48 protein-coding genes and 1 riboswitch (2 of these 49 running past the window's edge) are annotated in these 56318 nt (G+C 70.8%); of the genes, 20 read left to right on the top strand and 28 right to left on the bottom strand.

Annotation, left to right across the window (positions count from 1 at the left end; genetic code table 11):
- The 3 genes in view from AB0E78_RS02535 to AB0E78_RS02525 are tightly spaced (at most 47 nt apart) and all read right to left on the bottom strand, a layout consistent with a single transcriptional unit that may run on beyond the window.
- Positions 1–1273, bottom strand: the 5' portion of a protein-coding gene (locus tag AB0E78_RS02535; RefSeq protein WP_361827197.1) for a hypothetical protein. It extends 635 nt beyond the left edge of the window; the window shows 1273 of its 1908 coding nt (coding positions 1–1273); it begins with the start codon at positions 1271–1273; its stop codon lies beyond the left edge, outside the window.
- A gap of 30 nt (positions 1274–1303) precedes the next feature.
- A complete protein-coding gene (locus tag AB0E78_RS02530) occupies positions 1304–1795 on the bottom strand; it encodes a tetratricopeptide repeat protein (protein WP_361827194.1) in 492 nt (163 codons plus the stop codon).
- A gap of 47 nt (positions 1796–1842) precedes the next feature.
- Positions 1843–4968, bottom strand: coding sequence for an alpha-N-acetylglucosaminidase (locus AB0E78_RS02525; RefSeq protein ID WP_361827191.1), 3126 nt, complete (start codon positions 4966–4968; stop codon positions 1843–1845).
- A gap of 213 nt (positions 4969–5181) precedes the next feature.
- Here AB0E78_RS02525 and AB0E78_RS02520 point away from each other — a divergent pair, with 213 nt between their 5' ends.
- A complete protein-coding gene (locus AB0E78_RS02520) occupies positions 5182–5592 on the top strand; it encodes a hypothetical protein (protein WP_361827188.1) in 411 nt (136 codons plus the stop codon).
- A 77-nt stretch (positions 5593–5669) separates the two neighbouring features.
- Here the strand turns inward: AB0E78_RS02520 and AB0E78_RS02515 are convergent, their stop codons facing one another.
- The 3 genes from AB0E78_RS02515 to AB0E78_RS02505 form a co-directional block, all read right to left on the bottom strand.
- Positions 5670–7190, bottom strand: a complete 1521-nt coding sequence (locus tag AB0E78_RS02515) for a DUF1996 domain-containing protein (RefSeq protein WP_361827186.1) — start codon at positions 7188–7190, stop codon at positions 5670–5672.
- Between the two features lie 74 nt (positions 7191–7264).
- Positions 7265–7915: a response regulator transcription factor gene (locus tag AB0E78_RS02510; RefSeq protein WP_361827184.1), complete on the bottom strand. Its 651-nt coding sequence runs from the start codon at positions 7913–7915 to the stop codon at positions 7265–7267.
- Positions 7900–9171 (bottom strand): sensor domain-containing protein, encoded by a 1272-nt coding sequence (locus AB0E78_RS02505; protein WP_361827181.1) that lies wholly within the window; start codon positions 9169–9171, stop codon positions 7900–7902. Before AB0E78_RS02505 ends, AB0E78_RS02510 begins: the two co-directional genes overlap by 16 nt.
- Positions 9172–9402: 231 nt before the next feature.
- Here AB0E78_RS02505 and AB0E78_RS02500 point away from each other — a divergent pair, with 231 nt between their 5' ends.
- A complete protein-coding gene (locus AB0E78_RS02500; RefSeq protein WP_361827178.1) occupies positions 9403–11583 on the top strand; it encodes an MMPL family transporter in 2181 nt (726 codons plus the stop codon).
- A 63-nt stretch (positions 11584–11646) separates the two neighbouring features.
- Here the strand turns inward: AB0E78_RS02500 and AB0E78_RS02495 are convergent, their stop codons facing one another.
- The 5 genes from AB0E78_RS02495 to AB0E78_RS02475 form a co-directional block, all read right to left on the bottom strand.
- Positions 11647–12642, bottom strand: coding sequence for an NAD-dependent epimerase/dehydratase family protein (locus tag AB0E78_RS02495; RefSeq protein ID WP_361827175.1), 996 nt, complete (start codon positions 12640–12642; stop codon positions 11647–11649).
- An 84-nt stretch (positions 12643–12726) separates the two neighbouring features.
- Entirely contained in the window at positions 12727–13320 is a 594-nt protein-coding gene (locus AB0E78_RS02490; RefSeq protein ID WP_361827173.1) for a winged helix-turn-helix domain-containing protein, read from the bottom strand.
- Positions 13321–13700: 380 nt separating this feature from the next.
- Positions 13701–14720 (bottom strand): glutamine synthetase, encoded by a 1020-nt coding sequence (gene glnII / locus AB0E78_RS02485; RefSeq protein WP_361827170.1) that lies wholly within the window; start codon positions 14718–14720, stop codon positions 13701–13703.
- A gap of 171 nt (positions 14721–14891) precedes the next feature.
- Positions 14892–15362, bottom strand: coding sequence for a hypothetical protein (locus AB0E78_RS02480; RefSeq protein WP_361827168.1), 471 nt, complete (start codon positions 15360–15362; stop codon positions 14892–14894).
- A 173-nt stretch (positions 15363–15535) separates the two neighbouring features.
- Entirely contained in the window at positions 15536–15904 is a 369-nt protein-coding gene (locus AB0E78_RS02475) for an arsenate reductase family protein (RefSeq protein WP_361827166.1), read from the bottom strand.
- A gap of 155 nt (positions 15905–16059) precedes the next feature.
- Between AB0E78_RS02475 and AB0E78_RS02470 the strand changes: the two genes are divergently transcribed.
- The 3 genes from AB0E78_RS02470 (at position 16060) to AB0E78_RS02460 (ending at position 18854) form a co-directional block, all read left to right on the top strand.
- Positions 16060–16365 carry a hypothetical protein gene (locus AB0E78_RS02470; RefSeq protein ID WP_361827163.1) on the top strand — a complete coding sequence of 102 codons (306 nt, stop codon included), beginning with the start codon at positions 16060–16062 and terminating at the stop codon, positions 16363–16365.
- A 70-nt stretch (positions 16366–16435) separates the two neighbouring features.
- Positions 16436–17356 carry an alpha/beta fold hydrolase gene (locus tag AB0E78_RS02465; protein WP_361827161.1) on the top strand — a complete coding sequence of 307 codons (921 nt, stop codon included), beginning with the start codon at positions 16436–16438 and terminating at the stop codon, positions 17354–17356.
- A 139-nt stretch (positions 17357–17495) separates the two neighbouring features.
- The gene (locus AB0E78_RS02460) at positions 17496–18854 is read left to right on the top strand and encodes a DUF2252 domain-containing protein (RefSeq protein WP_361827158.1); all 1359 of its coding nucleotides are present in this window, start codon (positions 17496–17498) and stop codon (positions 18852–18854) included.
- Between the two features lie 31 nt (positions 18855–18885).
- On the opposite strand, the gene AB0E78_RS02455 is transcribed toward AB0E78_RS02460, so the two are convergent.
- Positions 18886–20028 carry an HAD family hydrolase gene (locus tag AB0E78_RS02455; RefSeq protein ID WP_361827155.1) on the bottom strand — a complete coding sequence of 381 codons (1143 nt, stop codon included), beginning with the start codon at positions 20026–20028 and terminating at the stop codon, positions 18886–18888.
- 264 nt (positions 20029–20292) lie between these two features.
- Between AB0E78_RS02455 and AB0E78_RS02450 the strand changes: the two genes are divergently transcribed.
- The 5 genes from AB0E78_RS02450 to AB0E78_RS02430 all read left to right on the top strand — a co-directional run bounded on the left by AB0E78_RS02450 (position 20293) and on the right by AB0E78_RS02430 (position 24886).
- A complete protein-coding gene (locus AB0E78_RS02450; protein WP_361827153.1) occupies positions 20293–21156 on the top strand; it encodes a helix-turn-helix domain-containing protein in 864 nt (287 codons plus the stop codon).
- 5 nt (positions 21157–21161) lie between these two features.
- Positions 21162–21632, top strand: a complete 471-nt coding sequence (locus AB0E78_RS02445; RefSeq protein WP_361827150.1) for a VOC family protein — start codon at positions 21162–21164, stop codon at positions 21630–21632.
- Positions 21633–21639: 7 nt separating this feature from the next.
- A riboswitch (cobalamin riboswitch) is annotated at positions 21640–21827 on the top strand.
- 92 nt (positions 21828–21919) lie between these two features.
- A complete protein-coding gene (locus AB0E78_RS02440; RefSeq protein ID WP_361827147.1) occupies positions 21920–22987 on the top strand; it encodes an ABC transporter substrate-binding protein in 1068 nt (355 codons plus the stop codon).
- A gap of 121 nt (positions 22988–23108) precedes the next feature.
- Positions 23109–24104 carry an iron chelate uptake ABC transporter family permease subunit gene (locus tag AB0E78_RS02435; RefSeq protein ID WP_361828477.1) on the top strand — a complete coding sequence of 332 codons (996 nt, stop codon included), beginning with the start codon at positions 23109–23111 and terminating at the stop codon, positions 24102–24104.
- The gene (locus AB0E78_RS02430; protein WP_361827145.1) at positions 24101–24886 is read left to right on the top strand and encodes an ABC transporter ATP-binding protein; all 786 of its coding nucleotides are present in this window, start codon (positions 24101–24103) and stop codon (positions 24884–24886) included. The genes AB0E78_RS02435 and AB0E78_RS02430 overlap by 4 nt, the downstream gene beginning before the upstream one ends.
- A gap of 194 nt (positions 24887–25080) precedes the next feature.
- On the opposite strand, the gene AB0E78_RS02425 is transcribed toward AB0E78_RS02430, so the two are convergent.
- Positions 25081–26322 (bottom strand): hypothetical protein, encoded by a 1242-nt coding sequence (locus AB0E78_RS02425; protein WP_361827142.1) that lies wholly within the window; start codon positions 26320–26322, stop codon positions 25081–25083.
- Positions 26323–26605: 283 nt separating this feature from the next.
- Between AB0E78_RS02425 and AB0E78_RS02420 the strand changes: the two genes are divergently transcribed.
- Positions 26606–27373, top strand: coding sequence for a GNAT family N-acetyltransferase (locus tag AB0E78_RS02420; protein ID WP_361827140.1), 768 nt, complete (start codon positions 26606–26608; stop codon positions 27371–27373).
- 105 nt (positions 27374–27478) lie between these two features.
- Here AB0E78_RS02420 and glnA read toward each other — a convergent pair whose 3' ends face one another.
- Positions 27479–28888, bottom strand: coding sequence for a type I glutamate--ammonia ligase (glnA, locus tag AB0E78_RS02415; protein WP_249590316.1), 1410 nt, complete (start codon positions 28886–28888; stop codon positions 27479–27481).
- Positions 28889–29106: 218 nt separating this feature from the next.
- Here glnA and AB0E78_RS02410 point away from each other — a divergent pair, with 218 nt between their 5' ends.
- A complete protein-coding gene (locus AB0E78_RS02410) occupies positions 29107–29574 on the top strand; it encodes an RDD family protein (RefSeq protein WP_361827137.1) in 468 nt (155 codons plus the stop codon).
- Between the two features lie 129 nt (positions 29575–29703).
- On the opposite strand, the gene AB0E78_RS02405 is transcribed toward AB0E78_RS02410, so the two are convergent.
- From AB0E78_RS02405 to lipB, 4 genes are all read right to left on the bottom strand, one after another.
- Complete coding sequence (locus tag AB0E78_RS02405) at positions 29704–30405, bottom strand: DUF4191 domain-containing protein (protein ID WP_361827135.1); 702 nt, start codon at positions 30403–30405, stop codon at positions 29704–29706.
- Between the two features lie 30 nt (positions 30406–30435).
- On the bottom strand, positions 30436–30639 hold the full coding sequence (locus AB0E78_RS02400) for a hypothetical protein (RefSeq protein ID WP_361827132.1): 204 nt from the start codon (positions 30637–30639) through the stop codon (positions 30436–30438).
- 248 nt (positions 30640–30887) lie between these two features.
- Positions 30888–31853 (bottom strand): lipoyl synthase, encoded by a 966-nt coding sequence (locus AB0E78_RS02395; protein ID WP_160504647.1) that lies wholly within the window; start codon positions 31851–31853, stop codon positions 30888–30890.
- Positions 31854–31970: 117 nt separating this feature from the next.
- Positions 31971–32888, bottom strand: a complete 918-nt coding sequence (gene lipB, locus AB0E78_RS02390; RefSeq protein ID WP_361827127.1) for a lipoyl(octanoyl) transferase LipB — start codon at positions 32886–32888, stop codon at positions 31971–31973.
- Positions 32889–33108: 220 nt separating this feature from the next.
- Between lipB and AB0E78_RS02385 the strand changes: the two genes are divergently transcribed.
- A complete protein-coding gene (locus AB0E78_RS02385) occupies positions 33109–34551 on the top strand; it encodes a regulator (protein ID WP_361827125.1) in 1443 nt (480 codons plus the stop codon).
- Positions 34552–34652: 101 nt separating this feature from the next.
- Here AB0E78_RS02385 and AB0E78_RS02380 read toward each other — a convergent pair whose 3' ends face one another.
- From AB0E78_RS02380 to AB0E78_RS02370, 3 genes are all read right to left on the bottom strand, one after another.
- Positions 34653–36767 carry a family 20 glycosylhydrolase gene (locus AB0E78_RS02380; RefSeq protein WP_361827123.1) on the bottom strand — a complete coding sequence of 705 codons (2115 nt, stop codon included), beginning with the start codon at positions 36765–36767 and terminating at the stop codon, positions 34653–34655.
- 358 nt (positions 36768–37125) lie between these two features.
- Positions 37126–38478, bottom strand: a complete 1353-nt coding sequence (locus AB0E78_RS02375; RefSeq protein ID WP_361827120.1) for an NAD(P)/FAD-dependent oxidoreductase — start codon at positions 38476–38478, stop codon at positions 37126–37128.
- 215 nt (positions 38479–38693) lie between these two features.
- Entirely contained in the window at positions 38694–39629 is a 936-nt protein-coding gene (locus AB0E78_RS02370; RefSeq protein WP_361827118.1) for a TIGR01777 family oxidoreductase, read from the bottom strand.
- 62 nt (positions 39630–39691) lie between these two features.
- Here AB0E78_RS02370 and AB0E78_RS02365 point away from each other — a divergent pair, with 62 nt between their 5' ends.
- Together AB0E78_RS02365 and AB0E78_RS02360 are read left to right on the top strand one after the other, a co-directional pair.
- A complete protein-coding gene (locus tag AB0E78_RS02365; RefSeq protein WP_361827116.1) occupies positions 39692–40180 on the top strand; it encodes a GNAT family N-acetyltransferase in 489 nt (162 codons plus the stop codon).
- A 129-nt stretch (positions 40181–40309) separates the two neighbouring features.
- A complete protein-coding gene (locus AB0E78_RS02360; protein WP_361827114.1) occupies positions 40310–41437 on the top strand; it encodes a PP2C family protein-serine/threonine phosphatase in 1128 nt (375 codons plus the stop codon).
- Between the two features lie 46 nt (positions 41438–41483).
- Here AB0E78_RS02360 and AB0E78_RS02355 read toward each other — a convergent pair whose 3' ends face one another.
- A complete protein-coding gene (locus AB0E78_RS02355) occupies positions 41484–42173 on the bottom strand; it encodes a TetR family transcriptional regulator (RefSeq protein WP_361827112.1) in 690 nt (229 codons plus the stop codon).
- Between the two features lie 144 nt (positions 42174–42317).
- Here AB0E78_RS02355 and AB0E78_RS02350 point away from each other — a divergent pair, with 144 nt between their 5' ends.
- From AB0E78_RS02350 to AB0E78_RS02340, 3 genes are all read left to right on the top strand, one after another.
- Positions 42318–43103 carry an SDR family NAD(P)-dependent oxidoreductase gene (locus AB0E78_RS02350; RefSeq protein WP_361827109.1) on the top strand — a complete coding sequence of 262 codons (786 nt, stop codon included), beginning with the start codon at positions 42318–42320 and terminating at the stop codon, positions 43101–43103.
- A 58-nt stretch (positions 43104–43161) separates the two neighbouring features.
- Complete coding sequence (locus AB0E78_RS02345; RefSeq protein WP_361827106.1) at positions 43162–44019, top strand: SDR family NAD(P)-dependent oxidoreductase; 858 nt, start codon at positions 43162–43164, stop codon at positions 44017–44019.
- Between the two features lie 150 nt (positions 44020–44169).
- A complete protein-coding gene (locus AB0E78_RS02340) occupies positions 44170–45036 on the top strand; it encodes a peptidoglycan recognition protein (protein WP_361827103.1) in 867 nt (288 codons plus the stop codon).
- A gap of 47 nt (positions 45037–45083) precedes the next feature.
- Here AB0E78_RS02340 and AB0E78_RS02335 read toward each other — a convergent pair whose 3' ends face one another.
- Positions 45084–45608 (bottom strand): DUF4240 domain-containing protein, encoded by a 525-nt coding sequence (locus AB0E78_RS02335; protein ID WP_361828475.1) that lies wholly within the window; start codon positions 45606–45608, stop codon positions 45084–45086.
- Between the two features lie 133 nt (positions 45609–45741).
- On the opposite strand from AB0E78_RS02335, the gene AB0E78_RS02330 reads away from it, so the two are divergent.
- The gene (locus AB0E78_RS02330; RefSeq protein ID WP_361827101.1) at positions 45742–46707 is read left to right on the top strand and encodes an SDR family oxidoreductase; all 966 of its coding nucleotides are present in this window, start codon (positions 45742–45744) and stop codon (positions 46705–46707) included.
- A 38-nt stretch (positions 46708–46745) separates the two neighbouring features.
- Positions 46746–47717 carry a YafY family protein gene (locus tag AB0E78_RS02325; RefSeq protein ID WP_361827098.1) on the top strand — a complete coding sequence of 324 codons (972 nt, stop codon included), beginning with the start codon at positions 46746–46748 and terminating at the stop codon, positions 47715–47717.
- Positions 47718–47812: 95 nt separating this feature from the next.
- On the opposite strand, the gene aceE is transcribed toward AB0E78_RS02325, so the two are convergent.
- From aceE to AB0E78_RS02300, 5 genes are all read right to left on the bottom strand, one after another.
- Positions 47813–50509 (bottom strand): pyruvate dehydrogenase (acetyl-transferring), homodimeric type, encoded by a 2697-nt coding sequence (aceE, locus tag AB0E78_RS02320; protein WP_361827095.1) that lies wholly within the window; start codon positions 50507–50509, stop codon positions 47813–47815.
- Between the two features lie 325 nt (positions 50510–50834).
- The gene (locus tag AB0E78_RS02315; protein WP_361827093.1) at positions 50835–51458 is read right to left on the bottom strand and encodes a GntR family transcriptional regulator; all 624 of its coding nucleotides are present in this window, start codon (positions 51456–51458) and stop codon (positions 50835–50837) included.
- Between the two features lie 135 nt (positions 51459–51593).
- Positions 51594–53408: a 2-oxoglutarate dehydrogenase, E2 component, dihydrolipoamide succinyltransferase gene (sucB, locus tag AB0E78_RS02310; protein WP_361827090.1), complete on the bottom strand. Its 1815-nt coding sequence runs from the start codon at positions 53406–53408 to the stop codon at positions 51594–51596.
- 61 nt (positions 53409–53469) lie between these two features.
- Positions 53470–54858 carry a dihydrolipoyl dehydrogenase gene (gene lpdA / locus AB0E78_RS02305; protein WP_361827088.1) on the bottom strand — a complete coding sequence of 463 codons (1389 nt, stop codon included), beginning with the start codon at positions 54856–54858 and terminating at the stop codon, positions 53470–53472.
- A 354-nt stretch (positions 54859–55212) separates the two neighbouring features.
- On the bottom strand, positions 55213–56318 hold the 3' portion of the coding sequence (locus AB0E78_RS02300; protein ID WP_361827086.1) for a leucyl aminopeptidase. It continues 436 nt past the right edge of the window; 1106 of the gene's 1542 nt are visible here — the last part of the coding sequence; its start codon lies beyond the right edge, outside the window — the gene reads right to left on this strand; its stop codon occupies positions 55213–55215.

Raw genomic sequence — 56318 nt, 5'->3', positions numbered from 1 at the left:
TCAGGGCGTCGGCGCTCTTCTCCGGCTTCAGCAGGTCGCGTACGGCGACCGCGCCCACCCAGGGCGCGGTCAGGTACCGGACGTTGCCGTCGACGCGGTTCACCACCACGGCGCCCGCCTCGGCGGCCGTCGCGCCGTCCACGCGCGCGAAGTCGAGGGCGGCTCCACTGGTGCCGTCCTTGGGCTCGGCGTACCGCACGATGCGCAGTCCGTCGTACAGGATCACGACCCGGGCCGCGTCGACCTCGCCGGCGAAGAGCAGCTGCGCGGGGCCGGGAGGGGCGCCGGCCGCCGTGCCGGGCGTGGCGGAGACCTGCACCGATTCGCCGGGGCGGGCCCAGACGGCCAGGGCGCGCCGCAGCAGGGCGTGGTCGTCGGTGAGGGCGCCCCTGGCGGGCCACGCGGAGAAGTCGGCGCGGGCGGAATGCTTCCATGCGCCGGCCGCGACCTTCGTCAACTGTCCCGGGTCGAGGGCGGCCTGCCCCGCCGGGTTCTGCGCGTAGGCGGGCGCGGCGGCCCCGTCCGGGCCCCAGCCGCCGCCCGGCAGGCCGAGCAGCGTGCCGCAGACCAGGGTGGCGGCCAGCGCGATGCCCGCGGCCTTCATGTGCTGCCTGCGGCGCATCAGGTCGGTGGGCCGCGCCTGCAGCGAGCAGGGGTCGAACTCGGGGGACCTGAGCAGGTCGTACGCCGCGGCCACCCCGTCGGCCTGGGCGAGGGCCGCCGCCGGGTCGTCGACTCCGGCGGCGGCGAGCACCTTGCGTACGTCGCCGTCGGGGAGGCGCTCCAGGCCGCGCAGCACGTACGCGGCCCGAGCGGGGCCCGAGAGCGCCGAGAGCCGTTGGTCGAGGGCGAGTTCGTCGGCGCCCCCCGACCGCGGGAAGAGCCGGAGCCCCCAGACCTGCGGAAGGAGCGGGGGGAGCTGCGAGCGCTTGGGCCAGGCCTTGCGCCGCAGCGGAAGCCCCGCGTCAAGCGCCGTGCGGACGACGCGCAGCCGTACGTACGCGTACCCGGGGTCGCCGTTGCGCCCTTCCCCCGAGCGCTGCTCCGGGATGACCTCCGCGTCGCCCGGCCTGCTGTTGCGGGGCAGCGCGCGCTGGGTCAGGGCGTGGGCGGTCAGGACCCGCCGGTTGCGCCCGAGGCTGGGCGGCAGCACCAGATAGGCGAGCCGCACCAGGCGCGGGTAGTGCTCGACGAGGGCGGCCTCGGCCTGCTCGACATCGACGACGGCGGAGAGATCCTGGGGCGGGGAGGGGGACTTCACATTCGACGACACGTTCAGCAAAACGAGCGAATCGTCGGATGGTCACCTCTCCGTGAGCTGTCGAGCATAGTTTCCCATCGACCGCTGGTAGCGGGGGAGGTGGGCCGCGAGGGCCTCAAGGACCAGGGCCAGGCCCTCGCGCTCGCGGCCGAGGCTGGCGAGGCAGAGCGCGAGGGTGGCCCGGACGGCATCATCCAACTCATCGCTGGGAGCGCCGAGTTCCTTCTCGAGCAGCGCGACGCCTTCCTCGGCCTGCCCGATGTTCCGCAGGGAGCTGCTGAGTTGGATGACGGTGCGCCGCCGCCGATACCCGTCGAGCCCCTTCTCCAGGGCCTCCCGGTACAGGGGCACGGCGCGGTCCGAGTGTCCGGTGGAGTCGAACGCGCAGGCCCGCTCGAACGGCCCGACGGGACTGTCGCCGGGCAACTCCGCGACAAGCGAGTCGATGACTTCCCGGAACTCCTCACCCCGGTCGTCGTACTCCTCCACCGTGGCCCACGCTTCGGCCACCCGCTTCTCCCACGCAATATCCATGGCCACACTGTCGCACGGCGTTACGTGTCGGTGCGGTGCACCGCCCCTCAGGCCACCCCCCACCCACTGAACGACACGGTCCCCCGCTCCCCGTCGCCCCCATTGGTCGCGCTCATGAACAGCCCCACATCCTGCGCCGCCGCGACCCCCGCCACCGGAACACTCGCCACGACTTGCCAGTTGGCGCCCCCGTCCGTCGAGCAGGAGCCCGTCAGCGTCTCGCCCGACCGGGACAGCCGCAGCAGTACCGGAGCCTTGAGTCCCGTGATGCGCTTGTACGTGTCCAGGGTTCCGTCGCCCGTGGTGTCGTAGGACAGGACCACCCCGTTCGAAGGGGTGACCGCCAAGTTGACGAAACCCGGCGAGCCCGGCACCTCCATGGCGTTGCGGGCGATCAGGCCCGCCCTGGCCCAGGGGCCCGTGACCGCCTGGGCGTCGACCCGGACCGTCACCGAGACGCCACTGCGGAGCGCGCCCTCCCGGTACAGCGTGCCGAACTCGGTCGTGCCCTTCCACAGGTCCGCACCCGCTCCGTCGATCGCGTACCGCCCGTCCAGCTCGCCGAACACCGCGGCGTTGTTCGAGTAGCGGCGCCACCCCGCCCCCACCGGGCCCGCCTCGTAGAGCACCCCCTCGTGCACGGCCTCCACCCGCCGCTCGCCCGCAGGGCCGTACCGCACGGTGATCTCGTAGGGAAGCGGCCGCAGCGGACGGTCCAGCGGGGTGTCCGGCGCGCTCGCCCGCCACGCCACCGTTCCCGTGCCCGCCGGAGCGACCCGGGGCAGCGACACCGGACCGGAAGGCTCCGCGTCGATCCCGGTCAGCCGGAAGTCGACGCGGCCCGTGGCCCGCAGTCCGTTGACGTTGTGGAACACCGCCTCGACACGTGCGTGCCCGCCGGGCGGAAGCGACGCCGGGTCGGCGGTGACCTTCAGGGACCCCTGGTAGGGGGCCCGGGCCAGCACGTCCCGTACCCGTGAGGCCGTCCGGTAGGTGTCGCCGGTTCCCCGCAGCGGATAGTCCTTGCGCTCCCGCGTCCACGGCTCCTCCACCGCGAACCAGTCCACCGCCTTCGGCTCCCGCCCCGCGGTCAGCGCGTCGGACAGCTCGTCGAGCCACTTCTGCCAGCGGGGCACGTAGAAGTCGGCCATCAGACCGGACCACTCACGGTTGCCGTACTCGTGCAGCTTCCCGCCGTCGGACGTCGACCGGCCGCCCCACACCGTGATCAGCACCTTGGCGGTCCGCTCGAACTCCGCGCGCTCCGCCTCCGTCGTGCCCATCCTGCGCGCCGACTCGACCCAAGGGCCCAGCAGGAAAGCCGAGTTGGTGGCCGTCAGTTCGTCCGAAAGGCGCATCAGCCGCAGCCACAGCGTCGACAGCGTACGGAAGGTGTCCGCGTCCTTGCGCCGGTACGCGCTCCGCAGCTGCGGCAGCAACTGCCGGCTCCGGTGCGCGAGCGCCTGCCGGGCCACGTCCACCAGGTCGTACCGGTACGCGGCACTGCCCCGCAGTGCCCCACGCACCCCGAGGAGCCCGGCGAACGCCGCGTCGAACCGGCCGGGGTCGTAGGCCAGGGCGCGCGGCGCGTACTCGGCGGCACGGTTCGCCGCCAGGTCGGGGCGGGCCGCGAACAAGGAGTCGTGCGGGTCGCTCCGCTCGACGGCGGTGTGCTGGTAGGCGGTGTCGTACAGCGCCCGCCAGGCCCGCAGCGCGTCGGCGTCACGGCCGCCGTAGCGGAAGCCCGCGTAGCCGTCGAACCAGGATTTCAGGTCCAGTTTCTCGTCCGACCAGGCGAGTTCGGAGAAGAGCTCGAAGGCGGCCGGGTCCCGGTCCGTCGCCTCCGGCATGAACGCCGTGCCCACGAGCGCGCTGCCGCCCTTGTCCCGCCACGCGAAGAACTTGTCGTTCCAGACGTGCGCGCGGGCGCCGATCGTCGTACGGCCCCCAAAGTTCGGGATGGTCCCGAACGCGTACGGCGTGCCGCCCCAGTCCTTCTCGCGGTCGGTGACGCTCTTGAACCGGTCGGAGACCCCGTCCACGATCAGCATCCGCCGCCGGTCGATCGCGTCGAGCAGCTCGGGCAGCGGATTGGCCTCCCAGCCGAGGATCACCCAGGTCGCGCCGGGGCGGGCCTTGCGCAGGGCCGCCTCCACGCCGCGCGCCGCGTCCGGCACCGGGACGTCCCCGGCCGTGCCGCCCTCGTGCAGCAGGTCCATCTTGAAGTTCTCGGCGGCCCCGAAGAGCTGCTCCTGGTGCCGGTAGAAGGAATCGGCGACCTTCGCGAAGGACGTGGTGCGGGGGTCCAGCCAGTCGGGCCGCTTGAACCCGTGCCAGGTGCCCTGCGGCACCACCCGCGCGTCCCCGCCGTTGCGCGCCACGAACCCGTCGGGAACGTGCCCGTAGTAGCCGGGAAGCACCGGCGCCATGCCCAGCGAGCGCAGCCGGTCGACGATCTTGCGTCCCAGCTCGGCCCGGTCCGCGATGACCTCCGGCGACAGCGGCCCGCCGTACCCCGAGAGGTTCTGCAGCAGCCACCACGCCTGGTGCGACGGCGCGGGCAGCCAGGCGCGCGCCTCCGCGTCGCTGTAGCCGAAGTCCTTGAGCACCCGGTGGTAGACGGCCTCCGCCCCGGCGATCACCAGGACCTCGTTGCAGCCGTGCAGGGCGAGGATGTCGATCATCCGTTCCCAGTACGCCCAGTCGGCGTACGGCGCGGTGTACCCGTCGTTCGTGTCGTTCAGGGCGAACCGGTGCGGCAGCGAGGTGGACCGCTCCAGCGGCCCGGAGGGCGCGGGCAGCCTGTCCGGCAGGTCGAGCTGACTGCCGTTCCACGCGACATGGGCCCCGCACACGTACTTCAGATACCAGTGGACCCCCGTGAGCAGCACGGCAGGCGTCGTCCCGGACACATCGATCCGCCCCGTGGTGCCCGAAACCCGGAAACGGTCCGTGCCGCCCTTCGCGGGGACGAGTCTGAGCCGGAACTGTTCCGCGTGATGCGGCAGGAGTCTGTTGAGTGCTGAGCGTGCGGAATCCGTATCGAGGACGACGGCGGGGCCCCGGACGGGCCCCTCGGCGGCGTGGGACGGAACGGCCACCCCGCCGACGGCGGCACCGAGGCCGATGGCCCCGGCTGTGCCGAGCACGGAACGTCGGGACGGATCGGTCATGTGTACCCCCTGGGTCGGATGGTGCGGCGCACGGTATCCGTGCGGCGTCCAGCGCTCAACGGTGCATACGGAGATGGCGAGTTCACCTCGCCTGGAGGGACTGGTGGGACGATGAAGGCAGCGCGAAAGCCGCTTGCGGACGTGGGCAGGGGCATGCGCGGGCACCGGCGCATGCGTACGGGCATGGGTGTAGGCATGGGTGTAGGACTGCTGATGATGCTTGGGGCATGCGGCTCGGACGGCGACGACGCGCCGCCGGACACGGCGAGCGGCACCCTGGAGCAGCTGGCGGCCAAGGCGCGATGCGAGCCCGACATCCAGACGGACGCGGCCGAATTGCGGCAGGCCACCTGTGACAAAGGTGCCCGCCGCTACGTCCTAGTAACCTTTACAAATGCCCGTGGCCAGGCCGAATGGTTCGACGAGGCGTCCGATTACGGCGGTACGTACCTCGTCGGCAAGAAGTGGATCGCGGTCGGCGAGGAGAAGGTGGTCATGCGGCTGCGCGGTCGGCTCGGGGGGACGGTGGAGAAGTCCTCGCACCACTCGGGGAGTAGCGGTGGTGGGGATCACGAGGACGCAGGCCCGGGGCACTCGGGCCACTCCGGTCACCATACGAGCTGACCGCGCAGCGGTAGGGGGGGCAGCCGGTCCGCTGAGCCGAATGGCTCGGCTCAGCTCCGACCGGCCCGGTCATTCGGTCACTTGCAGCGCTGACCGCTGTTGATGCATTTGGCCATGCGGTTCATCAGCCTCTGGTCGAAGACGTTGATGAAGTCACCGTGATCGGTGATGGGCTTGTGCAGCTGCTCGGGGAACGAGTCGACGGCGAAACCCGGGCCGGGCGGCACGTCGTACACGATGCGCTGCACCAGCTGGGGAATGGCCTTGAATCCCTGCGGGCAGGCGCCGCTCCTCGCGTCGGCGAAGGCCACGTGCGTGCGGTGATTGGCGCTGTCGGTGTTCTGGCCGTCCCAGCAGCTCTGGAAGTTGAACGTCCGGACGACCTGGCTGCCCTCGGGGCAGATCGGGTACTTGTCCTTGAGCTGCCTGTCCTCGAAGCCGGTGCAGCTCCAGGACGCGTTGGCGTTCGCGTCACCGTTGGTCAGCGACTTGGCGTCACCGGTGATGATGCGCAGGAAGCGCGGCATCGCGACGACCTTGCTCGTCGGATTCCCGGCGAATTTCAGCGTGACCGACGACGGTGTCTGGATCTGGCCGACATTCTGGTCCTTGCCGCCGCCGTCCGCTCCGGCGTCGTTCTCGTCCTCTCCGTTCTGCAGCCTCAGGACCGGCCAGTAATAGGTGGACTTGTCTCCCTGGTTCCGGCACGTGGTGTCGCCGTTGGCGAGGTCGTCGTCACTGGAAAAGGCGTCCGTGGCCTGATTACCGACGTAATCGTGCATGTGGTGGGCGCCATTGCTCACGCCGGGTGCGGCGATGACATTGTCCGGATTGAACTTGCCGTTCTCGTTCGTCCCGCATTTCGTGGTGAAGCTGCCGCGCGACGCGCCGCGCTTCTTGCCGGGGCGGTTGACGTTGGGCTGGACGGAGTTGATGTCGACGAAGTCGCCGGCCTCCGGTCCGTTGCCGTTCTGCTGACCCGGCGGCTGTTCCGCGCCGTCGCCGGGTGGCTGCTGGCCCCCGTCACCCGCACCGTCGCCGGGTGGCTGTTCGCCGCCGTCCTGCGGAGGCTGCTGACCGCCGTCCCCGTCCTGCGGGGGCTGCTGACCGGCCGAGTCGTCGGCCCGCATCGTGCACGGCGCCATGCCGTCGATCCCCTGGGGCGGCTGTCCGCCGGCCTGGTCGATCGAGGACCCGATGCCCTCGATGGTCGGCCGCCGCTTCTCCTCCAGCGGCCCGAGCACTGCCTGGGCCTGCTCCGTGGTCCGCGCGTCGGCGAACTTCTCGTACGCGGCGGTGATCTGGGTGTCCAGCTCCGCGAGCCGCCGGTCCACGTCCTCGCGGGCGCCGTCCGGCACGTCGGAGAGCCGGGTGCCGACGTCCGGGCAGCTGATGGTGGCCATCCCCATCCCCTGACCGCCGCCCTGCTCGCCGGAGCGGGTCGTGGTGGACGGCGAATCGGGGCCTTCCCCGGCATTCGCGTACACATTCACCGCGACCATTCCGCCGCCGCCCAGGATGAGAGCCGCCGAGGCGGCGATGGCGCGCCCGGCGAGTTTTGATCGTTTGCGTGATGTGCGTCGTGGTGTGCGTCCCATGCGACTACGTACGCAACAGGAGTCGGCCCCGTTCAATCACGCGCCGAATTCCCCGGCAATCTCCGGAGAACCGCTCAGCGCCCTTGATCCAGATAGGCGAGTACGGCGAGAACGCGCCGGTTGTCGTCGTCCGACACCGAAAGGTCCAGTTTCCCGAAGATATTGGACGTGTGTTTGGCGATCGCCCGTTCCGTCACGACGAGCTCCGCCGCGATCGCCGCGTTCGACCGTCCCTGCGCCATGAGTTCGAGCACCTCGCGCTCGCGCGGCGTCAGCTTGCCGAGCGGCTGGTCCGCCGACCTGCGCGACAGGAGCTGCTGGATCACCTGCGGGTCCATCGCGGTGCCGCCGGAGGCGACCCGGCGTACGGCGTCGATGAACTGGTCGGCGTCGAAGACCCGGTCCTTCAGGAGATAGCCGACCCCGCCGTTCCCGTCGGCGAGCAGCTCGCGCGCGTAGAGCTGCTCCACGTGCTGGGAGAGCACAAGGACGGGCAGCCCCGGCCGTGCCCGCCGCGCGGCGAGCGCGCACTGCAGTCCCTCGTCCGTGTGGGACGGCGGAAGCCGGACGTCCACGACGGCGACGTCCGGCTCCAACTCGGCCAGGGCCTTGGTGAGTTCGGGCCCCGTCTCGACCGCGGCGGCGATCTCGAAGTCGAATGCCTCCAGCATCCGGACCAGGCCGTCACGCAGCAGGAAGAGATCTTCGGCTAGGACAACTCGCAAGGGATCTCCATGGTCACCATGGTCGGGCCGCCCGCGGGACTGCTGACGGCAAGTACGCCGTCGAATGTACCGAGTCGGCGTTCGATCCCGCTCAGTCCGGACCCCGCCCCGATGGACGCGCCGCCCTTGCCGTTGTCGGTGACCGCGATGCGCAGCATGCCCTCCGCGTGGTGGATGTCCACCCAGACCCGGTCCGCGCCCGCGTGCTTGATGGTGTTGGTCAGGGCCTCGCTCACCGCGAAGTACGCCGCCGACTCCACCGGTTCCTCGGCCCGCCCCGACAGCTCCACGTCCACGTCCGTCTCCACCGGGAGGCGCAGTGCCAGGGCCTTCACCGCGTCGCCGAGGCCGCGCTCGGCGAGCACCGGGGGGTGGATGCCGCGGACCAGGTCGCGCAGCTCGGTCAGCGCCTCGCCGGAGTTCTGCCGGGCCTTGGCGATCATTTCCTTGGCCTTCGCCGGGTTCTTCTCGATCATCGCCTCGATGGTGCCGAGGTCCATGCCCATCGCGACCAGGCGGGCCTGCGCGCCGTCGTGCAGGTCCCGCTCGATGCGGCGCAGCTCGGCCGCGGAGGAGTCCACGGCGTCATGCCGCGTCTCGGTCAACCGGTCTACGCGCTGGGCCAGTTCACGCTCCCGCATGGAGGTGGTGGGCGCCAGCAGCGTCCGGGCCAGGAGGAAGTGGCCGCGCAGGATCGAGGGGTTGACGAAGATGCCGGTGATGCCGAGCGCGGTGCCGAGCAGGGCCGCCATGTTGGCGTCGCTCTGCGAGGTGACGTGGATGAAGCCGTACCACTCGCCGCCGCCCGCGTCGTAGATCGGCTTCCAGACGCCGAGGGCGAGGACGTAGCCGTAGAACGGGTAGAGCAGCAGCGCCGGGGCGAAGATCACCGAGATGAATCCGGCGGTCATGTCGACGAGCAGCCACTGCAGGTCACGCCAGGTCGCCGGGTCCTTCAGAAGCAGTGAGGTGCGCTCCACCTGCCCGGTGACGCCCGTGCGCAGATCGGCGGGGAAGGCCCGGTAGGGAATCGGGATGGTCACGTCCGACCACGCGCCGGCCTGGGTGCGGCGCAGGGTGGCCCACGTGCGTACGCCGGTCAGGACCAGCGGCGTCGTGAAGACGCCGATGCCGAGCACGATGAAGACGATCGAGAGGACCGACAGCACGAAGAGAGTGATCGAACCGGCGAGCGTCACGATCGCCAGGTAGAGCCCTCGGGCTCCCGCGATCACGGATTCACGGACCCTCGTCATTTTCTGATCCCCATCTCTTCCAGTGGCATGAACACATTCTCGCCGCTGTGTCCGGCGCCGGTCATTGGGTCCGGCACCCGGGCGGGGGTGTACCTGACGACACCCCCTGACCTCGCCCTGTGCTTCGGACAGTGGGGGCTTCGGCGGCTGGGTGGGCGGGCCGCGGATTTCTAGCGTTGTCCCCGTCATCAACCGGCTTGTCCGATGCTTACTTATGGGGGCGAAAACGCCATGAGGCCAAACCTCGCGGCACGACTCGGGGTGTGGAGCGCACACCACCGCAAGACGGCCATCCTCGGCTGGCTGCTCTTCGTCGTGCTCGCCACGACCATCGGCGGGGCCTCCGGCATGGTCACCGCGTCCGACGACGAGATGGGGGTCGGCGACTCGGGCCGGGCCGCGGCGATCCTTGAGGACGCGGGCGTCGAAGAGCCCGCGGGCGAGCTCGTCATGGTGAGTTCCGAGGCGGCGGGCGGCTGGCGGGGCGCGGCGAGCGACCTCTCCAAGGCGCTGACCGCTACCGGCCAGACGCGGAAGATGCAGGCGCCGCTGCCCTCCGGCGACGGCAAGGACGCGCTGCTCCGCTTCGAGATGAAGGGCGCGTCCGACGACGCGGCCGACCGCGTCCAGCCGGTGCTCGACGCGGTGCAGAAGGCCAAGGACGACGGCGCCCGAAACGGCATCTCCGTCTACCAGTTCGGCGACGCGAGCTCCGAGAAGCACCTCGGTGACCTGCTCTCGGACGACCTCACCAAGGCCGAGTTCACCGCGGTGCCACTCGCCCTCGGCATCCTCCTGGTCGCGTTCGGCGCCGTGGTCGCGGCACTGCTCCCGGTCGGGCTCGCGCTGACCGCGTGCGTGGCGGCCTTCGGCCTGCTCTCGCTCGCCAGCCACCAGCTGCACCTCTTCGAGACGACGTACTCGGTGATGTTCCTGATGGGGCTCGCGGTCGGCGTCGACTACTGCCTCTTCTACCTGCGCCGCGAGCGGGACGAGCGGGCCGCGGGACATGACGCGGAGACCGCGCTGCGGATCGCGGCAGCCACCAGCGGGCGGGCCGTACTGGTCTCCGGGCTCACGGTGATGGTCGCGATGGCGGGCATGTTCCTGTCCGGCCTGCTGCTCTTCAAGGGCTTCGCGGTCGCCACGATCCTGGTGGTGTGCGTGGCGATGCTGGGCTCGGTGACGGTGCTTCCCGCGCTGCTCTCCGCGCTCGGCGACCGGATCAACGCGGGGCGCATCCCCTTCCTCAGCCGCAAGGGCACGAAGGGCGCGCACGCCAGCGGTGGCATCGCGGGCAAGCTGCTGCGCCCCGTGCTCGCCAGGCCGAAGTTCTTCGCCATCGGCGCGGCGGTCCTGCTCCTCGCCCTCGCGGCGCCCGCGCTCGGCATGAAGACCGAACAGCTGGGTCTGGAGAAGCAGTTCGGCTCGGACGCCCCGCTGTCGGTCTCCTTCCGGGAGATCACCCAGGAGTTCCCGGGCGGTCCCGCGCCGGCCCAGGTGGTCGTCAAGGCGGACGACATCGAGGCGAAGAAGATCCAGGACGCGCTGGCCGCCGTGGTGCGCGACGCGGGCAAGGGCGCCGAACTCACCGTCCACAAGAGCGCGGGCGTCGCCGAGATCGACATACCGCTGCCCGGTGACGGCAGTGACGCGCGGTCCAAGAAGGCGCTGGGCGAGCTCAGGGACGACGTGGTCCCCGCGGCCTTCGACGGCCTGGACGCGGATGCCTACGTCGGCGGTGACCTCGCCTCGTCCGAGGACTTCAGCGACCAGCTCAGCAAGGGCATCGTGCCGGTCTTCGCCTTCATCGCGGCGGTGACCTTCCTGCTGATGCTCTTCAGCTTCCGCTCGGTGGTGATCGCGGTGACGTCCATCGGCCTCAACCTGCTGTCGGTGGGCGCCGCCTACGGCGTGATGACCGCGGTCTTCCAGCACGGCTGGGGAGCCGAGCTGATCGGCTCGGAACAGGTGGGGGCCATCGAGAACTGGATGCCGCTGTTCGTCCTCGTGGTGCTCTTCGGCCTGTCGATGGACTACCACGTGTTCGTGGTCTCGCGGATCAGCGAGGCACGGAGCCGGGGCCTGGACAACCGCGAGGCGATCCGCGAGGGCATCACACGGACCGCGGGCGCGGTGACGGGCGCGGCCGTGATCATGGTGGCGGTCTTCGCGGTCTTCGGCACCCTGTCCATGCAGGACATGCAGCAGATGGGCGTGGGCCTGGGCGTGGCCGTCCTGCTGGACGCGACGGTCGTGCGGATGGTGCTGCTGCCGTCCCTGATGACGCTGCTCGGCGAGCGCAACTGGCGTACGCCGCGCGGGCTTTCGTGGCTGCCGCGGGTCTCCCATGGCGAGATGCCCGCAGTACCGGAGCAGCCTGCTCCCCGGCGGGTTCCGTCGGGCGCGTAGGCCCGCTGCGGGGCGGTGGCCGGGGCCGGAGACTTCGGTCCCGGCCACCGCCCCGTTCCCGTGCTAGAGGCCCAGGGCCTTCGCTTCCTTGTCCGGGGCCAGGCCCACCACCGGGCGGTCGGGCCGCTGCGGGGCCTGGCCGCCGATCGACCGGAGCCAGGCCCACGTGTCCGCGACCGTGTCCGCCACCGGACGCGCCCGGAGCCCCGCGGCCACCGCCTTCTCCGTCGAGGTGCGGTGCATGGAGTCGTGCATTTCGCCCGGCGGTGCCCACACCGGGAGCTGCATCCACGGCTCGATGCCGTGCTCGGCGATCACCGAGGGCTCGGTCCAGCGCAGCTCCACGTCGTCGGCGCCGGCCACGGCCACACACGCCTCCAGGAACTCCTCCGTCGTGGTGTGCGCGAGGGGGGAGACGATGTTGTACGGGCCGTGCAGACCCGCGAAGGTGGCGTCCAGGACCCACTCCGCGAGGTCCCGCGCGTCGATGTACTGGAGGCCCAACCCCCTTGGCCCCGGGGCCAGTACGGGACCGCCCCGGGCGACCCGGTTCAGCCACCACGGCAGCCGGCCGATGTTCTCGTACGGACCGAGGATCAGCCCCGCGCGGGCGAGCACCGTGCGCTCCTCCCCGAACTCGGCGACGGCCGCGAGCTCCCCACCCCGCTTGTCCTCGGCGTACGCCACCGCGTCCGCGTCGGGATCGCCCCCGACGACGGGGTGGCTCTCGTCGGAACCCGCCGCTATCGGCCACTGGTACACGGAGACGCTCGACACGTACACATACCGCCCCGCACGTCCCGCGAGCAGCCGCGCCGCCTCGCGCACGGCACGCGGCGCCCCCGACCAGGTGTCGACGACGACGTCCCACTCGGCGTCGGAGGCGGCGAGCGCGTCCAGGCCGCCCTTGGCCGTACGGTCGCCGAGCAGCGACACCGTTCCGGCGGGCGCCTCGTGGCTGCCGCGGTGGAAGACCGTCACCTCCCAGCCACGCGCGAGCGCGGCCTCGACAACGGCTCGGCCCACGAACTGCGTACCACCCAGCATCAGAAGTCTCATGGAGACGACTCTGCCCGCCGCGCGCCGCGGACGGAACCGGGTTCTGCTCGTGGCAGAGACCGGCCCCGTCCGGGAACCCTCAGGTCAGCGGGTTGCGGGCGGCGCGTACTTGTAGCCGACGCGCCGCACCGTCTGGATCGTCTGGCGGTGCTCGGCGCCCAGCTTGCGCCGCAGCCGCGCGATGTGGACGTCGACCGTGCGCCCGTCGCCCACGTGTCCGTAACCCCACACCGTGGTCACCAACTGGTCGCGCGTGTGCACCCGGTGGGGATGGGCGACGAGATGCGCGAGCAGCTCGAACTCCAGATACGTGAGGTCGAGCGGGCGGCCGTCGACCTGCGCCGCACGCTGCACGGCGTCGATCCACACGGGGCCGCCGGAAGCGGGCGTCCGCTCCTGCCCGGCGGGCTGCAGCGGCTCGGGCCCGGCGGCATGGGGCTCCTGCCCGGCCGGTACGAGGACCAGGTAGCCGATCATCGGCGGCTGGCCCGGCAGGGTGGGCAGCGTGTGCTGCGGCGCCGGCAGCCAGGTCGCGCCCGGCGGCAGGAAGTCGGTGATCTGCGCCACCTCGTCCGGGGCGACGGCGCGCAGCCGCCCCCGGCCGGGGCTGGTCAGCGGCGCGGCGGTGGCGGTCGCGGTGGAAGCGGTGGATGCCGAGAAGGAACGGGAGTTCGCCATGGAGGTCAGCTCTTTCGCGCGAAGGAGTCGTCAGTCGTCGAAGACGTACGTCGTGCGCGTCAGGCGAAGGCCGGGTGAACGGCTTTAGAGGGCCTGCGCGTTCATCGCGCGGCAACACACCCGGTCGAAGTCATGGTGTTGGCGGGAAGGCCAGAACGGCTCGAGGTCGTGCTCACGACCCGTCGCGGTGTTCCCGTAGCTGCCCATGGCCCCATTGAAGCAGATGGGAGAGGCCGCGGTCGTTCCCTCTCGCACGCTGATACGCCTCCTTGGCGAACGCTTGGCGTGAATGGGACCCTCCGGCGTTGCATGCCGAAGGGGGCGATCACCGGTCCCGGTGATCGCCCCCTTCGGAACGAGTCAGAACGAGCTGGACGCGATCAGACCTGGCCGGCCTTCTCCAGGGCGGCGCAGCACGTGTCGACGATCAGGCGCGTCACGACGTACGGGTCGACGTTCGCGTTGGGGCGGCGGTCCTCGATGTAGCCCTTCTGCTCCACCTCGACCTGCCACGGGATGCGGACCGAGGCGCCGCGGTCGGAGACGCCGTAGCTGTACTCGTTCCACGGGGCGGTCTCGTGCAGACCGGTGAGGCGGTCGTCGATGCCCGCGCCGTAGTTCTTGACGTGGTCCATCGGCTTGGAGCCCTCACCGAGGGACTCGGCGGCGGTGATGATCGCGTCGTAGCCCTCGCGCATCGCCTTCGTCGAGAAGTTCGTGTGCGCGCCCGCGCCGTTCCAGTCGCCCTTCACCGGCTTCGGGTCGAGCGTGGCCGACACCTTGAAGTCCTCGGCGGTGCGGTAGAGCAGCCAGCGGGCGATCCACAGCTGGTCGGAGACCTCGAGGGGGGAGAGCGGGCCGACCTGGAACTCCCACTGGCCGGGCATGACCTCGGCGTTGATGCCGGAGATCCCCAGGCCCGCCTTGAGGCAGTTCTCCAGGTGCGCCTCGACGATGTCACGGCCGAAGATCTCGTCGGCGCCGACACCGCAGTAGTAGCCGCCCTGCGCGGCGGGGAAGCCGCCGACGGGGAAGCCGAGCGGGCGGTCGCCCTCGAAGAAGGTGTACTCCTGCTCGATGCCGAAGATGGGCTCCTGCGAGCCGAACCGCTCCTCGATCTCGGCCAGCGCGGCACGGGTGTTGGACTCGTGCGGCGTCATGTCCGTGTTGAGGACCTCGCACAGCACGAGTACGTCAGCGCCGCCGCGGATCGGGTCCGGGCAGGTGAAGACCGGCTTGAGCACACGGTCGGATGCGTGACCCTTGGCCTGGTTCGTGCTGGATCCGTCGAAGCCCCAGTTCGGGAGCTCGGCGCCGTCCGTCATGATCTTCGTCTTCGAACGGAGCTTGGCGGTCGGCTCGGTGCCGTCGATCCAGATGTACTCAGCCTTGAAGGTCACGGGGCCCATCCTCTAAAAGCTCGGTACGGCGCAGAACGTGCGGGTGCTGCGGTGCCGTGGTGATGCCGCGCAGCCTGCCAACGCGCGATTTCCCGTCCATTGCTCGCATGTGAACCCCGTGTTACCGGCGGTGGATGTGGCTGAGTTCACGTCCCGCCGTTCACGTCCCGGTCACTTGATGACGGCGTTGGCCGCCGCGATCAGCAGCCCGATCGTCGCGTCCGCCATCCCGAGCAGCACGGCCGAGCGCCGCCGGTAACCCGCCCGCAGTGCGGCGAAGGTGCCCCAGCCGAGGAGCAGGGCCGCGTTGAGGAGGAGCACGGAGTAGGTGACCGGTGCCTCGGGCCAGCCGAAGGCCCCGGCGAGCATGAGCACCGCCACGGTCGGCCAGCAGGCTGCGATCACCGGCCACTCGTCCATGAGTTCCCGGAGCAATTGCCGCCACCGGTGCAGTCCGGTGCCGGGCCGGTGCGTGCACATGTGGTGCGCGTATCCGTGCGCGAGGGCGGCCGTGCCCGCGGTCACCAGGATCCAGGCCGCGTCGTACCAGGGCGTGTAGATCTGCTGCTCCGAGTGGAGCGCGGCGACCAGCGCGCTGGCGAGGACCGTGCCGTACACGCCTCCGGCCTTCAGGTTCCGCACGGTGCGCTCCTTTCCGTTTCCCGGATCCTTCGTCCGGCCCGCGGCGTGTGGAGTGCTCAACGCTAGGGAGGCATATGTAACGGTTCGACGGATATGGCTCATCGTTCGGCAGTCATCTGCGCCCTGCGCGCGCCGCTGCTCGGAGGTGCCTGGGCGGCCATTCGGCTGTGCGGCTACCGGGACATCGCGTCCCGTACCGCCTCCTCCGTGCGTCCCACCACCGCGGTGCCGTCGTCGGCGGTGATGATGGGCCGCTGGATGAGCTTGGGGTGCTCGGCGAGCGCCGTGATCCAGCGGTCGCGTCCCGAGGCGTCGCGCGGCCAGGCCTCGCGGTCCTTCAGGTTCAGCTCCTTGGCGGCGTCCTCCTGGGTGCGCGTGATGTCCCACGGCTCCAGGCCGAGCCGCTCCAGGACGGCCCGGATCTCGTCCGCGGTGGGGACGTCGTCGAGGTAGCGGCGGACGGTGTAGTCGGCGCCCTCCGCGTCGAGCAGGGTGAGTGCGCTGCGGCACTTCGAACAGGCGGGATTGATCCAGATCTCCATGCCGCACACGCTACCCGTGACCCACCCGTCACACCTTCCGTCACACCGCCCCAAAGGCCGTCTGGCCAGCGGCGATTGTCAGTGCCCGGCAGTAAACTAGAAGCAGTGTTCGAGGGTTCCCGACGGGGGTTCCTGACCGCGACAGGAGGATGCCTGTGCCCGCTGCCGCACTCACATCGAAGTCGAAGCGCAACGCTTCCCGGCCCGTGATCATCGACCCGACGTACGCACCACTGGAGAAGCGCCCGCTCCCGGCCGGCCGGCCGCGCGAGTGGTACATCACGCACAACCGGCGCCTGAAGGCCATGCGCCTGGCGATAGCCCTGCTGGACTCGGGCGTCTATCTGCCGAACCAGGCGAGCAACCCCAGGATCCGGAGCATGGCGGAGGACGTGGGAATCCATCCGCCGTCGGACATCACCTGCCACATGGTGCGCGCCCTCATGCGGTACAGCCGCTGAGCCGTCGCACGGACGTGTACGGGCGGGGGCCACGCGGCCCCTGCCCGTACGCGTGCTTCATGCTGTCCGCATGACTCAGCCGGAATCCGCCCCGACCCAGCAGGAGCCCGCGGACGAGCTGCCGCTGCTCGTCACCGCCCAACTCCCGGACGGGGCACGGTTTCCCGTCCGGGGCCTGCGCGGGAGCGAGGCATCGCCCCGGCCCGCGCCCGCCGTCCTGATCCTCCCCGCGATGGGCACCCCCGCCCGCTACTACCGCGCGTTCGCCCGCCAGTTGAACGCGGAAGGGCTCACCGCCCTCACCGTGGACCTGCGGGGGCAGGGGGAGAGCACCCCGCGGGTGACGGACGCGGACGCCCTCGACCACGGCTACCGCACGATCGTGGAGCAGGACCTCGTCGCGGTCATCGACGCGATACGCGCCGAACTGGGCCCGGAGCCCCCGCTGTACCTCCTCGGTCACAGCCTGGGCGGCCAACTCGGCCTCATCCACGCCGCGTTGGGCATCGGACCCGGCGTCGACGGAGTCGCCCTCGTCGCCTCGGGCTCCGTCTGGTTCCGTGCGTACGGTCCACTGCGCGGGCCCCTGCTGCTCATCGGCGAGCTGTTCGCCGCGGCCACCACGTCGCTGCTCGGCCGGTGGCCCGGGACCAGGCTCGGCTTCGGCGGCAACCAGCCCAAGGGCGTCATGCGGGACTGGGCACGTCAGGGCCGTACCGGCCGCTACTCGTCCCCCGGCTCCCCGCACGACTACGAGGCGGCCCTGGACGCCCTCGCCCTGCCCGTCCTCGCGGTCTCCGTCGAGGGTGACACCTGGGCACCCGTGGCCGCACTCGACCACCTCGTCGGCAAGGTGCCGGGGGCCCGCGTCACGCGCCGGCGGTACTCCGTGCAGGAGGCGGGCGCCCGCCTGGACCACTTCCTGTGGACGCGGGCCGGGGGAGCGCTGGCCAAGAGGGTGGCGGCATGGGCGGTGGCGGGCGGAAGCTGAGGTCCCGAGGCTCTCGGGAGCTCCAGGGGGCGGTTCACCCGTTCGGCGTACTGGGCATGCGTACGCGCCGGTGGCGGCATTGGCTGCTCCTGAGGGGAGGCTGTTGCCGGGAGCCGCCGACGGAGAGGGGCGAGGGGCGATGACCACTCCGGACGAGCGTGCCCGCCAGGGCAAGGCCGCCCGCAAGCGTGCCTCCCGCTCCTCGCACGGGGCGTGGATACCCTCGGCCGACCGCGCCGACCCGGTGGCCGTCCTGGAGCGGCAGGGCGCGGACCGCGTCCAGGAGCTGCTGCCCATCCGGTACGCCCGCATGGCCGCCTCGCCCTTCGCCTTCCTCAGGGGCGCCGCCGCCATCATGGCGGGGGACCTGGCCGTCCAGTGGAACACCGGCCTGACGGTCCAACTCTGCGGCGACGCCCACCTGTTGAACTTCGGCCTGTTCGCCTCCCCGGAACGCACCCTGCTCTTCGACCTCGACGACTTCGACGAGACGTGCCCCGGACCCTTCGAATGGGACGTCAAGCGCCTGGCCGCGAGCATCGCCGTGGCATCCGGCGGCAACGGCCACCCGCGGAGCGGCGCACGGGAGGCGTGCCTCGCGGCGGTGGCGGCGTACCGCACGTCGATGAGACGTCTGGCCGGACTCGGTGAACTGGCCGTCTGGTACGAACGGACGGACGCACACGGCCTGTTGCCCCTCATCCGCTCCGATCGCCACCGCAAGCGCGCGGAGACCACCATGGAGCGTGCCCGCCGCCGTACGAGCCTGCACGCGCTCGGCAAGCTGACCGAAGAGGTGGACGGCGTCCGCCGCATCATCCACGACCCGCCCCTCATCGAACCGGCCGCCGCCACGGACCTCGCGGCGGTGCGCAAGATCTTCGGCGACTACCGCTCCACGCTCTCCGAGGAGCGCAGGCTCCTCCTGGACCGCTATCACTTCGTGGACGCGGCCCGGAAGGTGGTGGGAGTGGGTAGCGTCGGCACCCGCTGCTTCATCGTGCTCCTCGCCGGGCGCGACGCCGGCGACCCGCTCTTCCTGCAGATCAAGGAGGCGGTCCGGTCGGCCGTCGAGGAGCACCTACCGCCGGGACCGTACGTCCACCCCGGCCACCGCGTGGTCGCGGGCCAGCGCCTCCTCCAGGCGGCGAGCGACATCTTCCTCGGCTGGATGACGGGCCCCCAGGGCCGTGCCTTCTACTGGCGTCAGCTGCGCGACATGAAGGGCTCCGCCGACATCGAGACCATGTCCCCCGCGGAACTGAGCTCCTACGCCCGGCTCTGCGGCACGGCCCTGGCCCGCGCCCACGCCCGCTCCGGCGACCGCATCGCCATCGCCGCCTACCTCGGCGGCTCCGACACGTTCGACCGGGCGATCGCGGACTTCGCACTGCGCTACACCGCGCAGAACACCCAGGACCACGCGGCACTGACCGAGGCGATCGCCTCGGGCCTGGTGGACGCGGCCGGTCAGGACGGTGCAGCGCCGCAGGAGTGACCCCTACGGCGCCGCGACGTACCGGGGACGGCTAGCCGATCTGGTCCGGCGTCACCGTCAGCCACCGCTTGTCCGCGGTGACCTTCTGGCCGAGTTCGCGCTGCCGGTCGGCGTTCTTCCGCTTCATCCCGTCCAGCTCCTTCATGTACGAGTCCTTGCGGTTGACCCAGACCCGCGTACCGCCGTGCCGCACGTCCGCCGAGTGGAACAGCATCGGGCCGTCGCTCTTCGGGGTGTCGCCGGCCACCAGGACGGGCTTCTTCCACTCGTCGATGTACGTGCTGATCGCCGCGGGCTTGCCCTGGTACCAGGTCAGCGGCGCCCACAGGTTCGGCGTCAGCTCACGCCCGGCGAGCTTCTTCTCGTCGAAGCGGCCCTCCGCGATCTCCTTGCGGGAGCTGGTGACCTCGCCGGTCTTGCGGTCCTTGAGCTGCAGGCCGACACCGATGACGTTCTCGGGCTTCACGTGGTAGCCGTACTTGGGGTCGGCGAGGACCATGCGTACGAGGTCCTCGCTGGCCGCGCTGACGACGTAGACCTCGATGCCGTGCTTGCGCAGCGACTTGTAGAGCTCCTGCATGCCCGGGAAGAACTCGGGCGTCTTGACCTCGGTCTTCGTCAGCTTCCCGTCCTCGTAGTACTCGGCGGGGATCGGCTTGTCATAGGCGAGGAGTTCGTCGACGTACCCCTTGAGCTCCTTCAGCGTGAAACCGGAGAAGATCTGCGCGGCCCACGGGTAGCAGACCTGGTCGTCGACCTCGCAGAGCCGGTTGTAGTAGCTGTAGAGGCTCTCCTTGTGCTTCGCCGTGTCCTTGAAGGGGATGATCTTCAGCGACGGGTCCATCGACTTGCGGGTCAGCACCCCCTTCATCTCCAGGAAGGGCAGGAGGGACTCCTCCAGGTCGTTGCGGTACGTCGTGTTGTCCGCGTCGAAGACGGCGTACGCGCCCTTGCCCTCGTTCTTCGCGATGACCTTGCCCAGCTTCTTCGCGACCGGCTTGGGCCAGTGCTTCAGCTCGGCCGTGGTCCTCGCGGCGGTCTTGGCCGTCGTGGCGGAGGCGTCCGCGGCCGTCGCGTCCGTGCTCGGCCAGAGCGCCGTCCCCGCGAGGACGGCCGCGGTGAGCGCGCCCGCCGTGCCGATGACGGCCAGCTTGCCCTTTGCCTTTACTGCCATGGTTTTGTGCCCCCTGAGAGCGGTCTGCGCCCCGTCCGGAGCGGCGGGTCATCGTATGGGGTCGGGCGGCGGATTCCCATGATCGACATCACCGGACGGAACGGGCATGGGACGGGCGGGCGGGGGTAGCAGCGTCAGACGCCCGGTCTGCTCGGGACTCTTTTCCCGGGCCTGCTCCGGGCGCTCTTCCGGGCCTGCTCCCGCCTGCCTCGTGGTTCACGCTCCGGCCTGCTTCGGAGCCGTGCCCCTCGCATACTGGGAGGCATGGAGACCGTCTCCCGGGAGTTCGTGCGGGCCGCCCCGCGGCTCGACGGCATGGTGGTGTCCGCCGTCGGCTACCGCACGGAGGGCGAGCGGCCCGGCCTGCACCGCGGTCTGCCCTCCCCGTACCTGACGCTGATCTTCTCGCTGGACGGCCCCGTCGTCACCGGCGGCACCCCCGAGCAGGCGGGCGGCCGTGACGCCGTCCGCACGGACATCGTCCTCGGCGGGCTGCACCAGTCCCCGGCCTACGTCGTACGGCCCGAGCACGAGGCGGGCATCCAGCTCGCCGTCCACCCGCTCGCCGCCCGCGCCCTGCTCGGCGTACCGGCAGCGGAACTGGCCGGTGAGCTCGTGACGCCCGGCGCGGAGGTCATGGGGCGCCGCGCCGCCGACGTACGGGAGCTGCTGTGCGAGCAGGGCACCTGGGAGGAGCGGTTCGCCTCCCTGTCCGGCTACTTGAGGCAGCGCGCGGCCGACGCGTCCAGCGGCTCCGTGCGCCCCGAGGTCACCGAGGCCTGGGCCTGGCTGGCCCGGCACCAGGGGGTGGGCACCCTGCGCGGCCTCTCCCGGCACGTCGCGCTCAGCGAACGCCGGCTGACCACGCTCTTCCGCGCCGAGACGGGCCTGAGCCCCAAGCAGGCGGGCCGCCTGATGCGCTTCCAGCGCGCACGCAACGCCGTCGTGCGCCCCGTCGCGGCGGGCGGCGCCCCCGACCTGGCCCGCGTCGCCGCCGACTGCGGCTACTACGACCACTCCCACCTGGTGCGGGACTTCCGGCAGTACACCGGAGCGAGCCCCAGCGGCTGGCTGGCCGAAGAGTGCCGGAATATCCAAGCCGGGAGCCATGGCGGGAGCGAAGAGTAGGACCCATGAACGCCAACGAGAAGCAGCAACCCCAGACCCAGACCCAGACCTCGTCCCAGCCCACCTCCGCCGGGCGCGCCCCCGATGTGTGGCCGACCCTCCAGGCCCACGACGCCCCCGCCCTGATCGACTTTCTGGTCGGCACGGTCGGCTTCCTGCGCACCGCCGTCTACGAGGACGGCGGCCGCGTGGCCCACGCCGAGCTCGACTGGCCCGAGGGCGGCGCGATCATGCTCGGCTCGTACGACGAGAAGTCCCAGGACTGGTGCCTGAAGCCGGGCACCTTCGGGGCGTACGTCGTCACCGACCGCGTGGACGAGCTCTATCAGCGGCTCAGCACCGCGGGGGTCAAGATCATCCGTGAGATCGAGGACCAGCCGTACGGCAGCCGGGAGTTCGCGATCGCCGATCCCGAGGGCAACAAGTGGTCCTTCGGCACCTACCGCGGCGCACCGAGGCCCGAGCAGCCGTCCTGACCTCGCGTGATAACTTGCGCAAGCCAGTCAAACCCACACCAGGGCCAGGGAATCCGGTGCGAATCCGGAACTGACGCGCAGCGGTGAGGGGGAACGGGCGGGGCCACGGCCACTGGGCGTCCACGGACGCCTGGGAAGGCGCCCCGCCCGGCCGATCCCCGAGTCCGAAGACCTGCTGGCACCTTCGTCCGCACACCGGGCGGCGGAGGTGACGAAGCAGGCCAGGCTCCGCGTATGAGCCGTGAGACTCAAGGGATCTCGTGTCCTCCACAGCCCGTCGTGTACGTATGCCAGCCCGTCGCGTACGTAGGCCCGCCCGTCGTGCACGCGTTCCTGCCCTCCTCCTCGGCATGGCCCTGGCCGTCACGCTGACCTCCTGCGGAGGCCCGTCGGCGACCTCCACCGCATCGAACACGGACAAGAAGGCCGGCGGGTACCCGCTCACCCTCACCTCCTGCGGCAAGAAGGCGGAGATCAAGGCACCGCCGCAGCGGGCCGTCTCCCTCGACCAGGGCTCCACCGAGATCCTGCTCTCCCTCGGCCTCGCCGACCGCATGGCCGGCACCGGCACCTGGACGGACCCGGTGCTCAAGGGCCTGGCGAAGGACAACGCCAAGGTCGAGCGCCTCGCCGACAGCTACCCCTCCTTCGAGAAGGTCCTCGCCCAGGAACCGGACTTCGTCACCGCCTCCTTCCTGGCGACGGTCAGCAAGGGCGGCGTCGCCGACCGCGCCAAGTTCGCCGAACTCGGCGTACCCGCCTATGTCTCGCCCTCCGACTGCGCGGGCAAGGACAACAGCGGCGACGGCGACGGCAGCCGCGTCAAGACGCTCACCATGGACACCGTCTACGGCGAAGTGCGGGACCTGGCCAAGGCCTTCGGGGTCGAGAAGCGCGGCGAGCGCCTGATCGCGGAGCTCAAGGGCCGGGTGGCCAAGGCGACGCGGGACGTCGACGCGTCCGGCGCGAAGATCCTCTACTGGTTCGCCAACTCCGACGCGCCCTACATCGCGGGCTGCTGCGGGGCACCCGGCATCATCACCCGCGAACTGGGTGCGAAGAACGTCTTCGACGACACCCGCGAGGAGTGGCCCCAGATCAACTGGGAGACGGTGGCGGACCGCGACCCGGACGTCCTGGTCATCGGCGACCTCACCCGCAAGTCGCAGACGGCCGAGAGCGCGAAGAAGAAGATCGAGTTCCTGGAGTCCAACCCGGTCACCAAGAACCTGACCGCCGTGAAGAAGAAGCGGTACGTGCTGCTGAGCGGCCAGGCCATGAACCCGACGATCCGTACGGTGGACGGGGTGGAGCAAGTCGCGGACGCGCTGCGCGAGTTCGGGCTCGCCAAGTGATCGGGCTCGCGAAGTGAGGGTTGGCGCCGGTGTCGGCGCCCGTGCCCGTGCCCGTGTCGGTCTCGGTGTCGGCGCCGGCGCCGGTTCCCGTGTCGGCGTCGCGGGCGGTGTACGCCGCGCCCTGCTCTGGGCGGCGGGCCTGGCCGCCCTCGCCCTCTCCGTGGCGGTGGCCGTCACGATCGGCCCCGCCGACATCTCCGTACTGGACGTGTGGTCGGCGGTCGCGGCCCACCTCGGCTGGGGAGAGGCGCGGCTGACACCCATCAGGGACGGCATCGTCTGGAACCTGCGCATGCCGCGCACGCTCCTCGCGGCGGTCTGCGGCGCGGGCCTCGCGGTCTGCGGAACGGTCCTCCAGTCGCTGCTGCGCAACCCGCTCGCCGACCCCTTCGTGCTCGGCGTCTCGTCCGGCGCGTCGACGGGCGCGGTCGCGATCGTCGTCCTGGGGGTCGGCGGGGGAGTGGTGTCGGTCTCGGCGGGCGCCTTCGCCGGGGCTGTCTGCTCCTTCGCGCTGGTCCTGCTCCTCAGCCACACCCTGGGCGGAACCGCCGACAGGGTGGTCCTGTCGGGCGTGGCGGCGATGCAGCTCTTCTCCGCCCTCACCTCGTTCGTGATCCTGACGTCGGGCGACGCGGAGACGACGCGGAGCGTCATGTTCTGGTTGCTCGGCTCGTTGAGCGGGGTGGGCTGGACGGACGTCTGGCTGTGCGCGGCGGTGCTCTTCGCGGCCCTCGCGATCTGTCTGACGCAGGCGCGGACCCTGGACGCGTTCGCGTTCGGCCAGGACGCGGCGGCGACGCTGGGCGTCCACGTGGCCCGCACCCGGCTCCTGCTGCTCTCCGTCACGGCCCTCCTGACGGCGGCGCTGGTCAGCAGCGCGGGCGCCATCGGCTTCGTGGGCCTGGTCCTGCCGCACGCGGCCCGAGCGCTCGTCGGCTCCGGTCACGCACGGTTGCTCCCGGTCACGGCGATCGCGGGCGCCGTGTTCCTGGTGTGGGTGGACACGCTGGCCCGCACGGTCCTCGACCCGCAGGAGGTTCCCGTGGGGGTGGTGACGTCCCTGATCGGCGTCCCGGCGTTCGTCCTTGTCCTCTATCGCACGCGGAGGACGACATGAGCGCGGCCGGTTCCGGCCTACGAGCGGACAGAGTCACCAGAACGGCAGCGGGCCGCCTGATAGTCGACGGAGTGACGCTGTCCCCGCCCCCCGGGGCGACGGTCGGTCTCCTGGGCCCCAACGGATCGGGAAAAACAACCCTCCTCCGCATCCTGGCGGGCGTCCTGGCCCCAACGTCGGGAGTGGTCACGCTGGACGGCGATCCGCTGCGTGAGGTGGGCCGCCGCACGGTGGCACGCAGGGTGGCGGTGGTGGACCAGGAGGCCACGACGCAGGTGGAGCTGTCGGTGGGGGAAGTGGTACGCCTGGGCCGCATCCCGCACCGCAGGGCATGGTCCCCGTCCACGCCGGAGGACGAAGAGGCGGTACGGGAGGCCCTGACCCGCACGGGCCTGTCCGACAGGGCGGCCCAGTCCTGGCACACGCTCTCGGGCGGCGAACGCCAACGGGTCCAGATAGCAAGGGCGTTGGCCCAGAAGCCCAGGGAACTGCTCCTCGACGAACCCACCAACCACCTGGACGTCCAGCACCAGCTCGACCTCCTCTCCCTGGTGTCGGACCTCCCCCTGACCAGCGTGATCGCCCTGCACGACCTGAACCTGGCGGCGATGTTCTGCGACCACGTACTGGTCCTGCGCGAGGGAGCGGCGTACGCGTCGGGCACACCGGCGGAAGTGATCACGGAGGAACTGATCGCGAAGGTGTACGGGGTACGGGCGGTGGTGACGCCGGGGGAGGCGGACGTGGACGGACGCCCGTGGATCCGCTTCCTGCGCACGTAGGGTGACTTCACCTTCACCTTCACCTTCACCTGGGCACATCGTGAGGTGCCGGTGGCGTGCCCCGCGATCGCACATGGCGGCGCGCGCCGCAGCTTGGCGTCAGGGTCCCGCAACAGGGCTGCGGCGGAGGCCAGTTGGGTTACCCCGCCGCTGCGGCGGAGGCCGTTGGGTTACCCCCCGCCCTCCCTGCGAGGTCAGTGCCGGCGGCCCTGTGTGATCTGCTCGGCCCGGCGCCGGAGTTTGGCGTCGGGGTCGTCCAATAGGGCCGCAGCGGCGGCCAGTTGAGCTGCTCCACCCTGTGCGCAGAGCAGCCGGAAGGCGGCGACGCGGGTGTGCCGGGGCCGCTCCGGCCCGATACGCGCCGTCAACCACTCCGTGGGCAGTTGCCGCGCGCTGGAGAGCAGCGCGACGGAGGCCTCGCGGGCAACGGCGGGCGCGGGATCGTCCAGGAGCGCCCGCAACCGCTCGGTGCCCGCCACGTCGAGCAGCCGCAGCCCGGCCACGGCACGTGCCCGGACCGCAGGCACCGCGTGTGCGAGGAGCGGCAGGAGCAGTGCGGCATCCGTGCGGCTCCCGCACTCCGCCAGACCGATGGCCGCGCCGGGCGGCAACGCGGCGTCGCCGGGGTCGGCGCACCACTCCTGATAAACGGGCAGCGGATCGGCCCCGCCCTGCCGCAGGACGTAACGGGCACAGGCCCGCACGAGCGCCGAACGGTCCGCGAGGAACGCACGCGCCGCCTCCGCCCGCCCCACACGCCGCAGGGCGGTGACACCGGCGGAGCGGACGCGGGGGTTGCGCGCCCCGAGGAGGACCGAGACGACATCGAGGTACGCCCCAGTACCAGTACCAGTACCAGTTCCCGCACCCGATCCCCCACCCTCTCCGATGCCCGCGAGGGCGGCGTCGGCGCAGAGGTTCTGCACGACGACGTCGCTGTCGAGGGCGGCGGTACGGGCCAGTTGCCCGGTGGGAAGAACGTGCTCGTCGACGGCGATGCGACAGGCGAAGCGGCGTACGACGGGATCCGCATGACCGAGCAACGCCACGAGCCGCTCACCCGCCACCCCGCTCACGCCGTCCCGCAACAGCTCGACGCCGAAGACCCCACGCTCCCGGCGTCCCACGCGCAACAGCACGGGCGCGAGGGCGGCCAGCTCCGCGGCATCGAGCCGGGGCAGCATGGCCCGCAGCAGACGGCGCGCGACCTCCCGTACGGGCGCGGCCCAGTCGGAACAGCGAATGACGACGAGCGGCAACAGCTCCGGATACCCCGAGACCTGCCGCAACGCGGCTTGCCGCACCCTGCCGTCGTAGCTGCAAAGATCAAGGGCGACCCGACCCGCACCAGCCCCCAACTCGTCCCATCGCAAGGACATCCCACGTACGTCGGCATCGAACGCGATCCAGGCGGCAGGATCCGACACATCGAGCATGTCCCGCAGGGAAGCCCCGCGGACAGCTCGCACGAGCCCAGCACCCTCGCCCCCACCGAACCAACTCATCACTGCCGCACCCCCCACTCGTCCCGCCCACCGCCCACCGTGACGGCGATGGTAGGACGAGGCACAGACACGAGTCGCCCGATATACGACCTGCCCACCGGCGCCGAGGGCCCGAAAACCCCATGACGACGCGCACTCCGAACTGCTGAAATAGACCACTATTGCCGCACCAAGTCCGCGGACCGCCGATGGTGAAGCCGACCTGCAGGCCAGGATGGAGCTGAACCTGGCGGAGCACGCCGGCCATCTCCACCGGCGCCTGGCAGGCGCGACGATCATCGAGGCGGACGACCTCCTGGTGGCAGACAGCGGGCTGCACGACGACACGTTCAACATCGTCGCGGCGGCCCGCTTCACCGAGGACTCCGCCCCGCGACGCGTCACGGAGACCGTCCGGCAACTGGCCACCACGGGCCGCCCGTTCTCCTGGTGGGTCGGCCCCGCGTCGACGCCGCCAAACCTGGGCGCACACCTGGAGGCCACCGGCATCGTGCCATCGGAGACGGAGGCCGGGATGTGGAAGGACCTGCGCGGCACGCTGCCGCCGCCCCCGCAGCCCGACGGCCTGGTCATCCGCCGGGTGACAAGCCGCGAGCACCTCGCCGACTACGCGACACTGCTGGCCGCGAACTGGGACCCGGCGTCCGCCACGGTCCGCCAGTTCTACGCCGAGACGGCGGACCAGGCTCTCGCCGCCGACTGCCCGGCGCACTTCCTGATCGGCTACGCGGACGGCCTGCCGGTCTGCACCGCGGAGGTCTTCTTCCACGCGGGCGTGGCCGGCATCTACAACATCTCCACCCTCAAGAATCACCGCCGACGAGGCTACGGCGCCGCCATCACCCACACGACGCTGCGCACCGCACGCGACGCGGGCCACCAGACAGCGGTCCTACAGGCATCCCCGGAGGGCGAGCCGGTCTACCGCAGCCTGGGCTTCACCCCATGCGGCCACTTCACCGAGTACGCCATCGGCACGTGACCCGAAAAGGCCGTCGGCCGTGCCTCCCGGAAGGGGAGAGCACGGCCGACGGCCCACAAACGAACGGCCCAGGCGAGCGGAAACTCGCTCTGACCTGCGGCGTTCTTAAATGTCGAAGTACAGCTCGAACTCGTGCGGGTGCGGACGCAGCTGGATCGGGGCGATTTCGTTCGTGCGCTTGTAGTCGATCCACGTCTCGATCAGGTCGGGGGTGAAGACACCGCCGGCCAGGAGGTACTCGTGGTCCGCCTCGAGGGCGTCGAGGACCGCCGGGAGGGAGGTCGGGACCTGGGCGACGCCCGCGTGCTCCTCGGGGGCCAGCTCGTAGAGGTCCTTGTCGATCGGCTCCGGCGGCTCGATCTTGTTCTTGACGCCGTCAAGGCCGGCCATCAGGAGCGCCGAGAACGCCAGGTACGGGTTCGAGGACGGGTCCGGCGCGCGGAACTCGACGCGCTTGGCCTTGGGGTTCGAGCCGGTGATCGGGATACGCATGGCAGCCGAGCGGTTGCGCTGCGAGTACACCATGTTGACCGGAGCCTCGAAGCCCGGGACCAGGCGGTGGTAGGAGTTCACCGTCGGGTTCGTGAAGGCGAGGAGCGAGGGGGCGTGCTTGAGGATGCCGCCGATGTAGTAGCGGGCGGTGTCCGAGAGGCCCGCGTAACCCTGCTCGTCGTAGAAGAGCGGGTCGCCGTTCGCCCACAGCGACTGGTGCACGTGCATGCCCGAGCCGTTGTCACCGAAGATCGGCTTCGGCATGAAGGTCGCGGTCTTCTCGTTGCGCCAGGCGACGTTCTTCACGATGTACTTGAAGAGCATCAGGTCGTCGGCCGCGGCGAGCAGCGTGTTGAACTTGTAGTTGATCTCCGCCTGGCCGGCCGTGCCGACCTCGTGGTGCTGGCGCTCGACCTGGAGGCCGTTCTTGTCCAGCTCCAGGGAGATCTCCGCGCGGAGGTCCGCGAAGTGGTCCACCGGCGGGGCCGGGAAGTAGCCGCCCTTGTAGCGGACCTTGTAGCCACGGTTGTTCTCGACCGCACCGGTGTTCCAGGCGCCTGCCTCGGAGTCGATGTGGTAGAAGCTCTCGTTCGCCGACGTCTGGAAGCGGACGTTGTCGAAGACGTAGAACTCCGCCTCGGGGCCGAAGTACGCGGTGTCCGCGATGCCGGTGGACGCGAGGTAGGCCTCGGCCTTCTTGGCGATGTTGCGCGGGTCACGGCTGTACTGCTCGCCCGTGATCGGGTCGTGGATGAAGAAGTTGATGTTGATGGTCTTGTCGCGGCGGAAGGGATCGACCCGGGCGGTCGACAGGTCCGCGCGCAGCGCCATGTCGGACTCGTGGATGGCCTGGAAGCCGCGGATCGACGATCCGTCGAACGCCAGCTCCTCGTCAGGGTCGAACGCCGCTGCCGGGATCGTGAAGTGCTGCATCACTCCGGGCAGGTCGCAGAACCGGACATCTACGAACTTCACATCCTCGTCCGCGATGAACTTCTTTGCGTCGTCGGCGTTCTGGAACATCCAACTCCTCCTACTCCCGACCCCCAGGCGGGGACGGGGTTGTAGCTCGTTGTGCGGCCAGTGCGGTGGCACACGCTGGGACCCGACCATAGGGACGGGGGATTTCTCAAGCATGACCCATTTGTTTCGCGGAAGTTAACCGAGCCGGGTTCACGCCGGGTGTCATTCGCCCTACCCCGACCGTCCTCGTACGAAAACGGGCGCAGTACCGTGGACGGGTGGACAACAGGCAAGTAATCGGATCGTGGCTCTCCGGACCTCGTGCGGCGGCAGAGGACGCGGGCGTCGACTTCGGGTACCGGGGCGAGCAGCTCGGCCTGCCGGAGGAGGGGCCGGGATCGATCGCGCGGCCCGGGCGGCGCATGGGCGCCATCGCCGTCGACTGGGCCCTGTGCATGCTCATCGCATACGGCCTGTTCGCTCGCGGTGACCAGCAGGCGATGGGCAACTGGGCGCTGGGCATCTTCTTCGTCATGACCGTCCTGACGGTCGGCACGGTCGGCTGCACCCCCGGCAAGGCCCTCTTCAGGCTGCGTGTCATCGCCGAGGGCGGCGGACGGCTCGGCATCGGCCGCGTCCTCGTCCGCAGCGTGCTGCTCTGCGTCGCCGTCCCGGCCCTGATCTGGGACCGCGACGGCCGCGGCCTGCACGACCGCCTCGGCCGCGCCGTCCAGGTGCGGATCTAGCAGTTCAGCCACAGAGCAAGCCGCAGCGCATGAGTGCATGAGCGCGGGTACGACGAAAGGCCCCGGAACCGATCGGTTCCGGGGCCTTTCGTCGACGTAGGGAAAAGCAGGGGAAGGACAGGGGAGAGGTCAGCGCATCTTCGGGCCGCCGCGCGGCATGCGAGCGCCCTTCGGCATGGGCCCCTTCGGCAACGGCATGTTGCTCATGAGGTCCCCCATAGCGCGCAGCCGGTCGTTGGTCGCCGTGACCTGCGGGCCCTGGAGGACGCGGGGCAGCTTCAGAAGCGTCGTACGCAGCTTCTTCAGCGGGACCTGGCCCTCGCCGGTGCCGACGATGACGTCATGCACCGGGACGTCGGAGACGACGCGGGCCATGCGCTTCTTCTCGGCGGCCAGCAGGCTCTTCACCCGGTTCGGGTTGCCCTCGGCGACGAGCACGATGCCGGCCTTGCCGACCGTGCGGTGCACGACGTCCTGGCTGCGGTTCATCGCCACCGCCGGAGTCGTCGTCCAGCCACGGCCGATCTTGTCGAGCACCGCGGCCGCCGCACCGGGCTGGCCCTCCATCTGCCCGAAGGCCGCACGCTCCGCCCTGCGCCCGAAGACGATCGCCATCGCGAGGAAGGCGAGCACAAAGCCGAGAATGCCGAGATAGATCGGGTGACCGATCAAGAAGCCGATCGCGAGGAGGACACCGAAGGTGACGATCCCCACAGCCGCGATGACAAGCCCGATCCGCGGATCGGCCTTGCGGGTCATCTTGTAGGTCAGGGCAATCTGCTTGAGTCGCCCGGGGTTCGCGGCGTCCGCCGCGGTTTCCTTCCTCGCCATGTCGTGAAGTCTACGTGCCCCTGGAGGTGACTACGACGTGCGGGTTGGCATCGCCCCTTCGAGCACACTCAGCGCCTCGGCCCGGTCCTTGGCGCGACGCCGGTCGTCGAGCACGGACGTCCAGGCGTTGCGGCGAGCGGTGCGCTGGCCGCTGCTCATGAGAAGCGACTCGACGGCGCGCAGTGCGTCGGTGACGGACGGGATGGCGGTGGCGCGTACGGGCGCGGCCTGCATGGTGGGGCCCTCCTGAGCGGCTATGGGTAGGGCTGTACGTGGGGTAATTCCAGGGTCACTGATTGGTGTTACCAGGGCGTGACCGACCGGTCAAACACGGATGAAGCCTTGACGCCGGGCCTCGAAACATTGACGCGGCCTCTACGGTCCCCCTCACCTGCGGGGACCGTAGAGGCCGCGTCATCTCGGCCACTACTCATCAGTAGTCGTTTGTGCGCCGATTCACACAGTCGGGCTTTCGCCCGCGGTCAGACCGCCTGCGAGGCGACATACGCCCCGCGCTTCTCGATCGCCATCTGGTAGAGACGGCCGGCGCGGTACGAGGAGCGGACCAGCGGGCCGGACATGACGCCGGAGAAGCCGATCTCCTCGGCCTCCTCCTTCAGCTCCACGAACTCCTGCGGCTTGGCCCAGCGCTCCACGGGGTGGTGGCGCGGCGTCGGGCGCAGGTACTGCGTGATCGTGATGAGCTCGCAGCCCGCGTCGTGCAGCGCGTGCAGCGCCTCGCTGATCTCCTCGCGCTCCTCACCCATGCCGAGGATGAGGTTCGACTTGGTGACCAGACCGGCCTCACGGGCGCGGGTGATGACCTCGAGCGAACGCTCGAAACGGAAGCCGGGGCGGATCCGCTTGAAGATGCGCGGCACCGTCTCCACGTTGTGCCCGAGGACCTCGGGGCGCGAGGAGAAGACCTCGGCCAGCTGGTCGGGGTCCGCGTTGAAGTCGGGGATGAGCAGCTCGACCTTGGTCTTGCCCTCGGCGCGCTCCGCCGTCATCGCGTGGATCTGGCGCACGGTCTCCGCGTACAGCCAGGCGCCGCCGTCGTCCAGGTCGTCGCGGGCGACGCCGGTGATCGTGGCGTAGTTCAGGTCCATCGTGACGACGGACTCACCCACGCGGCGCGGCTCGTCGCGGTCGAGCGCCTGCGGCTTGCCCGTGTCGATCTGGCAGAAGTCGCAGCGCCGTGTGCACTGGTCACCGCCGATGAGGAACGTGGCCTCGCGGTCTTCCCAGCACTCGTAGATGTTGGGACAGCCCGCCTCCTGGCAGACCGTGTGCAGGCCCTCGCTCTTCACGAGGTTCTGCATCTTCGTGTACTCGGGGCCCATTTTCGCCCGGGTCTTGATCCACTCGGGCTTGCGCTCGATCGGGGTCTGGGCGTTCCGGACCTCAAGGCGCAGCATCTTGCGTCCGTCGGGTGCGACTGCGGACACATCGGCTCCCTGTAGCTTCGATTCTTCGGCGCACACCAGGGTACGCCCGTGATGTCGTTGGGCTTACGTTCGGCCAACCTCTGGCCCACGGGGTGCATTCCCCGCGGCCCGAGCTGTCTAGGCGGTCGCCTTCTCGGCCACCGGGTTCTCAACCGTCTCCTGGGCCGTCTTCTCAGCCGCGTTCCCGGGGATCTCAGCCGTGTTCCGGGGGCTCCCGGCCGCATTGCCGGGGGTCTCCGCCTTCTCGACGAGCCGCGGCTTGAGCTCCGCGTTCTCCAGGACCTCCCGCAGATGCTTCTCGGCGACGGGCAGCACGTCGGCGATCGTGACCTCGCGGCCCAGTTCGTACGAGATGGACGTCACACCGGCGTCGCGGATGCCACACGGGATGATCTTGTCGAACCAGGTGTTGTCCGGGTTCACGTTCAGTGCGAAGCCGTGCATCGTGACGCCCTTGGCGACGCGGATGCCGATGGCCGCGATCTTGCGGTCCTCACGGCGCTGGCCCGCGTTGGACGGGGCGTACTCCGGGCCGTTGAACCGGGCGTCGAACTCGTCGTCCTGGAGCCGGGGGTCGAAGTCGAGGTCCAGGCCGCCGAGCGCCGGACGCTGCTCTGCGTCCTGACGGGGGTCACCCAGAACCCATACGCCACTGCGGCCCTCGACGCGGCTCGTCTCCAGGCCGAACTCCGCACACGTACGGATAAGTGCCTCTTCCAGGCGGCGTACGTGTGCTACGACGTCCACCGGGCGCGGCAGCTTCTGGATCGGGTAGCCCACGAGCTGTCCCGGGCCGTGCCAGGTGATCTTGCCGCCGCGGTCCACGTCCACAACAGGCGTGCCGTCCAGGGGGCGCTCGCTGTCCGCCGTGCGGCGGCCCGCGGTGTACACCGGCGGGTGCTCGAGCAGCAGACACGTGTCCGGGAGTTCGTCGGCGAAGCGGGCGGCGTGCACGCGGCGCTGCTCGTCCCAGGCCTCCTGGTACTCGACCGAATCCGGGCCGAAGCCAAGACGGACGAACTGAAACTCACTCACGGCAAGTGCCTCCCTAGAACCTGCACCGTGCACATATCGCGCCCCCAGCCACTGTACGGGCAGCGGATTCTCGTCAGTCGTCCGGTCAATCCTCACACGATCGGATGAATGCGGGTCGAAGGCCGCGATGAGGGCGGTGAGGGCCGTTACATTCACGCCGTTCACGGAGCCATAAGGGCTGCTCAAGGCAACGCCCGAAAGGCAGGAGACCGCACAGCTGATGACGGAACGACCTCCGCAGCGCACCCCCAACCGCCAGCTAGCCGCGCTTATCTCAGAAGCCGGGTTCTCCAATGCGGGGCTCGCGCGCCGCGTCGATCAGCTGGGCCTCGAGCACGGTCTCGATCTGCGGTACGACAAGACCTCGGTGACCCGCTGGTTGCGCGGGCAGCAGCCGCGTGGCACCACCCCCGCCCTCATCGCCGAGGTCTTCACACGGCGATTGGGGCGCCGCCTCTCCGCACAGGATCTGGGGCTCGACGCCTGCGCTCCGGTGTACGCGGGGCTCGAATTCGCGGCGAGCCCCGAAGAGGCGATCGACATCGTCGGCGGACTCTGGCGCAAGGACTCCGGGAGCCACGCCGAACTGCGGAAGATCGCGTTCACCCCTGCGGGCCTCGTCGTCCCCAGCAGGGACTGGCTGATCGGCCGCGCCGACGACCGGGTGAGCCGCGGTGACTACGCGCCGAGCGCCCGCGTGCCCACCCAGGGCAGGCCCGCCATACCGCGTCAGCGCAAGGAGCCCGAGCGGGGCGTCGGAGCCAAGGTGACCAGCGGCGACATCTCCGCCCTGCGCTCCGTCGGCGAACTCTTCCGGGCGCTCGATCACGCGTACGGCGGCGGGCACGCCCGGCAGGCGCTCGTGCGCTATCTGGAGCACGAGGCCGAGCCGATGCTGCGCGGCACGTACGGAGAGCAGGCCGGGCGGCGGCTCTTCGCGGCCGCCGCCGACCTCACCCGGCTCGCGGGCTGGACGTCGTACGACATCGCGGCGCACGGCCTGGCCCAGCGCTACTACGTCCAGGCGCTGCGGCTCTCGCAGGCGGCCGGCGACCGCGCGTACGGCTCGTACGTCCTGGTCACGATGAGCCGCCAGGCCGTCTATCTCGGGCACGGCAGAGAGGCCGTACAGCTGGCGCGGGTGGCCCAGCAGGGCGTCGGGTCGTCGGCTCCGCCCGTCGTGCAGGCCCTGCTGCACTCGGTCGAGGCACGTGGTCACGGGGTGCTCGGCGAGGTGCGGGCGTGCACGGCGTCGATGGTGCGGGCCGAGCGCGCCCTGGAGACCTCACGTCCGGGGGACGAAGTCCCCTACTGGGCGCGGTTCTTCGACGAGGCGCAGCTCGCGGACGAGTTCGGGCACTGCCACCGGGACCTCCAGCAGTACCGCGTGGCCGCCCAGCACGCGGAGCGCTCGCTCCAGCTGCGCGCCCCCGGGTACGCCCGCAGCCGCCTCTTCTGCCGGATCGTCCTCGCCACCTCACGCCTGGGCCTCGGCGAACTGGAGCAGGCCTGCCAGCTCGGCGCGGAGGCGGCACAGGCCGCGGGGGAGATGCGGTCGGTGCGAGCGGTCGAGTACGTACGCGATTTCGAGCGGCGGCTCGAGCCGTACCGCGACGCGGCGGCGGTGCGCGGATATCGCGACCGGGTGGCTGCCCTGGGGTGACGCCAGGGCGGCAGGCAAGGAGAGCGCAGGTAAGGGGCGGAGCTGCGCAGCCCCGCCCCTTACACGGTCTCTGCGTACATGGCTTGAGCGGGCTACCCGGGTCAGCGCAGGCGCGCGACCTTCTCCGGGGACAACGCCTCGTCCCACGTGGTGAGTTCGTCGAGGTCGCCGCGCAGGCTCGCCTTCTCCGTCCCGATGGACCGCAGCGGCAGCGGGATCGACGCCGCGACGGACCCGACCCGCCGCCCGTCGGCGTACAAGGTGGTGTGCCCCGGAGTCGTCACCCACGTCAGCCGCGTCCAGCGATCGAGCGGCAGCGTGTGCGCGAAACTGAAGTCGGCCGCGCCGTACCGCGTGAAACCCACCTTCCCGGTGCCGTGCTGCATCAGTTTCAGCGCACCCGCCTTGGAGCTGAGCAGCACCTGATCCCCGGTCCTGGCCGTCGGGCGGACCCGCACCGACACCGTCCACGGTTCGGCGACGTCGAGACCGCCGAAGCCCACGCCGTCCCGGTCGGAGTCGAAGCGCCACGCCCGGCCACGCTCGCCGTCCACCGGTGTGGGGTTGTTGATGATGTACGAGGTGCCGGAGAGGCCGCCCGCCACGTCCTCGGCCAGGATCGTGTTGCCGGGACTGCCCGCGTACGTCCAGCCGCTGGGGTACGACGCCTCGTCGAACGTCCAGTGGTGGCTTGGCCGGCCCTCGACCCTGGGCGGCAGGGGCGCGGGCGTCGTGCCCGGCGGATCGCCGATGCGGGCGGCGCGGGCCCTGAAGCCGGCGAGCGTGTCCGGTGTCGCGGACTTGTTCCAGGCGCGGTCGGCGAGGATCGCGCGGGCGCCCGCCATGCTCTGCTCGAAGTAGCCGTCGTCGGCCCAGAAGTTGTAGTCGGCCCAGTTGGTGACCCCGGAGCCGAGCATGTCGGGATCGGTGTTCGGCGCCCAGCTGTCGTACATCCAGGGCTCGTCCGGGTACAGGTGGTGGTAGTTGTTCGGGGTGTCGTAGAACGGGCCGATGGCGATCTCGTCATGGCCGGCGATCTCCGGTTCGGCGCCCGTGCCCTCCCAGGTGAGGAAGACGACGGGGTCGTGGACCTTCTGCTGGGGCGCGGTCAGGTGTTCGGAGCCGTTGTAGACGGCCGTGCGCTTGCCGTGTGAAGTGACCACGTCATCCAGGGTGTTGATGTAGCGGTTCAGGAGGTCGCCGAGCGTCGACACGTCGGGTGCGGACGCCAGATGGTCCTTCACGCGCGGGCACTCGGCGAGCTGCCCGGGGACCTCCTCCGCGCCGATCGAGAACAGCGGCGCGTCGAACCAGCCCGCGAACTCGTCGACGATCGCCTTCGACTTCGCGATCGCCTTGTCGCTGGTCATGTCGATGATCCAGTCGGGCGTGAGGTGGGAGTGGGTGTGCTCGCCCGTGCACGCGCCGGGCCCGGAGCCGAAGCCGATACCGAAGGCGTCGCTGATCACCGTGGCGTGCCCGGGGAGTTCGAGGCCGGGCATCAGCTGGACGTGATGGCGGGCCGCGAAGGCCTTCAGGTGTTCGATGTCGGCGCGGCTGTAGCTGTGGTCGGGGTCGGCGAGGCCGGGGAACTTCGGGCTGTAGAGGCGGAATCCCTCGGACTCGGAGAGGTGCAGGAAGAGGGTGTTGAGCTTCTGGTCGCCCATCCTGCGGATCAGGTTCTCCAGGTAGGAGATCTTCCAGTACTTGCGGCCCGCGTCGAGGTGCACCATGCGGACGGACTGCGCGGGGCGGTCGGTGGAGCGGGCGCGGGGCACGGCGCGGTGGTCGTCGGCCGTGGAGCGCAGGAGCTGGAGGAGCGTGCGGGTGCCGTAGTAGAGGCCGTGGGTGGACGCGGCCTCGATGCGGATCGGGCCCGCGCTGTCGAAGCCGTAGCCCTCGGCGCCGAGGTTTTCCTTGGCGAGGTTTGGCTTGACGAGGCTTCCCTTGGCGGTGAGCCGGAGGGTGATGTCCCCGGCTGCCGGGCGGCCCGTGTGCGGGGCGATCCGGGGCGTGATGCCGGTGACCTGCTTGATCTCCGTACGGAGCTGGTCGGCGAGCTGGCGTACTGACTGGTGCGCGGGGCCCGGGAATTCACTGCGGCCCGAGGGGAGCGCGGTGGTGGATCCGGCGCGCGGGTCGATCAGGATGCGGGTGCGCTCGGTGAGCTTCGAACGGCCGCCGAGTGCGGTCCAGTCGGTGGGGCGGGGGACCACGGACGGTATGTCGGACTCTGTGGCGGCTGGGGCTGCGTCCGTGGCTGCGGTGGCTGCTGTGGCGGTCGGCAACGATAGACCTCCTATGAATAGGCCGAGGATGAGTGATATCACCGGGATGGTGCGACGCACGTGAGTCCTCCCGCGGCTTGGCGATCCGGTGGGACCGTAGCCGTGGGGTACCGGTGTGGCAAGGGGAGTTGCAGGGGCGGGTGAGGTGGGGTGGGTCGCACGAAGCGGGCGTACGGGAAAGGGGGAAGCCCTCGCGTGGGGGCGCGAGGGTTTCCAGGGGGTGGCTCATAGGTCGGATGGGTCGGGTGGCTGGCTTCCTGGTGGGCGGATTGGTGGCGGCAGGGGCTCAGGCCGCCATCGGCAGGTCCCCCGACCCGTACGCAGGGTCCACGCCGAGGTCCGTGAGGGCGGCCCGCGCCGCCCTGCGGCCCGAGTGCAGGGCGCCCTGCACCGTGCTGGTGTCCCGGTGGTCGCCGCACACGTAGAGCCCCGAGAGCAGTCGTACGGGGCGGCGCAGATCGTGCGGGGGCGCCATCGCGGGCACCGCCTCGCGGGTGTGGTGGACCGCGAGGGATTCCCAGCGCGAGGTCGACGTGCCGTACAGATCGGCGAGATGGGCGAGGACGGCCCGCTCGTCCGGCGGCGGGCCGAGGACCGTCGAGGAGATGAGCGTCCGGCCCACGGGCGCGCGCGACGGGTCGACGTGGCTGATCACGGCCGTGTGCGCGACCGGGCCCGAACGGTCGGCGTCGAGCAGCAGTGCGGGCTCGGCGAGCGGCGCGTCGGGCGCCGCGTGGTGCAGCACCGTCACCTGGTGGAAGGACGGCACGCGCAGGCCGGGCAGCAGTTCGGCGGCGGCACGGGCATCGGTGGCCAACAGGACGGCGCGACAGCGCACTTCGCCGTGTTCCGCGGTGCTGACGGAGGTCGTGGAGACGGCGGTGACGCGCACGCCGGTACGGACCGTCCCCGGTGGCAGCGCCGCCGAAAGGAGCTCGGGCAGTACCTCGGCGCCGCCCTCGGGCAGGCAGAGCCGCCCGCGCGCGAAGGAGTGCAGGGCGAGGTCGGCGCACCGGCTCGACGTCGACAGGTCCGGGTCGCAGAGGAGCGCCGAGAGCAGCGGGCGCACGAAGCCGGTGACGGTGCGCGCGGGCAGGCCGCGGGCGAAGAGGGACTCCGACGCGGGGAGTTCGGGGCGGGCGAGGAGGCGCTTCGGGTCCGTCGCCGCGAGCCTGGCGAGTGCCGCGCCGAGGCGGGCCTGGTCGAGTGGGCCGCCGAGGGGAGCGGCGCGGGGTGTGGTGCGCAGCGCGGTGCGTGCCGTTCGCGAACCCCTGGGGGCGCTCGCCAGGGCGCGTGCGGCGGTGAGTGCGCCCCTTGCGCGCCGGGGGCTCGTGGGCTCGACGGCGCGGTGGTGCCTGCCGTCGCTGTGCACCAGGACGCCGGGTACGAAGGGCCGCAGTACGAGTGCGTCGAGCCCCGGCGTGCGACGCAGTTCGGGATACGACGTGGTGAGCAGCTGCCCGATCCTGTCGAGCCGGAACCCGTCCACCTTCTCCGTCGACATGCGCCCGCCGACGTAAGGGGCGGCTTCCAGGACGACGGTCGTTACACCGGCCCTGGTCAGCTGGTGGGCGGCCGACAGACCCGCGACCCCCGCTCCCACGATGACGACATCCGCATGGTGCGCAGGAACTGGCACGTGCCCCTCCCCGAGGTTGCGCGGCTGCTGGGGACGTCATGCCCTCAACAGGGCTTCGGAATCACCGAGTTCCGCACGAGGGTAGGAGCATGGACGGTCGGTGGCAGTCGCGCATCGACCGGGCACGGTCGCACGCCGGTCGCACACCGATCGCAGAAGCGAAGAAGACGATCGAGGGGGGCGTGCTGTTCCCGCCGAGCGCGCCGCGCGGCCTCCTACCGAAGCGCCGCGCGGATCGTCTCCTCGATGCCCGGGAACGCGAACGAGAAGCCCGACTCCAGGAGCCGGGTCGGCAGGACCCGCTGGCTGCCGAGCACGTCACCGGCCAGCTCGCCGAGCACGACGCGCAGCGCGGGAGCGGGCGCCGTGAAGAGCGTGGGCCGGTGCAGCACCCGCCCCATCGCGGCCGTCACCTCGCGGTTGGTCAACGGATCGGGCGCCGTCAGATTGACCGGACCCGCCAGCGTCTCCGTGTCGAGCAGGTGCCGCAGCGCGGCCACCGCGTCGTGCAGCGAGATGTAGCTCCAGTACTGCCTGCCGTCACCGAGGCGCCCGCCGAGCCCCGCCTTGAAGAGCGGGAACATCCGCTGCCAGGCCCCGCCCTCGCGCGCCACCACCAGGCCGTTGCGCGAGAAGACCGTACGGATGCCCGCAGCGTGCGCCGCGGCGGCCGCACCCTCCCACTCCACGCACAGGGACGGCAGGAAGCCCTCTCCGGAAGGGGCGCTCTCGTCCACCGCGCGCTGACCGGTGTCTCCGTAGTAGCCGATCGCACTCGCGCACAGGAACACCCGGGGCGGCTCGTCCAGGGCGGCCGCCGCCTCTGCGAGCGCCGTGGTGCCGAGCACCCTGCTGTCGCGGATCTCCCGCTTGTAGGCGTCCGTCCAGCGGTGGTCACCGATCCCGGCTCCCGCCAGATTCACCAGCGCGTCGCAGCCCGCGAGCCCAGCCGTGTCGACGTACCCCTTCTTGGGGTCCCATCGCACCTCGTACTTCGTACGAGGTGCCCGGCGCACCAGCCGCACCACCTCGTGGCCGTCATCGGAGAGTGAGCGTGTCAGCGCCGTTCCGATGAGGCCGGACGCACCGGCCACGGCGATACGGGACCGCCGCGAGGACGGGGCTGACTGTGCGGGCTCGGTGGGCTCCATGAAGCCATCCTGCCCCGGAAACCCGCCGGAAGGCGTCATGTGCCCGTCGTACAGTGACGCCCATGCCGGACACGCACATACGGACCGCCCTGCCGGACGACGAAGAAGCCCTCGGCCGCATCGACCGCGCCACCTGGTCGACCCTGCACGCGGTACAGCCCGCACCGCAGCGGCCCTACCCGCCGTTCTTCAGCGAACGCTTCGGGCCGCGCGACCACTTGGTCGCCGAGCTGCACGGCGTGGTCGTCGGCTACCTACGGATCGGCTACCCCACCGCCCTCCTCGCCAACGCCCACGTGCGCCAGATCCTGGGCTTCGCCGTCGCGGACGAGGCGCGGGGCAGGGGAGTAGGCCGCGGTCTCGTCAGGGCCGCGGTGGAGGAGGCCCGCCGACAGGGCGCGCGGCGCGTCACGCTGCGGGTGCTCGGCCACAACACTCCGGCCCGCACGCTCTACGCCTCCGAGGGCTTCGTGGTCGAGGGGGTGCTGCCGGGCGAGTTCTTCCTCGACGGCGCGTACGTGGACGACGTGCTGATGGGGCGCGTGCTCTGACATCCCGAGGCCTGCCGCTCCCGGGGCCCGCCTTGACCGGCCCCGGGGCACCACCCGACGGACCGGCCCGGCGTGCGGTGGGCACGCGCGCGTAGGAGCGTGGGGAGGCCGACCGGAAGGAGCGAACCGATGTTCAGGGTCGCTGCTGCCAGCCGGCGGGACCGCGAGGAGCCCGGCTGGCTGCGCGGCGCGCCGCCGCCCCATTGGGTGCGCTGGCCCCCGCCCGTGCTCCTGGTCGTGATCTGCGTCATCCAGCTGTCCACTCCGGAGACGGTCGACCTCAGCTTCCTGCTCGCCGCCGTGCCGCCGCTGGCCGCGCTGGCGTACGCCGCCTCCGCCACGGCCCTCTTCGGCGCCACCGTGGTGCTGCTGCTCTATCTGCCGGGGTTCGGGCTCGGACGCCCCGGAGAGAGCGATGTGCTGACGGTCGCCTTCGTGGCGGTGCTGAGCGTCGTGTTCGCCTGGGTGCGCAGCCGGCGCGACACCCAGCTCGTGACCGTCCGCACCGTCGCGGAGGCCGCCCAGTTCGCCGTTCTGCCGCCGTTGCCGGAGCGCGTGGGCCCGGTGCGGTGCGCGGGCCTCTACCGCGCGGCCCAGGGCGGGACGCTGGTCGGCGGGGACCTCTTCGATGTGCGCAAGGGGCCCAGTGGCGTCATGGCGCTGGTCGGTGACGTGCAGGGGCATGGGCTCGCGGCCGTCGGCACGGTCGCCGCGCTGCTCGGTGCCTTCCGCGAGGCGGTGCTCGACCAGCCCGACCTGGAGGGGGTCGCCGCCCGGCTCGACCGGCGCCTGGTGGTCGACTCCGAAGAGGCCGAGCACGCCGAGCTCTTCGCCACCGCCGTGCTCCTCGAATTCCGCCGCGACGCCCCTGAGCTGCGGATCCTTTCCTGCGGCCACCCGCCACCGCTGCTCTTGCGCGGCGGGTCCGTCGAGGAGCTCGATGTGGCGCCGGGTGCCCCGCTCGGCCTGGGGATCGCGGGTCTCGCGCCGCCCGAAGAGGTGACCGTGGGTCTGAAGCCCGGCGACCGGCTGCTCGCGGTGACCGACGGGGTGACCGAGGCGCGCGACGGCGCCGGCGCCTTCTACCCGCTGGCCGAGCGCCTCTCGGTGCTCTGCGCCGACCTGCGGGACGACCCGGCGGCACTGACGTCCGCGGTCTGGAGGGACCTGGTGCGGTTCTCCGGAGGGGTCGGGGACGACGTGGCCCTGCTGGCGTTCTCGCCGGATCTGGGGCAGGACCTGGGGCCGGAGCTCTAGGCGGGGGTGTCGGCGGGCTGCAGCCCCGGCGCAGGGCCGTCGGGCCTCAGGAGCCGTCGCCCTGCCGGGTGGCCAGGAGCCGCAGCCCGCCCGTCAGTTCGCGCAGGCAGCGCACCGCCAGGACGGCGGGGGAGCCGGGCCCCTCGGTGGGCGCGTCCCCGGCCGCCCAGGTCTCCAGGGCCAGGCGGATGGCGTCGGTGGCGGCCGCGGCCGCCATACGTACGTCGAGTGCGTCGGCGTCGTCCCCGGCCAGGCGGGCGAGTACGGGCACGAGCTGCTCCTCGGACTCCTGGTTCACGCGGTACCAGACGGCGCGCAGCGCCGGGTCGTCCTGCGCGGCGCGCAGCAGGCCGCGGGTCCACTCCAGGGACTCGGCCGCGCGGTCGTCCGCCGCGGTCAACGCGTCCGCGATGGACCGCTCCAGGGCTGTCGGCATCCCCGCGGCCGGGTCGAGGCCCGCCAGATGGGCCCGCCATTCGGCGGCGCCACCCGCGAGGAGCGGTGCGACCGCGTCCTGCTTGTTGCGGAAGTACCGATAGAAGGTGCGCAGCGCCACTCCGGCCCGGCCCGCGATCTCCTCGGCCGTGGTGCCGTCCGGGCCGCGCTCGGCGAAGAGCTCGGCCGCGGCGCGGGCGATGTCGAGCTGCGTGGCGGCTTTACGGCGCTCGGTCAGCGAGGCCTGAGCCGGTGGCAGTGGCTGCGAGGGCGACGAGGGCTGCGACGGGTGGGTGCTCACCCTCGCAGCCTACGCGCGATTCTCACCCTGATACATGAATTGTCGCCATGGCAAAACGTGCCAGAGAGGCGTACATTGAAATCAGATCGGGAAGGCCGGGTCCATGGGCGGATCCGGGAGCCCGGAGTTGATCGGAGGCATTTCATGAACCGGTACGCAGGCCGTCGCGCACTCATCACCGGCGGTGGTTCGGGCATCGGGCAGGCCACCGTCCTCCGGATCCTCGAGGAGGGCGGCAGGGTCGTCGCCGCCGATGTCAGCGAGGCGGGTCTGAAGGACACCGCCGAGAAGGCGGGCGCCGCGGCCGACCGCCTCACCACCCTCGTGGTCGACATCTCGGACGAGACCTCGGTGCGCGCGGGCGTCTCTGCCGCCGTCACCGCGCTCGGCGGCCTGGACGTGCTGGTGAACGCGGCGGGCGTGCTCCGTTCCTCGCACACGCACGAGACCAGCCTGGACTCCTTCAACCGCGTCATCCAGATCAACCTGGTGGGCACGTTCCTGGTGATCCGCGAAGCGATCCCGGCGCTGCTCGACGGCGAAGACGCCGCCGTCATCAACTTCAGCTCCACCTCGGCGATGTTCGCCCATCCGTACATGGCGGCGTACGCGGCGAGCAAGGGCGGCGTCCAGTCCATGACCCACGCGCTGGCCAGTGAGTACGGCAAGCAGGGAATCCGCTTCAACTCCGTTCAGCCCGGCTCCATATCCAGCGGCATGACCGACGGCAGCGGCGCCAGCAAGCAGAGCGTGGGCCCCGGCCTGCCCGAGGATGCCGACATGAGCCTGTTCACGAAGCTGGCCCCGGCCATCGGCCAGGGCTTCGCGGGACCGGAGTCCGTGGCCTCGGTCGTCGCCCTGCTCGGCTCACAGGACGGCAAGTTCATCACCGGCACCGAGGTCCGGGTCGACGGCGGCACCCACTTCTGACGGAGCGGCACACACCCACTTCCGCCAGCGGATTCGACATTCGACAGAGGAGAGCGGCATGAGTGACGCGGGCCAGACCCTTGCGGGCGAGACCTTCGCGGGCAAGGTCGTCGTCATCACCGGTGCGTCCGCCGGCATCGGATCCGGGTTCGCCCGGCACGCGGCGGAGCTCGGCATGAGGCTGGTCCTCGCCGACATAGCCGCCGAGCGCCTCACGGCCCTGGCCGAGGAGCTGCGCGCCTCGGGGGCCGAGGTCGAGCCGGTCGTGACGGACGTGTCCGACCCGTTCTCCGTCGACGCCCTCGCGGACCGGGCGTACGACCGCTTCGGCGCGGTCGACATGCTGATCAACAATGCCGGGATCATGGCGATGGGCTACTCCTGGGAGATCCCCGCCGAGCGCTGGGACGCCGCCCTGCGCATCAACATCGGTGGCTATGTGAACGGCATACGTTCCTTCGTGCCGCGCCTGCTCGAGCAGTCCACGCGGAGCTGGGTGCTCAATGTGTCCTCGGTCGGCGGACTGCTGCCGAGCCCGCTGATGGCGCCGTACAGCGTCACCAAGTTCGGGACGCTCGCACTCACCGAATCCCTCGCCTACGAACTGCAGATGAAGCAGGCGCCCGTGCAGGTCTCGGTCGTGCTGCCGGACTCGGTCAAGAGCGAGATATTCAGGGCCGCGCGGCCGGGGGACGGCACACCGCCGGAGATAGCGGGGTTCAACGAACAGCTCCAGCAGCGCGCCGACACCCAGGGGATCACTCCGGAGGAACACGCCCGCCGTGTCTTCGAGCAGGCCGCGGAGGGGCGCTACTGGATCACTCCGCAGCCCGAGATGATCGACGCGGCACTCCAGCCACGCACCGACATGATCCTTTCCCGCACGAATCCGGGGCTGGACCTGGGCGGGGTCTGAGGGTCTCAGGGGCTCCATTGTTCACCCGCCGCTCAGCAGGGCTCATCGACGGTTGCCAGCAGTCGTCAGCGGTCTTCAGCGTCCGTTCGCGTTCATTCGAATGGCGGAGTGTGGATCGCGGGCGGTTGGGGTCGGCCGGAGAGTCGGACCATGCGTCTCTTCCGTGGGATGTCCGCGGCGCGCGTGCCGACGGCGGTGCGTGCGGTGCTGGGCTGCGTGCCCGGGGTCGCGGCCGTGGCGCTTCTGCTGCTGTGTGCGCTGTTCGTGGGGCCAGGAGTGGCAGGCGCGTCGGGATCGGCGGGTGACGGCCCGGTGGCGGTCGCCGGGCTCGGGGAGCGGACGAGCGTGACCGGGCGGTATGCGCAGATGCCGGCGGCCGCGGCGCCGGTGCGCAGGGCGGTGGGGCACCCGGCGGCGCAGCCTCGTGTGGTGCCGCGCGCACAGTGGCTGGACGGTGAGGCGGGGGAGTCGCCGCCGGCCCGGTATGCCGACCGGGTCCGGGCGGTGTTCGTGCACCACACGGACACACCGAACGGCTACGACTGCGCCGATGCCCCGCGCACCATCCGCTATCTGTACGCAGGCCAGACCGAGGGGAGGCAGTGGGACGACATCGGATACAACTTCCTCGTCGACCGGTGCGGGACCGTCTACGAAGGGCGTGCGGGCGGCATCGAGAGAGCGGTCGTCGGGGCGCACACGCAGGGCTTCAACAAGGGGTCGGTGGGGATAGCGGCGATCGGGACGTTCACGGCGGGGGTTCCTGTGCCCCGGGCGATGACCGATGCCGTGGCGGCGCTGGTCGCGTGGAAGCTCGGGCTCGCGGACGTGGACCCGCGTTCCATGGTGCGGCTGGTCTCCTCGAACAGCCTCAGCAGGTACCCGGCTGGGGCGACCGAGTCGTTCAGCGCGGTGTCCGGGCACAACGACGGTTACTCCACGTCCTGCCCGGGTGCGGCACTGACGGCCGCGCTCCCCGAGATCAGGGAGACGGCCGCACGGCTGCAGAGCCGGTAGGGGCCCGCTGATGACGGCCCGGTCGTCGAAGGCTCAGTCTTTGAAGCTCAGTCGATCTCGCCGAAACGTTCCCACAGCTTCGGGTAGCGCTGGGCCATCGCGGTCTCGTCCTCGAAGTCGAGGGGGGTGCCCAGGGGCTCCCCGGGGGCCGGGGCGATGCCGAGGTCGGGGGTGACGACGCCGGTGAGCTGTTCGTACGCCTCGTCCGCCGCGTAGCCGAGCTCTTCTCCGTCACCGTCGATGTCCTCGTCGAAGTCGTCGAGGAGATCCGCGAGCGAGTCCGGGTCGTGCAGGGCTCCCTCGAAGACCTCGCGGCCCTGGCCGATCAGCCAGCAGCGGAAGTAGTCGAAGGCGTCGTCACTTGCGCCGCCGAGGAGGACCCAGGAAGCTCCCCACAGATCCCAGCGGTACGCACGGTTGTAGCGCGCCTCGAAGTGACGGGCGAAGTCGAGCACCATGTCCGGCTCGAGCTCCAGCAGCTTCTCGGTGAGCAGGTCCGCGTGGTCCTCGGGGTCGCCCTCGGCGGCCACGCGGGTGCGGTCCACGATCTCCCAGAACTCCGTCTCGTCCATCACGGGACAAGCATCGGTCCTGAGGGGTGGGTACGCACGTGGAGTGCGGCGGATGCGGCTGTCTCGTTATGCGTGCACATGCCCATGGAAAACCCGACAGCAGGTGTCGCCATTGGGTGGCAGCCTCGAAGACATGGACAGTACTGACAGCACGCGCGCACTTTCGCACCCGCTGGCCGGGAAGGTCGCCCTCGTCGCCGGCGCCACCCGCGGTGCGGGCCGGGCCATGGCCGTGGAGCTCGGCCGCGCCGGAGCCACCGTGTACGCCACGGGCCGTACGACCCGTGAGCACACCAGCGAGGTCGGCCGCAGCACGGAGACCATCGAGGAGACGGCGGAGCTGATCACCGCCGCGGGCCGGGAGGCGGGCGGACCCGGCACCGGGACCGCCGTGCCCACCGATCATCTGGAGCCCGAGCAGGTCGAGGCGCTCGTCGAGCGGATCGACCGGGAGCAGGGCCGCCTGGACATCCTGGTCAACGACATCTGGGGCGGCGACGTCCACGTCGAGTGGGACAAGAAGATGTGGGAGCACGACCTCGACAAGGGGCTGCGTCTGATGCGCCTCGGCATCGAGACCCACATCGTCACCAGCCGGTACGCGCTGCCGCTGCTCATCAAGAACCCCGGCGGTCTGGTCGTCGAAGTCACCGACGGCACCGAGGAGTACAACGGCCCCAACTACCGCAAGCCCTTCTACTACGACCTCGCCAAAGCCGCCCCGCTGCGGATGGCGCGCGGCCTGGCCGAGGAGCTCAAGGAGTACGGCTGCACGGCGCTCTGTCTGACCCCCGGCTGGCTGCGCTCGGAGTTCATGCTCGACACGGCGTTCAGCGTGACCGAGGAGAACTGGCGGGACGGCTGCGAGCAGAACCCGCACTTCGCGATCTCCGAGACCCCGGCCTTCGTAGGCCGGGCCCTGGTCGCGCTCGCCTCGGACCCCGAAGTGGCCCGCTGGAACGGCACATCGCTCTCCAGCGGCGGTCTGGCCCCTGAGTACGGCTTCACGGACGTGGACGGTTCGGCGCCGGACGCCTGGCGCTACATCGCGGAGGTCGAACAGACGGGCAAGACCGCGGACGTCACGGGCTACCGCTAGTCACCTCCCGTCCGTCGGGCTGACGGCATCATGGGGCCATGCGCGCTGCACGCCTCATCAAGATGGTGCTTCTGCTCCAGGCCCGCCCCTCCATGACCGCCGCCGAGCTCGCGGCCGAGCTCGAAGTGTCCGAGCGGACCATCACGCGGGACGCCCAGGCCCTTTCGGAGGCGGGCGTCCCGGTGTACGCGGACCGGGGGCGGGCCGGCGGCTATCGCCTCATCGGCGGCTACCGCACCCGGCTCACCGGCCTCGGCCGCAGCGAGGCCGAGGCCCTGTTCCTCTCCGGAGTGCCGGGCGCGCTGCGCGAGATGGGTCTCGACGACGCGGCATCGGCGGCCCGTCTGAAGGTGTCGGCGGCGCTGATGCCCTCGCTCCGGGACGCCTCGCAGAACGCCTCGCAGCGGTTCCACCTGGACGCGCCGGGCTGGTTCCAGGAGACACCGGCCCCCGAGCTGCTGCCCCCGCTGGCGGACGCCGTGTGGGACGACCGGCGCGTCACCACGCGCTACCGCCGCCAGGACACCGAGGTGGAACGGGAGTTGGAGCCCTACGGCCTCGTGCTCAAGGCCGGGGTCTGGTATCTGTGCGCGCGGGTGCCCGACTCGGGGTCGTTCCGGGTGTACCGCATCGACCGGTTCACCGCGATCGCCGCCGAAGAGGACCGCTTCGTACGCGACGAGGAGTTCGATCTGCCGGGCTTCTGGGAGGAACGGGCCGCGCAGTTCGCGCGGGCGATCCTGCGCTCCCAGGTCGTACTCCGGGTCTCGGAGGCGGGCGTACGACAGCTTCCGTACGCCACCGATTCCGTCTCCGTGCGCGAGGCACTGGAGGCGGCGAGCGCCCCGGACGACGAGGGCTGGGTGACGCTGACCCTCCCGGTGGAGAACGAGACGGTCGCCTACACCCAGCTCATGTCACTGGGCCCGGAGGTGGAGGTCCTGGAGCCGACGGCCCTGAGGGAACGATTCGCAAAGGCGGCGGCCCACATGGCCAGCCGTTACGAATAGGCCTCCGAACAGCCGAAAGCGGGCCCCCACCCCCAGAGGGGAAGGGACCCGCATCAGGCCGAAGGCCACAAACGGCGGCAGACGGCGGTAAACGGCTACAGACCGTACTTGGCCCGGGCTTCCTTCACCGCGGAAGCGGGCACCTCGCCACGACGGGCGAGCTGCGCGAGCGAGGCCACGACGATCGACTCGGCGTCGATGCCGAAGTGGCGACGCGCCGCGTCACGCGTGTCCGAGATGCCGAAGCCGTCCGCGCCGAGCGACGAGTAGTCCTGCTCGACCCACTGCGCGATCTGGTCCGGCACCTGGCGCATGTAGTCGGAGACGGCAAGGACGGGACCCTGCGCGCCTTCCAGAGCCGAGCGCACGTACGGAATCCGCTCCTCGCCACGCAGGATCGCCTCGTCCGCCTCCAGGGCGTCGCGGCGCAGCTCGGTCCAGGACGTCGCGGACCACACGTCGGCGGCCACACCCCACTCCTCGGCGAGCATCTTCTGCGCGGCAAGGGTCCAGTGGATGGCCGTACCCGAACCGATGAGCTGGATGCGCGAGGCGTTGGCGGCGGGGGAGAGCCCCGCCGTCTCGGCGGTGTTGAAGCGGTACAAACCCTTGATGATGCCCTCGTCGACACCCGCGGGCTTCGCGGGCTGCGGCATCGGCTCGTTGTACACGGTGAGGTAGTAGAAGACGTTCTGGTCCTCACCGGGGGCGGCCTCGCCGTACATCCGGCGCAGACCGTCCTTGACGATCGCCGCGACCTCGTAGGCGAACGCGGGGTCGTACGACATGGCGGCGGGGTTCGTCGCGGCGATCACCGGCGAGTGACCGTCCGCGTGCTGCAGACCCTCACCCGTCAGCGTCGTACGGCCGGCGGTGGCGCCGACGAGGAAGCCGCGGCCGAGCTGGTCGCCGAGCTGCCACATCTGGTCGGCGGTCCGCTGCCAGCCGAACATCGAGTAGAAGATGTAGAACGGGATCATGGCTTCGCCGTGCGTCGCGTACGACGACGACGCGGCGATGAAGTCCGCCATCGAACCGGCCTCGGTGATCCCCTCGTTGAGGATCTGGCCGTCCTTCGCCTCGCGGTAGTACATGAGCTGGTCGCGGTCGACCGGCTCGTACGTCTGGCCCTTCGGCGAGTAGATGCCGAGCGACGGGAAGAGCGACTCCATGCCGAAGGTGCGCGCCTCGTCGGGGACGATCGGCACCCAGCGCTTGCCGGTCTCCTTGTCGCGGATCAGGTCCTTGACGAGACGTACGAACGCCATGGTCGTCGCGATCGACTGCGAGCCGGAGCCCTTGTCGAACGAGGCGAACGACTTGTCGGCCGGGGCGGGCAGCGGCGCGAGCGGCTGCGTGCGGCGGGCCGGGGCCGGACCGCCGAGCGCGGCACGGCGCTCCTGGAGGTAGCGGACCTCGGGGGAGTCGGCGCCCGGGTGGCCGTAGGGCACCTGGCCGTCGACGAAGTCGCTGTCCGAGATCGGCAGCTCAAGGAGGTCACGCATGTCCTTGAACTCGTCCACCGTGAGCTTCTTCATCTGGTGGTTGGCGTTCTTGGACTCGAAGCCCTTGCCGAGCGTGAAGCCCTTGACCGTCTGCGCGAGGATCACGGTCGGCGCACCCTTGTGGGTGAGCGCCGCACGGTAGGCCGCGTAGACCTTGCGGGCCTCGTGGCCGCCGCGCGAGAGGTGGAAGCACTCGCTGATCTTGTCGTCGCTCAGCAGCTTGCCCAGCTCGACGAGCGCGGGCTCGGAGCCGAAGAAGTGCTCCCGGATGTAGGCGGCGTCGCGCGTCGCGTACGTCTGGAACTGCGCGTCCGGCACCTCGCGGAGGCGGCGGACCAGGGCGCCGTTCGTGTCGAGCTGGAACAGCTCGTCCCAGGCGTTGCCCCACAGGACCTTGATGACGTTCCAGCCGGCGCCGCGGAACTGGGCCTCCAGCTCCTGCACCACGCGGAAGTTGGCGCGGACCGGGCCGTCGAGGCGCTGCAGGTTGCAGTTGATGACGTACGTGAGGTTGTCGAGACCCTCACGGGCGGCCAGCGCGAGGGCGGCCGTCGACTCGGGCTCGTCCATCTCGCCGTCACCGAGGAACGCCCACACGTGCGAGGGCGAGACGTCCTTGATGTTGCGGTTGGTGAGGTAGCGGTTGAACCGCGCCTGGTAGATCGCCGACAGCGGGCCGAGACCCATCGAGACGGTCGGGAACTCCCACAGCCAGGGCAGACGGCGCGGGTGCGGGTAGGAGGGGAGGCCGTTGCCGCCCGACTCCTGCCGGAAGTTGTCGAGCTGTGTCTCGTTCAGACGGCCGTCGAGGAACGCGCGGGCGTAGATGCCGGGGGAGGCGTGGCCCTGGATGTACAGCTGGTCGCCGGAACCGTCCCCCTCCTTGCCCTTGAAGAAGTGGTTGAAGCCCGTCTCGTACAGCCAGGCGGCCGAGGCGAAGGTGGCGATGTGGCCGCCGACGCCGTGCTTGCTGCCCCGGGTCACCATCGCGGCCGCGTTCCAGCGGTTCCACGCGGCGATCCGCTGCTCCATCGCCTCGTCGCCCTCGATCGCCGGCTCGGCGGAGGTGGGGATGGTGTTGACGTAGTCGGTCTCAAGGAGCTTGGGCAGCGCCAGGCCCGCGCCCTCGGCGCGCTCCAGCGTGCGCCGCATCAGGTATGCGGCTCGGTGCGGCCCGGCCGCCTGGGTAACGGCGTCCAGGGAGGCCTGCCATTCGGCGGTCTCCTCGGGGTCGCGGTCCGGGAGCTGGTCGAGCTCGCTCGGCTGGATTGCGGAGGGGTCGGTCATGTCGCCGCCTTCCTGAGTCGGAGGGGGTCCCCTGTTCGGTAAGGGGTGGGGGTGCCCTAGGTCTTTGGCAGGACAGGGCGTGAGGCTCTGGTACGGAGTCGTTTGTGCGGCTCCGCCACAACCCCGTCGGAGACTCTAACTCCGTGATCGATGATCGATCAAAGGGTTGAAGGGGAAAACTCTTTTATATTCAGAAAGTAGGCATCCGGTGCCATTAATACGGGCACGCGGTGCCTTCGATTTAAAGGATCGGTGCAGGTGAGGGCACGTATGAGCGGGTCGGTCACGGATGAGCGCGGGAGCCTGTGAAGGCCCCGGAATCACGTCAGGCGCGCGGCGCGCAGCCCAGGACGTGCGCCTTCACCAGCTCGGCGATGGCCGGATCACGCCGCCGGAACGCCGAGACCAGGGCCTCGTGCTCCTCCGCGTACGACTGCTGCACCGTCCCCAGCCATCGGATCGAAAGCGCGGTGAAGACCTCGATGCCGAGGCCCTCCCAGGTGTGCAGCAGCACGGAGTTGTGCGCGGCCCGCACCAACTCCCGGTGGAAACCGACCGTGTGCCGCACCTGCGAGGTGCCGTCGGCGGCCCGGTCCGCCTCGTACAGGGCGGCGACATGGGGCTCCAGCGCCGAGCAGTCCACGGCCAGGCTCTCCGCCGCGAGCTCCGCGGCGATGGCCTCCAGGCCCGCACGGACGGGGTAGCTCTCCTCCAGGTCCGCCGCGGTCAAGTTCCGTACGCGCACGCCCTTGTTGGGCGCCGACTCGATGAGCCGCAGCGTCTCCAGCTCACGCAGGGCCTCGCGCACGGGGGTCTGCGAGACCTCGAGCTCGACGGCGATGCGCCGCTCCACGATCCGCTCGCCCGGCTGCCAGCGCCCGCTGACGATCCCCTCCACGATGTGCTCGCGGATCTGTTCGCGCAGCGAGTGAACGACGGGCGCGGTCATGTGGGCTCCTCCGGCGGGGGCGGGCCCCCAGGGCGTTGTGACCCCTAGACAATACGGCGACGCCCCCGTTCGGAAACCTCCGAACGGGGGCGTACGCCCTGATGAGACGAGTCTTACAGCCCTGGGGCCGTAGAACTACAGGCCGAGCTCGACCTCGAACTCGCCGGCCTCAAGGATGGCCTTGACCGTGGTCAGGTAGCGGGCGGCGTCCGCGCCGTCCACCAGACGGTGGTCGTAGGAGAGCGAGAGGTACGTCATGTCCCGCACGGCGATGGTCTCGCCGAGGTCGGGGTGGTTGATGACGACCGGACGCTTCACCGTGGCACCGATGCCCAGGATCGCGGCCTGGTTCGGCGGCACGATGACCGTGTCGAACAGGGCACCGCGCGAACCGGTGTTGGAGACCGTGAAGGTGGCACCGGACATGTCGTCCGGGGTGAGGCCACCGCCGCGGGCCTTGCCGGCCAGCTCGGCGGTCTTCTTGGAGATACCGGCGATGTTCAGGTCGCCCGCGCCCTTGATGACCGGCGTCATCAGACCCTTCTCGGCGTCAACGGCGATGCCGATGTTCTCCGAGTCGAAGTACGTGATGGTGCCTTCGTCGTCGTTGATCCGGGCGTTGACGACCGGGTGGGCCTTCAGCGCCTGGGCGGCGGCCTTGACGAAGAACGGCATCGGCGAGAGCTTGACGCCCTCACGGGCCGCGAACGCGTCCTTCGCCTTGGCGCGCAGCTTCATCAGCTTCGTGATGTCGACCTCGACGACCGAGGTCAGCTGGGCCTGCGAGTGCAGCGCCTTCATCATGTTGTCGCCGATGACCTTGCGCATGCGGGTCATCTTGACCGTCTGGCCGCGGAGGGGAGAGGCCTCCAGGGCCGGGGCCTTCGAAGCGGCACGGCCCTCGGCAGAACCAGCGGCAGCCGGAGCCGGGGCGGACTTCTTGGCCTCGGCGGCCGCGATGACGTCCTGCTTGCGGATGCGGCCACCGACGCCGGTGCCCTTGACGTCCGACAGGCTCACGCCGTGCTCGTTGGCGAGCTTGCGCACCAGCGGCGTGACGTACGCGCCGTCGTCGGCCGGGGAGGACGGAGCGGCAGGCGCGGCAGGCGCCGACGGGGCCGGGGCGGCGGGCTGCGCCGGGGCGGGCGCGGCGGGAGCCGGAGCGGCCGGAGCCGCGGGCTGGGCCGGAGCCGGAGCGGCAGCGGCGGGCGCGGCCGGGGCGGCCGGCGCGGCGGGGGCGGCCGGGGCGGCCGGCGCGGCGGGGGCGGCCGGAGCCGGCTTCTCGGCGGCCGGAGCGGCCGGGGCAGCCGGAGCGGCGGCGGCCGGAGCCGCGCCGGGAGCGCCGACGACGGCGAGCTTGGCGCCGACCTCAGCGGTCTCGTCCTCGCCCACGACGATCTCGAGCAGCACGCCCGCGACCGGGGAGGGGATCTCGGTGTCGACCTTGTCCGTGGAGACCTCGAGCAGGGGCTCGTCCTCCGCGACCTCCTCGCCGACCTCCTTCAGCCAACGGGTGACGGTGCCCTCGGTGACCGACTCGCCCAGTGCGGGCAGCGTGACGTCGGTGCCGGAGGCGCCACCGGCCGGGGCGGCCGGAGCAGCCGGGGCCTCGGCGGCGGGAGCCGGAGCCGCGGGGGCCTCGGCGGCCGGGGCCGGAGCCTCGGCCTGCGCGGGCTCGGCGGCCGGGGCGGACTCGGCCGCGGGGGCGCCGCTGCCGTCGTCGATGACGGCCAGCTCGGCGCCGACCTCGACGGTCTCGTCCTCGGCGACCTTGATGGAGGCCAGGATGCCGGCGGCAGGGGAGGGGATCTCGGTGTCGACCTTGTCGGTCGAGACCTCGAGCAGCGGCTCGTCGGCCTCGACGCGCTCGCCCTCGGCCTTCAGCCAACGGGTGACAGTGCCCTCGGTGACGCTCTCGCCGAGCGCCGGAAGGGATACGGAAACCGCCATGGTTTCAGTTGCTCCTTACGAAATTGCGGGAAGTCTAGGTCGTCGCGCCCGAAACTGAAGGTCAGTCGTGGGAGTGGAGAGGCTTGCCCGCGAGGGCCAGGTGAGCCTCGCCCATCGCCTCGTTCTGCGTCGGGTGGGCGTGGATGAGCTGGGCGACCTCGGCCGGCAGCGCTTCCCAGTTGTAGATCAGCTGGGCTTCGCCGACCTGCTCGCCCATGCGGTCGCCGACCATGTGGACGCCGACCACGGCACCGTCCTTGACCTGGACGAGCTTGATCTCGCCCGCGGTCTTGAGGATCTTGCTCTTGCCGTTGCCCGCCAGGCTGTACTTGAGGGCGACGACCTTGTCCGCGCCGTAGATCTCCTTGGCCTTGGCCTCGGTGATGCCCACGGAGGCGACCTCGGGGTGGCAGTACGTCACCTTCGGCACGCCGTCGTAGTCGATCGGGACGGTCTTGAGACCGGCCAGGCGCTCCGCCACCAGGATGCCCTCGGCGAAGCCGACGTGCGCGAGCTGGAGGGTCGGCACCAGGTCGCCCACGGCCGAGATGGTCGGGACGTTGGTCTGCATGTACTCGTCGGCGAGGACGTAGCCACGGTCCATGGCGACGCCCTGCTCCTCGTAGCCGAGGCCCTGGGAGACCGGGCCGCGGCCGATGGCGACGAGCAGCACCTCGGCCTCGAAGGTCTTGCCGTCGGCGAGAGTCACGCGGACGCCGTCCTGTGTGTACTCGGCCTTCTCGAAGAAGGTGCCGAGGTTGAACTTGATGCCGCGCTTGCGGAACGCGCGCTCAAGAAGCTTCGAGGAGTTCTCGTCCTCGACCGGCACGAGGTGCTTGAGGCCCTCGACGACGGTGACCTCGGATCCGAAGGACTTCCACGCCGAGGCGAACTCGACGCCGATGACGCCGCCGCCCAGGATGATCGCGGACTTCGGCACGCGGTCCAGGGTCAGGGCGTGGTCCGAGGAGATGATGCGGTTGCCGTCGATCTCCAGGCCCGGCAGCGACTTCGGCACGGAGCCGGTCGCGAGCAGCACGTGGCGGCCCTGGACGCGCTGGCCGTTCACGTCCACGGAGGTCGGGGACGAGAGCTTGCCCTCGCCCTCGATGTACGTCACCTTGCGCGAGGCGATGAGTCCCTGCAGGCCCTTGTAGAGCCCGGAGATCACGTCGTCCTTGTACTTGTGGACGGCCGCCATGTCGATGCCCTCGAAGGTGGCCTTCACACCGAACTGATCGGCTTCGCGAGCCTGGTCGGCGATCTCACCGGCGTGCAGCAGCGCCTTCGTGGGGATGCAGCCGTTGTGCAGGCAGGTACCGCCGACCTTGCCCTTCTCGATCAGGGCGACGTCCAGGCCCAGCTGCGACGCGCGCAGTGCCGCGGCGTAACCGCCGCTACCGCCGCCGAGGATCACTAGGTCGAAAACGGTGCTGGCGTCGTTCGCCACGTCACGTCCTCCATGCATGTGCGCCGTACGCCGGACCGCTCTTCCCGGGGGACGACCGGTCGGTCGGCTGGTATTCGGCCGCTCTTGTTTCGGCCCTGTGGTGGGGGCCCTGTCCTGCCGAGAACCCATCTTCGCACTTGTCGGCGGGAGGTGGGACGGCGGGCCGGGCTGTGAGATGTCTGATGTGCCACGTCCGGGCGTTACCCAGGCGTATGAAAAGTAGGAAGGCGCGCAGCGCGGCCTTGGAAGGGTGGTGGTGGGAGACGGGCGGGCGGATTTCGTTAAGGGCGAAATCGGGCAGGGCCCGGACATCTGGACGTCCGGGCCCTGCCCCACGTACGACGGATCAGCAGGTCAGCCGAGGTCGCCCGCGGCCGTGCGCTCCGCGAGGCGGACCAGGGTGCGGACCGCGGTGCCGGTGCCGCCCTTGGGGGTGTAGCCGAAGGCGCCGCCCTCGTTGTAGGCCGGACCCGCGATGTCCAGGTGCGCCCAGGTGATGCCCTCGCCGACGAACTCCTTCAGGAAGAGACCGGCCACCAGACCGCCGCCCATGCGCTCGCCCATGTTGGCGATGTCGGCGGTGGGGGAGTCCATGCCCTTCTTCAGGTGCTCGGGAAGCGGCATCGGCCAGGACGGCTCGCCCGCCTCCTCGGAGGCGTCGTGGATCGCGGCGCGGAACGCGTCGTCGTTGGCCATGATGCCGAAGGTGCGGCTGCCGAGCGCCATCATCATCGCGCCGGTCAGCGTGGCCACGTCGACGATCGCGTCGGGGGCGTCCTCGGAGGCCTTGGCGATCGCGTCGGCCAGGACCAGACGGCCCTCGGCGTCCGTGTTCAGGACCTCGACGGTCTTGCCGCTGTACATCCGCAGGACGTCGCCGGGGCGGGTCGCGGAGCCGGACGGCATGTTCTCGGCGAGCGCCAGCCAGCCGGTGACGTTCACCTCGAGGCCCAGGCGCGCGGCGGAGACGACGGCCGCGAAGACGGCGGCGGCACCGGCCATGTCGCACTTCATGGTCTCGTTGTGACCGGCGGGCTTCAGCGAGATGCCGCCTGAGTCGTACGTGATGCCCTTGCCGACGAAGGCCAGGTGCTTCTTCGCCTTGGACGACGTGTACGAGAGCTTCACCAGGCGCGGCGGGGCCTCCGAGCCGACGCCGACACCGAGGATGCCGCCGTAGCCGCCCTTGGCGAGCGCCTTCTCGTCCAGGACCTGGACCTTGATGCCGTGCTCCTTGCCGGCCGCGGAGGCGACCGCGGCGAAGGCCTCGGGGTTCAGGTCGTTCGGCGGGGTGTTGATCAGGTCGCGGGCGCGGTTGAGCTCCTCGGACACGGCGATGGCGCGCTCGACGGCGGCCTTGTACGCCTTGTCGCGGGGCTTGCCGCCGAGCAGGGCGATCTCGGCGAGGGGGCCCTTGGCGTCCTTGCTGTTTTTGCCCTCCTTCCCCTTGGCGGAACCGT

Origin of the sequence: Streptomyces sp. NPDC032198 (assembly GCF_040636975.1) — a bacterium.
Lineage (GTDB): Bacteria > Actinomycetota > Actinomycetes > Streptomycetales > Streptomycetaceae > Streptomyces.
This window is presented reverse-complemented; position numbering and strand designations above follow the sequence as displayed.

What these genes read in the sequence shown, in the direction of transcription:
- AB0E78_RS02530 (WP_361827194.1), bottom strand. Translation starts at nt 1,795, where the DNA reads ATGGATATTGCGTGGGAGAAGCGGGTGGCCGAAGCGTGGGCCACGGTG.
- AB0E78_RS02525 (WP_361827191.1), bottom strand. Translation starts at nt 4,968, where the DNA reads ATGACCGATCCGTCCCGACGTTCCGTGCTCGGCACAGCCGGGGCCATC.
- AB0E78_RS02520 (WP_361827188.1), top strand. Translation starts at nt 5,182, where the DNA reads ATGATGCTTGGGGCATGCGGCTCGGACGGCGACGACGCGCCGCCGGAC.
- AB0E78_RS02515 (WP_361827186.1), bottom strand. Translation starts at nt 7,190, where the DNA reads ATGGGACGCACACCACGACGCACATCACGCAAACGATCAAAACTCGCC.
- AB0E78_RS02505 (WP_361827181.1), bottom strand. Translation starts at nt 9,171, where the DNA reads ATGACGAGGGTCCGTGAATCCGTGATCGCGGGAGCCCGAGGGCTCTAC.
- AB0E78_RS02500 (WP_361827178.1), top strand. Translation starts at nt 9,403, where the DNA reads ATGAGGCCAAACCTCGCGGCACGACTCGGGGTGTGGAGCGCACACCAC.
- AB0E78_RS02495 (WP_361827175.1), bottom strand. Translation starts at nt 12,642, where the DNA reads ATGAGACTTCTGATGCTGGGTGGTACGCAGTTCGTGGGCCGAGCCGTT.
- AB0E78_RS02490 (WP_361827173.1), bottom strand. Translation starts at nt 13,320, where the DNA reads ATGGCGAACTCCCGTTCCTTCTCGGCATCCACCGCTTCCACCGCGACC.
- AB0E78_RS02475 (WP_361827166.1), bottom strand. Translation starts at nt 15,904, where the DNA reads ATGGAGATCTGGATCAATCCCGCCTGTTCGAAGTGCCGCAGCGCACTC.
- AB0E78_RS02465 (WP_361827161.1), top strand. Translation starts at nt 16,436, where the DNA reads ATGACTCAGCCGGAATCCGCCCCGACCCAGCAGGAGCCCGCGGACGAG.
- AB0E78_RS02460 (WP_361827158.1), top strand. Translation starts at nt 17,496, where the DNA reads ATGACCACTCCGGACGAGCGTGCCCGCCAGGGCAAGGCCGCCCGCAAG.
- AB0E78_RS02455 (WP_361827155.1), bottom strand. Translation starts at nt 20,028, where the DNA reads ATGGCAGTAAAGGCAAAGGGCAAGCTGGCCGTCATCGGCACGGCGGGC.
- AB0E78_RS02450 (WP_361827153.1), top strand. Translation starts at nt 20,293, where the DNA reads ATGGAGACCGTCTCCCGGGAGTTCGTGCGGGCCGCCCCGCGGCTCGAC.
- AB0E78_RS02445 (WP_361827150.1), top strand. Translation starts at nt 21,162, where the DNA reads ATGAACGCCAACGAGAAGCAGCAACCCCAGACCCAGACCCAGACCTCG.
- AB0E78_RS02440 (WP_361827147.1), top strand. Translation starts at nt 21,920, where the DNA reads ATGCCAGCCCGTCGCGTACGTAGGCCCGCCCGTCGTGCACGCGTTCCT.
- AB0E78_RS02430 (WP_361827145.1), top strand. Translation starts at nt 24,101, where the DNA reads ATGAGCGCGGCCGGTTCCGGCCTACGAGCGGACAGAGTCACCAGAACG.
- AB0E78_RS02425 (WP_361827142.1), bottom strand. Translation starts at nt 26,322, where the DNA reads ATGCTCGATGTGTCGGATCCTGCCGCCTGGATCGCGTTCGATGCCGAC.
- AB0E78_RS02420 (WP_361827140.1), top strand. Translation starts at nt 26,606, where the DNA reads ATGGAGCTGAACCTGGCGGAGCACGCCGGCCATCTCCACCGGCGCCTG.
- glnA (WP_249590316.1), bottom strand. Translation starts at nt 28,888, where the DNA reads ATGTTCCAGAACGCCGACGACGCAAAGAAGTTCATCGCGGACGAGGAT.
- AB0E78_RS02405 (WP_361827135.1), bottom strand. Translation starts at nt 30,405, where the DNA reads ATGGCGAGGAAGGAAACCGCGGCGGACGCCGCGAACCCCGGGCGACTC.
- AB0E78_RS02400 (WP_361827132.1), bottom strand. Translation starts at nt 30,639, where the DNA reads ATGCAGGCCGCGCCCGTACGCGCCACCGCCATCCCGTCCGTCACCGAC.
- AB0E78_RS02385 (WP_361827125.1), top strand. Translation starts at nt 33,109, where the DNA reads ATGACGGAACGACCTCCGCAGCGCACCCCCAACCGCCAGCTAGCCGCG.
- AB0E78_RS02370 (WP_361827118.1), bottom strand. Translation starts at nt 39,629, where the DNA reads ATGGAGCCCACCGAGCCCGCACAGTCAGCCCCGTCCTCGCGGCGGTCC.
- AB0E78_RS02365 (WP_361827116.1), top strand. Translation starts at nt 39,692, where the DNA reads ATGCCGGACACGCACATACGGACCGCCCTGCCGGACGACGAAGAAGCC.
- AB0E78_RS02360 (WP_361827114.1), top strand. Translation starts at nt 40,310, where the DNA reads ATGTTCAGGGTCGCTGCTGCCAGCCGGCGGGACCGCGAGGAGCCCGGC.
- AB0E78_RS02350 (WP_361827109.1), top strand. Translation starts at nt 42,318, where the DNA reads ATGAACCGGTACGCAGGCCGTCGCGCACTCATCACCGGCGGTGGTTCG.
- AB0E78_RS02345 (WP_361827106.1), top strand. Translation starts at nt 43,162, where the DNA reads ATGAGTGACGCGGGCCAGACCCTTGCGGGCGAGACCTTCGCGGGCAAG.
- AB0E78_RS02340 (WP_361827103.1), top strand. Translation starts at nt 44,170, where the DNA reads ATGCGTCTCTTCCGTGGGATGTCCGCGGCGCGCGTGCCGACGGCGGTG.
- AB0E78_RS02335 (WP_361828475.1), bottom strand. Translation starts at nt 45,608, where the DNA reads ATGGACGAGACGGAGTTCTGGGAGATCGTGGACCGCACCCGCGTGGCC.
- AB0E78_RS02330 (WP_361827101.1), top strand. Translation starts at nt 45,742, where the DNA reads ATGGACAGTACTGACAGCACGCGCGCACTTTCGCACCCGCTGGCCGGG.
- AB0E78_RS02325 (WP_361827098.1), top strand. Translation starts at nt 46,746, where the DNA reads ATGCGCGCTGCACGCCTCATCAAGATGGTGCTTCTGCTCCAGGCCCGC.
- aceE (WP_361827095.1), bottom strand. Translation starts at nt 50,509, where the DNA reads ATGACCGACCCCTCCGCAATCCAGCCGAGCGAGCTCGACCAGCTCCCG.
- AB0E78_RS02315 (WP_361827093.1), bottom strand. Translation starts at nt 51,458, where the DNA reads ATGACCGCGCCCGTCGTTCACTCGCTGCGCGAACAGATCCGCGAGCAC.
- sucB (WP_361827090.1), bottom strand. Translation starts at nt 53,408, where the DNA reads ATGGCGGTTTCCGTATCCCTTCCGGCGCTCGGCGAGAGCGTCACCGAG.